We start from the raw sequence: 57,671 nt of genomic DNA on the forward strand, positions 1-57,671 counted from the left end.
GGGACGCATGATCTACAGGAAAGAACTTGCGGACGGTCCAGAGGAGAAGGAGGAATAATTCCATGGTATCAAAAGAGAGGCTTACCGAACGTTTCCTGGAGATGATCCGGGTCTACAGTCCATCCAAGGGGGAAAAAGAGATGGCGGACTGGATCGAGAAGTATCTGGCAGAGAGGGGTATTTCCTTTCAGTCAGACCGGGCAGGAGAAGCCTATGGAGGAAACGGGCGGAATATTGTTGCATACATTCCGGGAACGAAGAAGGGGATTCCGCTTGGATTTGCGGCGCACATGGATCAGATCGAGCCTTGCAGAGACGTAAAGGCTATCCAGGAAGGGGACATTATCCGCACAGACGGAACGACTACCCTTGGCGGAGATGACAAGTCCGGGATCACAGCAATCTTAGAAGCTGTGGAAGACATTCTGGAAACGGGCGCCGAGCATAGGGATATTTATCTGGTATTTACCGCATCGGAAGAAATCAGTATGATGGGGACGAAACATATGGATCTTAGTATCCTTCCCTGTAAAGACCTTGTGATCGCGGACGCTACAGGAGATACTGGAGTGATCGCCTATAAGGCGCCCGGCATGGAGGCGATCCGCATCGTCTTCCACGGGAAAAAAGCTCATGCTGGGATCGAGCCGGAGAAAGGCATCAATGCTATTAAAGTAGCCGCGGAGGCGATCGGAAACATGCATATCGGCAGGATCGATCAGGAGACAACGTCTAACATCGGTAAGATCGAAGGCGGTTCGGCTACGAATATTGTGACAGATGAGGTGGCCCTTACCGCGGAGATCCGGTCTCATAGTATGGACAAACTGGCGGCGGAAGTGGCTCATATGGAGAAATGCTGTGAGGATGCGGCGAAGATGTATGGCGCCTCTTGTGAATTTATCCATGAGCCGGCTTACCCGACACTGTCCCTGGATCTGGAGTGTGACCTGGTAAAAGAGACGGTCAAGGCCATGGAAGCGGAAGAGATCAAGCCGGATCTGATGGTGATCGGCGGGGGAAGCGATGCCAATGTACTGGCCGGCCATGGATACCGCAGTGTGATCCTGGGGCTTGGTATGAGAGATGTCCACACAGTAGAAGAATCCCTGGATATCAATGAAGTGTGGAAAGCGGCAAAAGTAATGCGCAGAATGATGGACGGAGAATAGGAGCGGATGCCGAAGATGGAATTGCGGGAATTGAAACAAAAATGTCTGGATGCGATCGAGGCGAATCAAGAGAAGATCATTAACCTGGGGCGGGAGATCTACAAAACTCCAGAACTTGGATACAAAGAATTCCAGACCCAGAAGAAAGTGGAGGAAGCATTTGAACAGGCCGGGTTCGAGGTGGAGAAAAACCTGGCGTACACTGGCTGCCGCGCGACATTGGGGAAAAAGGACGGCCCTAAGGCAGGAGTGATCGGAGAATTAGACTGTATTATGTGCGCGGATCATCCAGACAGCCAGAATGGAGGAAACGTCCACGCCTGCGGCCATAACGTACAGATCGCAAACCTCTATGGCTGCGCGCTTGGGCTAAAGGAGTCCGGAGCCCTGGAGGAACTGGGGGGCAGCGTGGATTTCCTGGCAGTGCCGGCGGAGGAATGTGTGGATTATGATTACCGGAACAACCTGATCCGTCAGGGAGAGATTCGATTTTTCGGAGGAAAACAGGAGCTTGTAAGACGCGGAAAACTAGATGATACCGATCTTTTCCTGCAGTGCCATATGATGGAGATGCCGGAAGGAAAGCGGTGTACTGTTGATACGGACTGCAACGGCTTTATGACAAAGACGGTTCGTTTTATAGGAAGAGCGGCCCATGCGGGATTCGCTCCTCATGAAGGGATCAACGCCCTTGGTATGGCGCAGCTTGCTCTGAATAATATCAATGCCGTCCGGGAAACCTTTCGGGATGAAGATAAGGTAAGAGTCAGCGCCGTACTCACAGAAGGAGGGGAGCTGGTAAACGTGGTGCCCTCCGTGGCCGGTATGCAGATCATGGTCCGGGCATTTACTGTGGAAGCGATCTTAGACGCATCGGCGAAGGTAGACCGGGCGTTAAAAGCGGGAGCTTTGGCGCTGGGAGGAAGTGTGGAGATCCAGAACCGGATGGGATATCTGCCCATGCAGACAGACAGGAACCTGTCGGCGCTGTATCGGAAGAATATGATCCAGTATGGCGGCGCGAAGGAGGATTCCTTTGTGGAAGAATATAAGACAGCCGGGTCCACAGACCTGGGGGATCTCTCCCAGATGAAGCCGTGTATGCATATCTGGACGGAAGGGATCACCGGAGGGCTTCATTCGAAGGATTACCGAATGGGAGATCCGGTGAAAGCTTATCTGCAGCCAGCTAAGATGCTGGCGCTCACCCTGATCGATCTGCTGTATGGAGATGCGAAGGAGGCGAAAAGGGTAATAGAAGAATACCGGCCAGTATATACCAAAGCAGAATACTTGCGGCTTTTAGAGGATAATTCCAGGGTTGAAATCTTTGATGGAACCGGCGTATAATATCTATAGAGCAGCGGCGCGCAAAAAAGCGCGCCGTTTCTTTCTATCTATAATAATAGAGAAAGATTCCGTTGGATCGTTCGCGGATGAAAAGGATAGTTGGTGAGAAACATGAGAATTGGAATCATTGGGCCGGATTCTTCCTGCCAGATCATCGAAAAATATATCAGACAGCTGGATGCCGGGGTAGAGGTTAAGTGTTATCCCAAGGAGCAGGTAAATGCCTGCGCTTCTGTGACGGAAACTTGTATGGAAGAGTGCGATGCGATCTTGTTCTCCGGCTGCGCGGTGGAAAGCTTTGTGACAGAGGAAATAGAGATTAAAAAGCCCTATACTTCCGTGGAAAAATCAATCATCAGCGTAGCCGGCGCTTTCCTGGAAATGCAGAAAAAAGGGATGGAGTTAGATGCGTTCAGCATCGATGTGGTGGAAAACCGTATGATCGAAGATCTTCTGGATGCGTTCCATATACTTGCCAGAAACATTTATTCCAGTTCCTTCCAGCCGGGAGTGGATGAAGAAGAATATATCAAATGGCATAAGGATCTTCAGGATGAAGGAAGGACGAATGTGGCGCTCACCGCGTTTGCCTGGGTTTACTCCAAACTCAAAGAAGAAGGATACAACGTGATCTATCTTGGCCCTACCAGACTGATGGTCCGGTACGCTCTGGAGAAGCTGCAGAATGAATATGCTCTGAGCCGGGCGGAGTATTCCCGGATCTCGGTAGCGATCCTGCAGCTTACGAATCTGGAGCAGCAGGAAGAAAATTATTACAGAAATATGCTGGAAAAAACAGAAGTGGAAAAGAAGATCATACAGTATGTGAAATCCGTCCAGGGCGCTGTTTTTGAGTTTGGAAGAAAAGAGTATGTGATCTTCGCCAGCGCCGGACTTTTAGGAGAAAAGAAGCATCAGAATAAGCTCCTTAAGCTGCAGCAGGATGTGAAGGCGAACGGCATCCAGATGAATGCCGGGATCGGGATGGGGAACACGGCGTACCGAGCTGAGATGAACGCCCGCGACGCCCTTGCCTACTCTTTGAAGAGAAACTGTCAGGAGATCTACTGCATCAATGACGAGCATATGATCGAAGGGCCTTTTGGGCTGGACCAGCAGCTGCAGTACGAGCTGATCTCCTCCGATCCCAAGATCCAGGAGATCGCGGCAAGGACCGGACTGAGCGCCAGGTCTGTGTTAAAGATCATCGCCATCGCCGACGCAAGGCAGAGTTATGTATTCGATGCCCATGAACTTGCGGACTGCCTGGAAGTTACGGTTCGCAGCGCAAGAAGGATCATGAATAAGATCATGGATGCGGGGCTTGGGAAGGTCTACGCAAAGGAGATCACACCATCGGGGGGACGGCCCAAAACACTGATCGAGATCCTGTTTTAAGGCGGATCGATAAAATTAAGGGAGGACGGCTATTTTCTATTTAAACCTAGTCTTTTCATTGCTTCTTAAAAAATTCGATCTTAGCTTTTAGCTGTTCGTTTTCGGTTTCGATGACTTTTTTGTCTGTAGTAATTTCTTTTACTTTCTCAGTCAAAGTTTCGACAGTCTGAAGAGTTTGCTGGTAGTCATAGTAGAAACTTGGAAAATATTTTTGCAGAGTTAAGGCCTCTATTTGTTTGTAGGTATCGGAGGAAGGGACAATGCGTCCTTTATGCTGGTATAAGATGCGGTTGACACTGACTGTTCGTATGTCGTTTAGCTTTAAGACTGAATCGTGTGAAATAAAGGAGAATTCATTTCTTTTCAAAAGGAACAGATTGCTTTTTGATTTTGGATAATCTAGAGGATGATAGATGTCTGGATGCTTGAGTGAATCATAGGAAAATATTGGGAGAACATAGAGAAGTTTCTGTTTGACTCCGATCACAAGTCCACGGTGTTCATAAGACATTTCTGGAGTATAGTTTTTACCAAATTCAAATTGGTATATTTCCCCCTTTTTCACGGGTCTTTGGCGGAAGAGTTTCCCCCTATTGTTTATCCATCGAAAATCTGATTTTGAAAAGCGGTCAAGTTCATCAGTGCTAAAACCATTCCTAATGATGGCCTCATTTGTTTTGGATTGGGCTTTAAGATATTCGTTCAATGAAATTTTCTCCGTGGGATTTTTTAAGAAAAAGGTACGGCGCTAACCGTACCTTGCTCTGGATAGCCAGAGTGACCTTGTCGGTCAAATTATCCTTTCATAGATAGCCTTGTCGGCCAAAAAACACTTTTTCAAGTGCGAAAGAACTCGATCAGAGGATATATCTCTCCTTATCTATATTATATATAATTCTGTAGAAAAATCCAGAGATTTTTTGATTTCCTTTTTTGCCTCAGATAAAAATTTAGAGGCTTTACTAGAATATAGAGGAACAGCAGCGCAAAAGTAAAAATAAATTAGCACTCACCTCTTGACAGTGCTGACAGCCTGTGATATTGTTATAGTGTTGATAGAACAAATATGTAAGCAACTCTCTCTGAGAAGGAGGACAACACTATGAATATAAATAAATTTACGCAGAAATCACTGCAGGCCGTCCAGGACTGTGAGAAGGCGGCCATGGAGTACGGCAACCAGGAAATTGAACAGGAGCATTTGTTTTATGCGCTACTGACCCAGGACGACAGTCTGATCCTGAAGCTGATGGAGAAGATGGGGATCGACAAAAACCTGATCTTGAACAGGGCGGAAGAGGCCCTGCGGAAACGGACGAAAGTCCAGGGCGGAAGGCAGTATGTAGGCCAGGACCTGAATAACGCTTTGGTCCATGCGGAAGATGAGGCAAAGCAGATGGGAGACGAGTATGTGTCGGTAGAGCATCTGTTTCTGGCTCTGATCAAGTATGCCAATAAGGAGATGAAAGCCATCTTCCGGGAGATGGGCATCGACCGGAATGGATTCCTCCAGGCGCTTTCCACCGTCCGGGGAAACCAGCGGGTGACCAGTGATAACCCGGAAGAGACCTATGACACGCTCAACAAATATGGCTCTGACCTGGTGGAGCGGGCCAGAGAACAAAAATTAGACCCAGTCATTGGCCGGGACGGCGAGATCCGAAATATCATCCGGATCTTGTCGCGGAAGACTAAGAATAACCCGGTGCTCATCGGCGAACCCGGCGTTGGAAAGACGGCAGTGGTGGAAGGACTGGCTCAGCGGATCGTCCGAGGCGATGTGCCGGAAGGACTGAAAGACAAGACGATATTCTCCCTGGATATGGGAGCGCTGGTAGCTGGGGCCAAATACAGAGGGGAGTTTGAGGAACGGCTGAAAGCGGTCCTGGAAGAAGTGAAAAATAGTGACGGCAGGATCATCCTGTTTATCGATGAACTTCATACGATCGTTGGAGCAGGAAAGACCGATGGCGCTATGGATGCGGGAAACATGCTGAAACCTATGCTGGCCAGGGGCGAACTGCACTGTATCGGCGCTACCACTCTGGACGAGTACCGCCAGTATATTGAGAAGGATGCGGCTCTGGAGCGGAGATTCCAGCCTGTTATGGTAGACGAACCAACGGTGGAGGATGCCATTTCGATCCTGCGTGGCTTGAAGGAACGGTATGAGGTATTCCACGGAGTTAAGATCACCGATGGCGCGCTGGTGGCGGCGGCAACGCTGTCTGACCGGTATATTTCCGACCGGTTTCTGCCGGATAAGGCCATCGACTTGGTGGATGAGGCCTGCGCTCTGATCAAGACGGAACTGGATTCCATGCCGACAGAACTGGATGAATTGCAGCGGAAGATCATGCAGCTTGAGATTGAAGAGGCGGCTTTGAAAAAAGAGGAAGACCGGCTGAGCAAAGACCGTTTGGCCCATCTGCAGCAGGAGCTGGCAGAACTGCGGGAAGAATTTGCCAGCAGGAAAGCCCAGTGGGACAATGAGAAAGTAGGCGTTGAGCGGGTACAGAAGCTTAGGGAAGAGATGGAACAAGTAAATAAAGAGATCGAGAAGGCGCAGCAGTCCTACGATCTGGAGAAAGCCGCCCAGTTACAGTATGGAAGACTTCCAGAGCTGCAGAGACAGTTGGAGGCGGAAGAGGCAAAGGTCAAAGACGAAGACCGCTCGCTGGTCCATGAGAGTGTGACGGATGAAGAAATCGCCAGGATCGTGTCCCGGTGGACGGGAATCCCGGTAGCGAAACTGAACGAGAGTGAGCGGAACAAGACGCTGCATCTGGCGGACGAACTGCACAAACGGGTCATCGGTCAGGATGAGGGAGTAGAATTGGTGACAGAGGCTATCATCCGCTCCAAGGCCGGGATCAAAGATCCGACCAAACCCATCGGTTCCTTCTTGTTCTTAGGGCCTACCGGCGTGGGTAAGACGGAGCTGGCCAAAGCGCTGGCGGAAAGTCTGTTTGATGACGAGAATAATATGGTACGGATCGATATGAGTGAGTACATGGAGAAATATTCCGTGTCACGGCTGATCGGGGCGCCTCCGGGATATGTGGGATACGATGAGGGCGGCCAGCTGACCGAGGCGGTAAGGAGAAAGCCCTATTCCGTTGTGCTGTTTGACGAGATCGAGAAGGCCCATCCAGACGTATTCAACGTGCTGCTGCAGGTGCTGGACGACGGCCGGATCACAGATTCCCAGGGACGGACGGTGGATTTTAAGAATACCATCTTGATCATGACTTCCAATATCGGTTCCGCGTATCTGCTGGATGGAATCCAGGAAGATGGAACCATCCTGCCGGAACGTCAGGAGGCTGTCATGGAAGAATTGAGAGCCCACTTCCGGCCGGAATTCCTGAACCGGCTGGACGAGACGATCATGTTTAAGCCATTGACGAAAGACAATATTTATGACATTATTGACTTGTTGATCGCGGATGTGAATCGGCGTCTCGCAGACAAGGAAATCTCTATCACATTGACGCCGGAGGCGAAAAATCAAGTGGTAGAGGGAGGATACGACCCCACCTATGGGGCGCGGCCGCTGAAGCGTTACCTGCAGAAGAATGTGGAGACACTGGCGGCAAAACTTATGCTGAAAGGCGATATCGGCGCAGGCGAGACGATCCTCATTGATGCGCAGAATGGGAAATTAACCGCAAGGAGTCAGTAGTCGTGGCTATCATCTTTCATATTGATGTGAATTCTGCCTATTTAAGCTGGACGGCAGTGGAACAACTAAAACATGGAGCTAAGACGGATTTGAGAGAAATCCCTTCGATCATCGGAGGAAACCAGAAGACCCGCCACGGTGTGGTGCTGGCAAAGTCTGTCCCGGCTAAGAAATATGGCATTCGCACTGGGGAACCGGTGGCGAATGCCTTTCGTAAATGCCCAAATCTTGTGATGGAGCCGCCGGACCACGCTCTTTACCGGAAGTACAGCAAAGCGCTGATGGAGTTTTTGAGTACCTATACCACCAGGATCGAGCAGGTCAGCGTGGATGAATGTTATATGGATTTTACCGAGATCGCTTCCCGGTTTGCCTCTCCGGTGGCCGGCGCCCTTAAGATCAAGAACGAAATCCAGCGGAGGTTTGGATTTACGGTCAATATTGGGATCTCTTCCAATAAACTGCTGGCGAAAATGGCCTCGGATTTTGAGAAGCCCAACAAAGTACATACCTTGTTCCCGGAAGAGATCCAGGAGAAAATGTGGCCCCTTCCCATCCGGGACTTATATATGGCCGGGGCTTCCAGTACAAGTACGCTGGAGAAGCTGGAGATCCGAACCATCGGAGATCTGGCCTGTATAGATCCAAAGCTGATAGAACTCCATCTTAAGAGCCATGGGCGCAAGCTGTGGGAATTTGCTAATGGGATCGATGACTCGGCGGTAGAATCGGAACCCGCGGAAGCAAAGGGAATTGGAAACTCCGTCACCCTTCCCAAAGATGCGGCGACAGAAGAAGAAGCCGGAAAGATCCTTTTGGATCTGGCAAAAAGTGTGGGAGGACGGCTTCGGAAAGCAGGATATAAGGCGGGAATGATCAGTGTGGAGATCAAATACCATGATTTTCGGACCTGTTCCCACCAAAAACAGCTTGCGAGATCTTCCAATCGGGATAAGGAGCTCCACCAGACGGCTATGGAACTGTTCCGGGAACTGTGGAATGGGGAGCCGGTACGCCTTCTGGGGATCCGCACTTCCAAGCTCTCAGAAGAAGGAGAGCCGGAGCAGATGAACCTCTTTGATTTCCAGGCGGACCAGGAGGAAGAAAAAAAGCGGGAAATGGAGGAACAAAAGCGGCAGAAACTGGATCAGGCATTGAGTAAGATCCGGCGGAAATACGGGGAAAATGTCATACGAAAGGGGCGCCTTCCAGAGGAAGAAAAAAAGCCGGATCATTAGTTGAAATCTGGAGATCATTGTGTATAATAGCAGGTAATGACGGTATAAAAACGTAGAATTTTTACCGTCAGGAATTCTGTGTTATGATGAGACAAAGAAATACGAAGAAGCAGGAGGTACGTAGTATGAGCGTGGAAAAAGTATTCGAGTATTTCAAAGAGATCTCTGCGATCCCCAGAGCTTCCGGAGATGAGCAGGCAGTCAGCGATCACCTGAAAGCCTTTGCCAAAGACCGGGGATTATGGGTGCGCCAGGAGAAGGACGGAAGCCTGGTGATCAAAAAACCGGCCTGTCAGAGGACGGATGCAGATCCGGTGATCCTGCAGGGACACCTGGATATGGTATACGTAAAGGACAAGAATAGTAAGCATGAATATCAGAATGGGATCCAGGTATTGGAGGATGAAAAGGAACTGTATGCGGACGGAACTTCCCTGGGCGCGGACAACGGGATCGGGATGGCGTTTTGCATGGCTTTGATGGACAGCGGGGACATTCCTCATCCTGATCTGGAGTTCATTTTTACGGCGGAAGAAGAGGTGGGCCTTGCGGGCGCGTCACGGCTGGACATTTCAGATCTGAGAGGAAAATATTTTCTGAATCTGGATGCGGAAGAACAGGGAGTCTTCTATGTGAGCTGCGCGGGAGCCTTAAGGAGCAGCCTGTATTGGAAGCTGGAGCGGGAGCACATTCCTGCCGGATGGAAAGGGTTGTCTGTCGAGATCGGCGGACTGAAAGGCGGTCACTCCGGGCTGGATATCGACCGTGGAAGAGCCAGCGCCATACAATTGACAGGCAGATTGCTCTATCAATTAGAAGAAATCGGAGAGTGGCGGCTGGGACATTTAGATATTCCAGGGAAAGCCAACGCGATCCCATCCTGGGCCCAGGCGGTTTTGTATGTAAGCCCAGGAGATGCGGAGAAAGTAATGGAGAAGATCCGGGAGATGGAGCGGATCTTCCGGGAGGAACTGAAAGGGACAGATACCATAGAGATCACTGTATCCCAGGTGGAAGTATTTGTGGGAGAGAGCATTTACAGCCAGGAGCTGGAGCATCGGATCATACGTGCCCTTATGCTCCTGCCCTGCGGTGTGATCAGCCGTTCCCATACTATGGAAGGGCTGGTGGAGACGTCCATCAACGCGGGATCCCTGCAGGAAGAAGAGGGAGAGGTATTACGGCTTCTTCTGGCGGCAAGAAGTTCTGTGGACTCCAGGAAATATTTCCTGAAAGACCAGCTCTACGTCCTGGCGGAACAGTACTGTGATGATCTGGCGTTTGAAAATGACTATCCCGGATGGCAGTATGAGGAAGTATCGCCGCTGCGGGACAAGGCATGCGCGCTTTATGAAAAGATGTTTGGGAAACCGGCGAAACTGGAGGCAATCCATGCGGGACTGGAATGTGGATACTGGCATTATAAGAAGCCGGAGCTTGACATCCTTTCCCTTGGACCGGATCTTTCCAACGTGCATACCACCAAGGAGCGGGCCTCCAAGGAATCGATCGCCCAGACCTGGGAGTATCTGAAAGCCCTGCTAAAAGAATTGGATTGATAAATTTTTGATCCTGGACTCATAGATCAGCAAAAGGCTGCGAATCATAGTTCTATATGATCCGCGGCCTTTTTCTCTGGTAGCCCGCGGAAATGGAGGGAAGACGGATGAAAAAAGAAAGAAAAAGAGAATTTTTGAAAGACCTTCTGGCGGATGCGGCGGCAGGGACACTGATCGCCGCAGGCCTTTATAACTTCGCCCTGCAGGCGGATTTCCCGGTGGCCGGTTTCACTGGCATTGCGGTGATCCTGTACCATTTGACGGGATTTCCGGTAGGAGCTGGGATCATCCTCCTCAACATACCGGCGGCGGTTTTCTGTTATCGGTTTTTGGGGAAAGAATTTTTTCTGAAGTCGGTAAAATCTACCTTGGTCGTATCGGCGCTGACGGATTACGCGGCGCCTCTTTTTCCGGTCTATACAGGAGACAGACTTCTGGCGGCGCTTTGCGCCGGGGTGCTGTGCGGCGCCGGATATGCCCTCATCTTTCTGCGGGGGTCTTCCACAGGAGGACAGGATTTTATCAGTCTGTCGATCCGGAAGGTGAAGCCTCATCTGGCCCTTGGGACCATCACTTTTATCCAGGACGGGGTGATCATCCTCCTGGGAGGCGTGCTGGTCTTTCGGGATATGGACGGGCTGATCTATGGAGTGATCGCGACCTGGCTTTTGGCAAGCGTCATTAACCGGGTCTTATATGGAAGCGGACAGGGCCGGCTGGCGCTGATCGTGACAGAACAAGGCCGGCGTATGGCAGGCCGGATCGGCAGGGAGTTTGAACGGGGGACTACGATCCTGGAAGGAACCGGCGCCTACTCCGGCAGAAAAAAGAAAGTGGTCGTATGCGCCTGCGGAAGCAAAGAGGTCCATGCCATCAAGAAAGCGGCCCATCAGATGGATCCGGAGGCGTTTACGATCATTTTGGAATCCAATGAAGTGGTGGGAGAAGGGTTCCAGGGAAAAGCGTAAGAGAGTCTGGTACAAATTAGCCTTTGCTCTGTGTCTAAATAATGCTATAATAATTTAGAATCAGATAAAATAGGAGGCTGTAAATATGAAGCTGACGAAGCTGTTGGAACGTTTGGAATATAGAGTGGTACAGGGAAGCGATCAGATCGACGTGGGAGAACTGATTAACGATTCCCGGAAGGTATCTGAGGGCAGTGTATTCGTATGTATCAGCGGGGCCGTTGCGGACGGCCATGTTTATGTACAGGAAGTAGCGGAAAAGGGAGCTGCCGCAGTGGTGGCAGAGAAGGAGGTAGAGGCGCCGGAAGGAATGACGGTGATCCGGGTGGAAGATACCCGGTATGCTCTGGCCCTTATGTCTGCCGCGTATTTCGGATATCCTGCGGAAAAGCTGAAGGTGATCGGGATTACAGGAACAAAAGGGAAGACAACAACGACTTATATGATCAAATCGATCCTGGAAGAAGTAGGGCATAAAGTCGGACTGATCGGGACGATCGAGGCGCTGATCGGAGACAAGGCGATCCCGGCCAGCAATACGACGCCGGAGTCCTATACGATCCAGAAATATTTTGCCCAGATGGTGGAAGCAGGCTGTGACAGCGTGGTGATGGAAGTGTCCTCCCAGGGACTCATGCTCCACCGGACGGCAGGGATCCCATTTGAGATCGGGATCTTTACCAATCTGGGAGAAGACCATATCGGCCCCAATGAACATAAGGATTTCGAGGACTATAAGCGCTGCAAGGGCCTTCTGTTCCAGCAGTGCAGGATTGGCATCGGCAATGTGGATGATCAGTGGTTTGCGGATGTGTTCCGAAACGCCACCTGCCAGACAGAGACGTTTGGATTTTCAAAGGAAGCGGATCTTCGGGCCGTAGATGTGGAACATGTTTCAAGGCCGGGATATCTGGGCGTAAAGTACCATGTGGCCGGGCTGATGGATTTCGACGTGGAGATCGATATCCCGGGAGAGTTCAGCGTTTATAATTCCCTGACAGCGATCGCTGTGTGCAGGCATTTTGACGTGCCGGCGGAGAAGATCCAAAAAGCGCTGAAAGTTGCCAAGGTGAAGGGACGCATTGAGATGGTCAAGGTATCAGATGATTTTACTTTGATGATCGATTACGCCCATAACGCGATGAGCTTGGAGAGCCTGCTCCATACTCTGCGGGATTATGAGCCGGGCCGGATCGTAACGGTGTTTGGCTGCGGCGGCAACCGGTCCAGGACCCGCCGCTACGAGATGGGAGAGGTAGCAGGAAGACTGTCAGATTTTACGATCATTACTTCAGATAACCCTAGATTCGAGGAGCCGCAGGCCATCATTGATGATATCATTACGGGGATCAAGAAGACGGATGGGAAATACGTTTCTATCTGTGACCGGAAAGAGGCCATCAAGTACGCGATCCAGAACGGCCAGCCAGGGGACGTGATCATCCTGGCAGGGAAAGGCCACGAGACTTATCAGGAGATCGAAGGGGTCAAATATGATATGGATGAGCGGGTGCTGATCCGGGAAGTGCTGGAAGAACTGAAGGAGGAACATGTACGCTGATATTATCATAGATATTACCCACGAAAGGCTGGATAAGATCTTTCAGTACCGGATTCCCAGGGAGCTGGAAGATGACCTGGAAGTGGGGATGGAAGTGGCAGTCCCTTTCGGAAGAAATGACAGGGAGATCTCCGGGTATATTATTGGATTCTCAAAAGAGACGGATTATGACCCTGAGAAGATCAAAGAGATCATCGGAAAAGCGGAAGGGAAAACAGCTATTGAATCAAAATTAGTGGCGCTGGCCGCCTGGATGAAGGAAAACTACGGCGGCACTATGATACAGGCATTGAAAACCGTGCTGCCTGTAAAGAAAAAGGAAAACAGCAAAAACTGGCGGACGGTAGAACTTGCGCTTACCAAAGAAGAAGGGAAAGAAAAGCTGGATCTTTACCTTAAGAAAAACCAGCGGGCAAGAGCCAGGCTGCTGGCCGGGCTGTTAGAACAGCCCAGACAGCCTTATGAGCTGATCACAAAGAAACTTCACGTGACAGCCCAGGTGATCCGCGCTTTGGAAGAGCAGGGAGTGCTTCGGGTGAAAAGCGAGCAGGTATTCCGCAATCCGGTAAGAGGCGGAAAGCAGGAAGTACAATCTCTGGAATATACCAAGGAGCAAAGAGAGGCGGCGCAGACCTTCCGGACAGATTATGAAAAAGGACTCCGGAAGACGTATCTGCTCTATGGAGTCACGGGAAGCGGGAAGACAGAAGTCTATATGGAGATGATCGGGACAGTTCTTAAGGAAGGAAAGCAGGCCATTGTCCTGATCCCGGAAATCGCCCTTACATACCAGACGGTCCTGCGCTTTTACGGAAGATTCGGGGAGCGGGTGTCAATCCTGAATTCCCGCTTATCCCCCGGGGAACGCTATGACCAGATGGAACGGGTGAAACGGGGAGAGGTAGATGTGATGATCGGACCCCGGTCCGCTCTTTTCACCCCCTTTTCCAATCTGGGACTGATCGTGATCGATGAGGAACATGAAGGCACTTATAAAAGCGAGCAGGTGCCAAGGTATCATGCCAGGGAGACGGCCCAGAGGCGGGCCAAGATGGAGGGAGCCAGCCTGGTGCTGGGTTCTGCCACGCCTTCTCTGGAGGCGTTCTACCGGTGTAAGCGGGGAGACTACCAGCTGCTGAGACTGGAAAGCAGGGCGGCAGGCCAGAGCCTTCCCAAAGTATACGTGACAGATATGCGGGAAGAATTGAAGAAAGGAAACCGCTCTATCTTAAGCGACCGGTTAAAGGAGCTGATGAAGGAGAGGCTTCAGAAAGGGCAGCAGACGATGCTGTTTATGAACCGGAGGGGATATGCGGGTTTCGTTTCCTGCAGAGCCTGCGGCTATGTGGTGAAGTGTCCCCACTGTGATGTGTCTTTGTCCCTTCACAGGGGAGGACGGCTGGTGTGCCATTACTGCGGCCATGAAGAACCGGCCAGGGAACGCTGTCCGTCCTGCGGATCTCCTTATATTGGCGGATTTAAAGCGGGAACCCAGCAGATTGAAGAACTGGTGCGGAGGGAATTCCCTGGAGCGGGAGTCCTGCGGATGGATCTGGATACTACCAGGGAAAAAGGGGGCCATGAAAAGATCTTGTCGGCTTTTGCCAACCGGGAAGCAGATATTTTGATCGGCACCCAGATGATCGTTAAGGGGCATGATTTTCCAGGGGTGACGCTGGTTGGAATATTGGCGGCGGACCTGTCTTTGTACGCGGACGATTACCAGGCGGGAGAGAGGACCTTCCAGCTTCTGACTCAGGCGGCGGGGAGAGCCGGAAGGGGTGAGGAGCCGGGAGAAGTGGTGATCCAGACCTACAGCCCCCAGCATTACAGTATTGAGATGGCGGCCCGCCAGGATTATGAAGGTTTCTATGAGCAGGAAATGAACTACCGCAGCCTGATGGGATATCCTCCATGCAGCCAGCTTCTGGCGGTGCTGATGACGGGGAAAGAGGAAGAACATCTGGAACTGGCGGCAGATTATCTCAAAGAATTTACGCTGCGTCTTGATAAGGCGAAGCAGCTTCAGGTCATTGGGCCGGCAAGTCCCTATGTGGGAAAGGTAGGAGATCTATACCGGCGCGTCTTATATATCAAAAGCGAGGACTATCGGGCGCTGACCCATGCTAAGAATCTGCTGGAGCAGTATATAGAGATCAACCGGGGATTTCAGACGATACGGATACAGTTTGATTTCAACCCGATGCATACATTTTGACAAACTAGGATCAAAGGAGAGGGAAAATATGGCAATACGTAAAATCCGTGAACTTGGAGATGAGGTGCTGACAAAACAGTGCAAAGAAGTAACAAAGGTAAATCTTCGGACGAAGATTCTGATCGGCGATATGCTGGATACCATGTACGAAGCTATGGGGGTCGGACTTGCGGCGCCTCAGGTGGGAATCCTGAAGAGGATCGTGGTGATTGACGTGGGAGAAGGGCCGATCGTGCTGATCAATCCGGAGATCCTGGAAACCTCCGGAGAACAGACTGGCGAAGAAGGATGCTTAAGCCTTCCGGGAAAAGCAGGTACGGTGACCCGTCCTAACTATGTGAAGGTAAAAGCTCTGAATGAAGATATGGAAGAGATTGAGTTAGAAGGCGAAGGGCTTCTTGCGCGGGCGTTCTGTCACGAGATCGACCATCTGGACGGCCATATGTATGTGGAGCTGGTGGAAGGAGACCTCCATGACGTACAGGCAGAGGAGGCAGAGGAATAAATGAAAGTGATATTTATGGGAACTCCGGAATTCTCGGTTGGGACGCTGGAAGCGCTGATCCAGGCGGGACATCAGGTGGTCCTTGCGGTAACCCAGCCGGATAAACCCAAAGGCAGAGGCGGGAAGATGCAGTTCCCTCCCGTTAAGGAGAAGGCTCTGCAATACGGGATCCCTGTGTTCCAGCCGCGCAGAGTCCGGGAGAAAGAGAATATAGAAGAACTTCGGAAATACCAGGCAGATGTGATCGTGGTGGTAGCCTTTGGCCAGATCCTGCCAAAAGAAATCCTGGAAATGACGCCTTATGGCTGCATCAACGTACATGCCTCTCTGCTGCCCAGCTATCGGGGGGCGGCTCCGATCCAGTGGGCAGTGTTAAACGGAGAGAAGGTATCCGGAGTGACCACCATGCAGATGGACGAGGGGCTGGATACGGGTGATATGCTGCTGAAAACAGAGGTGCCGCTGGAGGCGGATGAGACAGGCGGAAGCCTTCATGATAAACTGGCCCAGGCAGGAGCGAAACTTTGTGTGGAGACGCTGGATGGACTGAAGGCGGGAACAGTTATCCCAGAGAAGCAGGGAGATAGTCCTACCGCCTACGCCTCCATGCTGAAGAAGGAAATGGGAGAGATCTGCTGGACCCGTTCGGCTAAGGAGATCGAGCGGCTGATCCGGGGATTGAATCCATGGCCCAGCGCCTATACAGGCTGGAACGGCAAAGTAATGAAGATCTGGGAGGCTAAAGTCCAGGAAGGCGAAAGCAAAGCGGAACCAGGCACGGTAGTAATGGTAGAAAAAGATGGATTCCTGGTGGAAACCGGGGAAGGACAATTAAAGGTAACAGCGCTTCAGATCCCAGGGAAAAAACGGATGGATGCGGCCGCCTTCCTGCGGGGGTATCCGATCGAGACCGGAACGAAGCTGGGATAGGGAGAATGGCTGAACTGGGAATTATATTTTTATTAAAAATTCATGAATTTCAGTTTTTCTGAGTGGTTTTCATATATACTATACAAAAGAAAACTGCCTGATAAGGAGGAATCAATATGTATTTTCCAATGTATTTTGACCCTACGTATGTACTGGTGATCATTGGTGTTATTATATGTCTTGCCGCTTCGGCCAAGATGAGATCTACGTTTAATCGATATTCCCGTGTGCGCAGCCGTTCCGGCATGACGGGAAGGGAAGCGGCGGAATATGTGCTCAGAAGCGCGGGAATCTATGATGTGCGGGTGGAACATGTGTCAGGGAATCTGACGGATCACTATGATCCGCGGACCAAGACGCTGCGTCTGTCGGATGCGACTTATAATTCTCAGTCCGTAGCGGCGATCGGAGTGGCGGCCCATGAGTGCGGCCATGCGGTCCAGCACGCTATAGGGTATGCGCCGCTTAGGTTCCGGGGAGCCCTGGTGCCGATCGCGAACCTGGGGAGTACCATCGCCTGGCCGCTGATCATTATTGGCCTTTTATTTACCGGGGAGTCCTCTTTGTTGTTTTTGAATCTTGGAATCATTGCGTTTTCTCTGGCAGTCCTGTTCCAGATCGTGACTCTTCCAGTAGAATTTGATGCTTCCAATCGGGCAGTCCGTGTCCTGGGAAGCACCGGCCTTCTCTATGAAGACGAGCTTCGGGATACCAGAAAGGTCCTGTCCGCGGCTGCGCTTACTTATGTGGCGGGAGCGGCGGCTTCGATCCTGCAGCTTCTGCGTATCATCCTGCTGGCAAACAGCAGAAGGGATTAGAAAAACAGACGGAGGACAGGGGAGACAATGAGAAGAGGGGAAGACAGCAGAGAACTGATCCTCGACACTCTGCTATTGATCACCAGAGACGGGGAATACAGTCATATCGCGTTAAAGCAAGTTCTGGACAAATATCAGTATCTGGATAAAAAAGAGCGTGCGTTTATCACCAGGGTGGTAAACGGCACGCTTGAGCGCATGATCGAGATTGATCATATCATCAATCATTTTTCCAACGTGAAAGTCAACAAAATGAAACCGGTGATCCGGGCGATCTTAAGGAGCAGCGTCTATCAGATCAAATATATGGACAAGGTCCCAAACAGCGCTGTATGCAACGAGGCCGTGAAACTGGCGGGGCGAAAAGGATTTGCCGGACTTAAAGGGTTTGTGAACGGAGTCCTGCGCAGTATAAGCCGCAAGATTGACTCTGTAGCCTATCCGTCCAGGGAAACAGATCCGGAAGGCTATCTTTCTGTCCGCTATTCACTGCCCAGCTGGCTTTCTGAACAGTGGCTCGGAGAGTATGGAATGGAGACGGCAGAGCGCATGGGAAAGGCGTTTCTGGAAGAAAGGCCTCTTTGCGTCCGCTGCAATATAAACCAGATCACCCGGGAAGAGCTGATCCAACGTCTGAAACAGGAAGGCGTCCGGGCAGAAGCGGATCCTTTTGTTCCCTGCGCGCTCTATCTGACCGGGTACGACCATGTGGCCGGACTGGAAAGCTTCCGGCAGGGGCTGTTCTATGTGCAGGATATCAGTTCTATGCAGGCGGTTCTGTGGGCGGAACCAAAAGAAGGCGATCACATCATCGATGTGTGCGCGGCGCCGGGCGGAAAAGCCATCCACCTGGCGGAAATGCTGCGTGGGACAGGGAGTGTGGAGGCAAGGGATCTGACAGACTACAAAATCGGACTTTTAGAGGAAAATATAGAACGGACCGGTCTTGCAAATATCCGGGCAGTCAAGTGGGATGCTACTGTATTTGACCGGGAGGCGGAAGGAAAAGCGGACATTGTAATGGCAGATCTGCCCTGCTCCGGTCTTGGAGTGCTGGGAAAGAAGCCGGATCTGAAATACAAAATGACGCCTAAGAAGCAGGAAGAGCTTGCGAAACTTCAAAGAAAGATCCTTTCCACGGTGGAGGCTTACGTGAAGCCCGGCGGCACCCTGGTCTACAGTACCTGCACCATACATAGAGAAGAAAATGAAGAAAACACCGCTTGGTTTCTCTTGAACCATCCGGATTTCCAGTTGAAGAAGGCCAAGCAGATGCTGCCTGGAATCGATGGGGGAGACGGATTCTATATTGCGGTATTGCAGAGGAAGAGCCATGGATAAGAAAGATATTGTCTCCTATGACTTGGAGGAATTGACAAAGGAAATACAAAGCCTGGGAGAGAAGCCTTTCCGGGCCAGGCAGATCTATGCCTGGCTTCATGAGAAATTAGCCGGTGATTTCCAGGAGATGACCAACCTTTCCAAAGATCTGAGGGAAAGGCTGAGTGATCTTTATGAGATCCGCAGGATGGATCTTGTGGCCCGCCAGATTTCCCAGAAGGATCCTACAGAGAAATTCTTGTTTGAACTGAAAGACGGAAACCGGATCGAGAGCGTGCTGATGAAATATAATTATGGGAATTCTGTCTGTATCTCATCCCAGGCAGGCTGTAGGATGGGATGCCGGTTCTGCGCATCCACCATCGGGGGCCTGGAGAGGAATCTGACTCCCTCTGAGATGCTGCGCCAGATTTACCAGATCCAGAAGATCACCGGGGAAAGAGTCTCCAATATTGTGGTGATGGGAACAGGAGAGCCGCTGGATAATTATGAGAATTTTGTCAAATTTATCCATATGGCCGCAGACCCGAACGGCCTGCATATCAGCCAGCGCAATATTACCGCGTCCACCTGCGGCATCGTTCCGGGGATCCACCGTCTGGCAGAGGAAGGGCTTCAGATCACTCTGGCTTTGTCCCTACACGGGTCCACCCAGGAAAAGCGTCAGAAGCTTATGCCTGTGGCGAAGAAATACCAGCTTTCTGAAGTGCTGGAAGCCTGTGACGAGTATTTCGCGAAAACGGGACGGAGGATTACTTTTGAATACAGTTTGGTAAAAGGGGTCAATGACACAGAGTCTGATATCCGGGAATTGACCAGGATTTTAAAGCCAAGAAACTGCCATTTGAATCTGATTCCGGTGAATCCCATCAAAGAGAGAGATTTTCAGCGCCCGGATGGGAAAAATGCCCAGGAATTTAAAAATAAACTTGAAAAAAACGGAATAAATGTTACTATAAGAAGGGAAAGAGGCTCCGATATCGACGGGGCCTGCGGCCAGTTGAGGAGACGGTACCAAGCCGGTCAGAAGGAGAGCTAGATGAAATTATACGCAAAAACCGATGTGGGAAGAAAGCGGGAAATCAATCAGGATTATGTATATGTGACGGATAAACCCATTGGGCCATTCCCGAATCTTCTTGTGGTCGCCGATGGAATGGGCGGACATAAAGCGGGGGATTTCGCTTCCAAATACACGGTTAAAATCTTAAGAGAAGAATTAGAGAATACCTCACTGGACAAACCGGAAGAAATTCTGCGAGGTGTTGTTACGAAGGCAAACCATGAACTGATCAAAGCGGCCCATTCAGACGTAAAACTGGAAGGGATGGGGACAACCCTGGTAGCGGGAACGGTCATTGGAAATACGCTCTATTTTGCCAACGTAGGAGACAGCCGGCTCTATCTGATCAATGAAAAGATCCGCCAGATATCCAAGGATCATTCCCTGGTAGAGGAAATGGTGAGACTGGGCGGCATCAAGGCAGAAGAGGCGAAGAATCATCCAGATAAGAATATTATCACAAGAGCCATTGGCGTGAAAGAAGACGTGGAAGCCGATATTTACGAATACCGGCTGAAGAAAGGCGACATTATCTTAATGTGTACCGATGGACTCAGCAATATGGTAGAAGATGAAGATATGTTTGACATTGTTAAGGGCGCCAGAGATATTGTGGAGGCGGTGCTTATGTTGATCGAGAAAGCAAACAGCAATGGCGGGAGAGATAACATCGGGGTTGTTATGGCGGAACCGCTGGCAGATGAGGTGAGTATATGGTAAAAGACGGGATTTTTCTTGGAAAAAGATATGAGGTGTTAAGTAAGATCGGCGCGGGGGGGATGGCGGACGTCTATAAGGGGAAGGACACGAAGCTGAACCGTTATGTAGCCATCAAGGTGCTGAAGAAAGAATACCGGGAAGACGAAGATTTCGTAAGGAAATTCAGATCTGAGGCACAGTCCGCGGCCGGACTTATGAATCCCAATATTGTAAACGTATATGATGTGGGAGAGGACAGGGGATTGTACTACATGGTCATGGAACTGGTAGAAGGCATTACCCTGAAAGAATATATTGAGAGAAAAGGCCGGTTATCCCACAAAGAGGTGATCAGCATCGCGATCCAGATGTGTACCGGTATCGGAGCGGCTCATGCCGCCGGAATCATCCATAGGGATATCAAGCCCCAGAATGTGATCATCTCGAAAGATGGAAAGGTAAAGGTAACTGATTTTGGAATTGCCAAATCTGTGAATTCCAACACCATCAGCTCGAACGCTATGGGGTCGGTCCACTATACCTCCCCGGAACAGGCCAGAGGCGGATTCAGTGATGCCAAAAGCGATATTTATTCCATCGGTATCACACTTTTTGAAATGGCGACAGGAGAAGTGCCTTTTGATGGGGATTCTACGGTATCCGTGGCTATTAAGCACCTTCAGGAGGAGATCACGCCTCCATCGGAGCTGGTTCCAGACATTCCATACAGTCTGGAACAGATTATCTTGAAATGTACCCAGAAGAATGCGGAGAGAAGATATAAAAATACAGACGATCTGATCCGGGATCTCAAACGTTCCCTGGTAGACCCGGAGGGAGATTTTGTTATCATCCCGCCTCTTAGAAATGCGGATACGGTTATCATCACGGATGAAGAATTGGATGATATCCGAAGCAATTACGATGAGGACGAGTATGATGAAGACGAATACGATGCAGATGAATATGGGGAAGACGACGAATACGGAGACGACGAATACGGGGAAGACGAGTATAGTTTAGACGAATACGGAGAAGAAGACGATTACGGCAAAGGACGCAAAGGCAGCGAGGAAGTAAATCCAAGGATGAATAAAGTCATGAAGATCTTGATGATCGTTGTGGCTGTGATCATTGTCTTCATTATTATCTTTGCCATCGGCCGGGCGGCAGGAATCTTTAAGACCTGGGGGCCTGGAATCACAGCGGAAGAGTCAGAAAGCAAAGTGAAAGTCCCTGATGTTGTGGGTATGACAGAGGAAGAGGCAAAAGAAGCTTTGAATAAAAAGGGCCTTGGAATTACAGTTACTTATGAGGAATCGGAAAAATATGAAAAAGGACTTGTCTGTGAACAGAATCCAGAAGAGGGAGAACGGGTAGAGAAGAACACAACGGTAGAAGTTGTGGTAAGCTCGAAGTTAGTAGGAGAAGAGATCACCGTTCCGGATGTCTCCGGAATGGACGAGGAAAGCGCCCAGAAGACACTGGAAGGGGAAGGCCTGACGGTAGGAACTTCAGAATTTATCTACAGCAGCGATTATGCTGAGGGCGAAGTTATCAAGACGACTCCGGCGGCAGGTTCCAAAGTGGGCAAGGATACTGAGATCATCATGCAGGTCAGCAGAGGTGAAGAGAAGATCTCAGTTCCCAATGTAAAAGGCGAGAAAGACTCCACGGCCCAGAGCACCCTCAAGAATGCGGGGCTTACCATTGGCAAAGTAACCTATCAGTATGACGACAGTGTCAGCAAAGGACTGGTAATCTCCCAGAGCATCGGAGGCGGCGAGAAGGTATCAAAAGGAACCTCCATCGATCTGGTGGTCAGCAACGGACCAAAACCGGAAGAAAAGGTATCTGTGCGGAATTTTGCGGGACAGTATGAGGAGTCCCTGTTGGAGTGGGCAGATGAGAATGGAATAAACGCAAGAAAACAGGGAGAAGAGTACAGCAATAATTACGCCGCTGGCATGATCATCTCTCAGAGTCCCGGATCTGGAAGTTTATCGAAAGGAAGTACAGTAACCTATGTTCTGAGTCTTGGCCCGGAAGAATCTTCCGATAGCGGAGACGGCGGAGAAGGCGAGCAGTAAGATGATACAATATAAGGACAGCGGAAAGGTATGCAGGGAAAGATCATAAAGGGAATTGCCGGATTCTACTACGTGGATGTAGTAGAATCCGGTGTTTATGAATGTAAAGCAAAAGGAATCTTCCGGAAGGAGAAGATCAAACCTCTGGTGGGGGATGATGTGGAGATAGAGATTCTGGATGAGGAAGAAAAATCTGGGAATATTACTGAGATCCTTCCTCGGAAGAATGAATTGATCCGTCCGGCGTCCGCCAACGTAGATCAGGCGCTGGTGGTATTTGCCGTGGCTAAGCCAAGTCCTCATTTCCATCTGCTGGACCGTTTTCTGGTCATGATGGAGATCCAGGAGATTCCCGCCGTACTGTGTTTTAATAAAGAAGATATCGGGAAAGAAGAGGAAATCGATAAGCTGCGGGAAGTTTATGAAAGCTGCGGGTATCCCTGCCTTTTTATCAGTGTGAAAGAAAAGAGCAACATTGATCAGGTGATGGAGCTGTTAAGGGGAAAGACGACGGTGATCGCCGGGCCCTCCGGGGTGGGAAAGTCTTCTCTTATCAACCTTCTACAGCCGGAGGCAAAAATGGAGACAGGAGCGGTCAGCCGCAAGATTGCAAGAGGGAGACACACCACGCGGCACGCAGAGCTGTTTCCTATCAATGAGGACTCTTATATCATGGATACACCGGGATTTAGCTCTTTATATCTTCCTGAGCTGGAGAAAGAAGATCTGAAATATTATTTTCCGGAATTTCGCGATTTTGAAGGCCAGTGCCGCTTCCAGGGATGCGACCATATCCATGAGCCGGACTGCGCGGTAAAAGAGGCGGTAGAACAAGGGAAGATCCATCCAGTCCGCTACGCGGATTATCAGGACATATATCAGGAATTAAAGGACAGGAGGAGGTACTAAGGCTATGGAGTATATTTTGTCGCCGTCGATCTTGTCGGCAGATTTCAAGGCGCTTGGAGAACAGATGAAGGCCACAGAAGAAAATGGAGCCCGTTATCTGCATTTCGACGTGATGGACGGCATGTTTGTACCCAGTATTTCTTTTGGGATGCCAGTGCTGAAGTCTATACACAATGCCACAGACCAGGTAATGGACGCTCATTTAATGGTGCAGGAGCCAATCCGATATGTGGAAGCGTTTCAGGAAGCGGGCGCCCACATTGTGACAGTCCATCTGGAAGCATGCCGGGATGTTAGGGAGACTTTGGAGAGAATCCATGACTGCGGCATGAAAGCGGGACTCTCTATTTGTCCGGAGACAGATGTAGACCAGGCGGAGCCATTCCTTTCCAGCATTGAGATGCTGCTGGTCATGAGTGTGCATCCGGGATTTGGAGGCCAGAAATTCATACCAGAATCTCTGGATAAGATCCGCAGGGCACGGAACATGATCGAAGAGAGAAACCTTAAGGTAGACATCCAGGTGGATGGAGGGATCTATCTGACGAATGTGAGGGACGTCCTGGATGCGGGAGCTAATATCATTGTAGCAGGCTCAGCGGTATTTAAAGGCGATCCTGGAGACAACACCAAGGCATTTATGGAGATATTGAACAGTTATGAGTAAGAGAATTGTAATCGTAAGCGGGGGAAAACTAAACGAAGAGTTTGTGCTGTCAATCCTTGGAGAGGAAGAAAGCGGCTATATTATCGGAGTGGACAAAGGGATGGAATTCCTTTACCGGCATCAGATCATGCCCAGCTATATTGTAGGGGATTTCGACAGTGTGAGCGAAGAGATCGGGGATTACTACCGCAATCAGACGGATGTGCCCATCCGGGAGTATAATCCGGTAAAAGACGCGTCGGATACCGAGATCGCGATCCGGCTGGCTGTTACGCTTGGCTGCAAGGAACTTTTGATCCTGGGCGCCACCGGAGGCAGGATCGATCATCTGTGGGCAAATGTCCAGTCCCTTATGATCCCATTGAAAGCAGGGATTGAAACGAAGATTCTGGATGAGCAGAACCAGATCCAGCTGTTCCATGGTGAGATCACGCTGAAGAGATCGGAGGCTTATGGGCCGTATTTCTCTGTGTTTCCATTGGGCGAGAAGATTTATGGGTTTAATATCAAGGGGGCAAAATATCCTTTGACAGATCATATACTGACCCCTTATGATAGTCTGTGTGTCAGCAATCAGTTTGAAGAAGATGAGGTAACCATCTCGGCGCCGGACGGAGTTGTGATCCTGATGGAGACAAGGGATCTGAAATAGACAGGCTGACCGCAAGCCCGGTGTTTGTCTGGGAAAATATAACAAAGGAGAGTAACGATAGATGAAACTTGGAATTGTAGGTTTGCCGAATGTAGGAAAGAGCACGTTATTTAATTCGCTGACCAAGGCGGGAGCAGAGTCAGCCAATTATCCCTTCTGTACCATCGACCCTAATGTGGGAGTGGTGACGGTGCCGGATGAAAGGCTGAACGTATTAGGAGAGATGTATCATACCAAGAAGATCATCCCGGCCGCTATTGAATTCGTAGATATTGCGGGATTGGTGAAAGGGGCTTCCAAAGGAGAAGGCCTTGGAAACCAGTTTCTGGCCAATATCCGGGAAGTAGATGCTATCGTCCATGTAGTCCGCTGTTTTGAAGACAGCAATATTGTTCATGTGGATGGAAGCATCAATCCTTTGAGAGATATTGAGACCATTAATCTGGAATTGATCTTCTCTGATCTGGAGATCCTGGAGAGGAGGATCGCTAAGACGGCAAAAGTGGCCAGAAATGATAAGACCGCGGCCAAAGAGCTGGCTCTCTTAGAGAAGATCAAGGCTCATCTGGAAGAGGGAAAACTGGCCAAGATCTTTGACGGCGCCCAGGATGAGGAAGAAGAGGAATGGCTTAAGAGCTATAATCTCTTAACTTATAAGCCGGTGATCTACGCGGCTAATGTGGCGGAAGATGATCTGGCTGACGATGGAGCCGGAAATGCCGGGGTACAGGCAGTGCGGGAACACGCAAAGGAAGAAAACAGCGAAGTATTTGTAGTCTGTGCCCAGATCGAGCAGGAGATCGCGGAGCTGGACGATGATGAAAAGAAAATGTTCCTGGAAGATCTGGGATTAGAGGAGTCTGGTCTTGAAAAGCTGATCAAAGCAAGCTACCATATCTTGGGCCTGATCAGTTATCTGACAGCCGGGGAACCGGAAGTTAGGGCATGGACCATTACAAAAGGGACGAAAGCGCCTCAGGCGGCAGGTAAGATCCACACCGATTTTGAGCGTGGATTTATCCGTGCGGAAGTGGTATCCTACGATGATCTGATCGCCTGCGGAAGCCACAACGCGGCCAAAGAAAAAGGATTGATCCGCCTGGAAGGAAAAGACTACGTGGTCCAGGACGGAGACATCATGCTGTTCCGGTTTAATGTATAACAACAGTTCAGCCATGGGCAAGTTTGGGAGGGAATCCATGCTTGCATGAGATCCCGGCCAGGCTTGCGCATGGAGTGAGCGCCAGCATATGAGCAAAACAGCGGCGGAAGCCGCAGTAGAGCCCCGTAAGGGGCGTGTTTTGCGAGTATGTATGCAGGCGCGTCTGAACTGTGGAGAAGAAAGGAGCGTCATGCACAAGTCAATTGATTTCCCAAACCTTGGAATTCACCTGTCCTCAGTTGGAGACCACATTACTTTATTTGGGTTTGATATCACTTTTTACGGTATCCTCATTGCCTGCGGAATTCTGGCAGGCTTTTTTTAACGGTCCGGGAAGCGAAACGTACGGAACAGAATCCAGAAGACTACTATGATCTTTCCATCTTTGCGGTTATTTTCTCGATCATTGGAGCCAGGCTTTATTATGTTATCTTTTCCTGGGACATCTATAAAGATGATTGGAAGAGTATTTTCCAGATCCGGGAAGGAGGTCTTGCCATCTATGGCGGGATCATCGCGGCGGTTCTTACGGTGCTTGTGTTTGCTAAAGTGAAAGGACTGTCCGCGCCGTTGATCTTTGATACGGCGGGCCTTGGACTTGCGGCGGGACAAGCGATCGGCCGCTGGGGGAATTTCTTCAATCGGGAAGCCTTCGGAGAGTATACGGATGGTCTGCTGGCCATGAGGCTGCCGATAGATGCGGTCCGGGGAAGTGATATTTCAAAGCTTATGCGGGAACATATTGAGAACGTTGACGGAGTCGCCTATATCCAGGCCCATCCAACGTTTCTCTACGAATCCCTTTGGTGTGTGATGGTATTGGCTGTAATGCTGATTTACCGGAGATATAAGAAGTTTGACGGAGAAGTCTTCTTGATCTATCTGATGGGATACGGGATCGGAAGATTCTGGATCGAAGGTCTTCGGACAGACCAGCTCCTGATTCCGGGGACCAGCCTCGCGGTCTCTCAGATTCTGGCGGGAGTGACGGCTTTGGCGGCGCTGGGATTGATTGTGTGGAAGAGGAAGAGAGTGAAAGAAGAGTACGCGTCCGGCCGATACTAATTTTATAAAAAATTAAAAAAGAGACGATCTTGTGAGACCCAGACGGTTTAAAATGGAAGGGATTGCAAGAGAGTCTTTTTTTTGTCTGTTTATATGGAAAAAGAATAAAAAAGATCAAGACAAAAATTTTGAAAAATGTCTGTAAATTATCTTGTCAAATAATTAACGATATGATATCATTCCTAGTATAGTGAAAAATTTAACAGAAGAAAGGAATAGGTGAACTATGAGCAGCAAGATTACGATTATTGGCGCAGGAAGTGTTGGAGCTACGATAGCTTATAAGCTGTCAGGGGAAGATATCGCATCTGAGATCGTCCTGATCGACATTAATAAGGACAAGGTCGAGGGTGAGGTCATGGACATCAAGCAGGGGACCTGCTTCCGTAATCCGGTATCTATCATTGCGGGAGAATATGAAGACGCGGTCGGATCTGATATTGTGATCATCACATCTGGTATTGCGAGGAAACCTGGACAGACCAGGATCGAGCTTACCCAGACTAATGTGAATATCATCAAACAGATCACGCCTCAGATCGTGAAAGCGGCGCCTAACGCGATCTATATTATTGTCAGCAACCCCGTAGATATTCTGACCTATGTGTTTACCAAGATTTCGGGTCTCCCAGAGAACCAGATCATTGGTTCTGGAACTGTTTTGGATACGGCCAGGCTGCGTTATGGCCTGTCTGAACATTTTCATGTGGCTCAGAAGAATATCCATGCGTATGTGTATGGGGAACATGGGGATTCTTCTTTTGTTCCGTGGTCCAGCGCGGACATTGCCAGTATGAATCTGGATGCGTACTATGAGGCGATGGCCGACAAGGTAGGCATAGAAAAATTGGATAAAGACGCTATGGAAGAATATGTGCATAAGTCTGGCGGACAGGTGATCGCTAAAAAGGGAGCAACGTTCTATGCTGTTTCAGTAGCGGTCTGTGAGCTTTGTAATCTTGTGCTCGCCGCTTCGGATTCTGTAACTACCGTTTCCAGTATGATGCACGGAGAATACGGGATTGAAGATGTGGCCTTAAGTACATTGACTCTGGTAGGGCCTAAAGGAGTACAGGGCAGGATACCGGTGCGGCTGACGGACGAAGAGGTGGAAAAGCTTCGGAACAGCGCAAATGTATTAAAAGATGTGATCGCTCAGATTGAGATCTAAGAAGAGGGATAAGGAGGAACCAATATGAGATACAGTTATTATCCCGGCTGTACCTTGAAAAATAAAGCGGAGGCTCTGGATTCTTATGCCAGAGCTTCCGCCCAGGCTCTGGGATTTGAGCTGGAGGAGATCAAGGAATGGCAGTGCTGCGGCGGCGTGTATCCCCTGGGGACAGATGAGATCGCAACGAAGCTTGCTTCCGTCCGGGCGCTAAACGACGCGAAAGAAAAAGGCCAGGATCTGGTCACTTTATGTTCCGCCTGTCATCATGTGATCAAGAGAGTCAACGATGATATGCGCAACGTAGAAGAGATCCGCACCAAGGCCAACAACTATATGGCGGGAGAACTGGCAGAACCCTATCAGGGTGAGACGAAAGTCCTGCATTTCCTGGAGGTGCTCCGGGACGAGATTGGATTTGACGTTCTGAAAGAAAAGGTGGTGCATCCACTGGAAGGAAAGAAGATCGGCGCTTATTACGGATGTCTGCTTTTGAGACCGGGAAAGATCCTGGCATTTGACGATCCGGAGAATCCTAAGATCATGGAAGATTTTATACGGGCGATCGGAGCAGAGCCGGTAATCTATCCATACAGGAATGAGTGCTGCGGCGGTTACATATCGCTGAAAGAAAAAGATATGGCAAAAGAGATGTGCAGAAAGATTGGGGACAGCGCGGAAGGATTCGGCGCGGATATGCTGATCACCGCCTGTCCTCTCTGTATGTATAATCTGAATAAAAATCTGGAAGAGGATCTGCCGGTTTATTATTTTACAGAACTTCTGGCAGAGGCCCTGGGAGTGAAAGACGAGGTGAAAAAGCAGTGAAAGACCAGAAAAAACAAGCAGAGCTGATCCAGGAGATCAGCGGCGTGAATCCGCTGAAATGTATGAAATGCGGCAAATGCTCCGCTACCTGTCCGTCCTATAACGAGATGGATATCAAGCCTCATCAGTTTGTTTCTTATGTGATCAATGAAGATATCGAGTCACTGGTGCAGTCTAGGTCTTTGTGGAAATGTCTTTCCTGCTTTGCCTGCGTGCAGCGGTGTCCCAGGGATGTAAAACCGGGCAAGCTGATCGATGCGGCAAGACAGATCGTAGAACGGGAAAAAGGCGGGGACTACCTGACCCCGGATGAAATCCCGGAACTGTTAGATCCGGAAACCCCGCAGCAGCTCTTAGTCAGCGCGTTCAGAAGATACAGGAGGTGATAGAAGGTGCTTAGGATCGGAGTATTCGTCTGTCATTGCGGTACCAATATCGCGGCAACGGTAGACGTAAAGAAAGTAGTAGAAATGGCCCTCCATGAGCCGGGCGTGGTTCATGCGGAGGATTATCAATATATGTGTTCAGAGGCCGGTCAGGAGAAGATCCGGGAGGCGATCCAGGAGAAGAACTTAAGCGGCATCGTAGTTTGTTCCTGTTCTCCCAGGATGCACGAGACCACCTTCCGGAACGCGGCGGAAAGAGCAGGGTTAAATCCCTATATGGTAGAGATCGCCAATATCCGGGAGCACTGTTCCTGGATCCACAAGGATATGGAAGAGGCTACGGAAAAAGCGGTGATCCTTATGCGGGCGGCGGTAGCGAAAGTAAACTTAAACACTCCGCTGAAACCAGGGGAGAGCCGGGTGACCAAACGGGCTCTGGTGATCGGAGGCGGGATCGCGGGGATCCAGACTGCTTTGGACATTGCGGATGCGGGATATCCGGTAGATATTGTGGAGAAAACCCCCAGCATCGGAGGAAGGATGTCCCAGCTTGACAAGACCTTCCCCACCCTGGACTGTTCCGCCTGTATCCTGACGCCGAAGATGGTAGAGGCAAACGCACATCCCAATATCAATATCTATACATACAGCGAAGTAGAGAAAGTATCCGGATTTGTGGGAGATTTCACGGTGGATATCCGCAAGAAGGCGAGAAGTGTGGATATGTCCAAGTGTACCGGATGCGGGGTATGCCAGGAGAAATGTCCAAGCAAAAAGACGCCCAGCGAGTTTAACCGGGGCCTGAACAACCGCAGCGCCATTTATACGCCGTTTGCCCAGGCCATTCCCAATGTCCCGGTGATCGACCGGGAGGCCTGCATCAAATTTAAGACGGGGAAATGCGGCGTCTGCTCCAAGGTGTGCCAGGCCGGCGCTATCGACTATGAACAGGAAGACGAGATCATTACAGAGAAGTACGGCGCTATTGTAGTGGCCACCGGATTCGATATGATCAAGCTGGATGATTATGACGAGTACGCTTACAGCCAGAGCAAAGACGTGATCACATCCCTGGAGCTGGAGCGGATCATGAACGCGGCGGGCCCAACAGGAGGCCATCTGGAGCGGCTTTCCGATGGAAAGGCACCCAAGGAGATCGTATTTGTCCAGTGCGTAGGAAGCCGGTGCGCGGACCACAGAGGAAAGAGCTACTGCTCTAAGATCTGCTGTATGTATACGGCAAAGCACGCTATGCTGATCCGGGACAAATACCCGGATGTCCATGTGACCGTATTCTACATTGATGTGCGGACCCCAGGCAAGAACTTTGACGAGTTCTATCGCCGGGCAGTGGAAGAATACGGGGTAGATTATATCAAAGGCCAGGTGGGAAAAGTCATTCCGCAGCCGGATGGGAAACTCTTGGTACAGGGAGCGGACCTGCTGGATAATAAACAGATCCTAAAAGAAGCAGATATGGTAGTGCTGGCGGCGGCCATTGAGCCAAATCCAGACGTACGGAAGATCGCTACCATGCTGACGGCAAGTATTGATACCAATAATTTCCTGACGGAAGCCCACGCAAAACTCCGTCCGGTGGAATCTCCCACAGCGGGTGTTTTCCTTTCCGGCGTATGCCAGGGGCCAAAGGACATTCCTGAGACGGTATCCCAGGCAGGAGCGGCGGCGGTGAAAGCCATCGGGCTTCTGGCCAAAGATAAGCTTTTGACCAACCCATGTACGGCACATTCCGATGAATTGCTGTGCAACGGCTGTTCCCAGTGCGCGAATGTATGCCCCTATGGAGCCATCACCTACGAAGAAAAAGAGGTGAACGATCATGGAATCCGGGAGGTAAGGAGACTGGCGGTGGTCAACGACGCGCTCTGCCAGGGCTGCGGCGCTTGTACCGTTACCTGTCCGTCTGGCGCTATGGACCTGCAGGGATTCTCAAATAGACAGATTCTAGCGGAGGTGGATGCGATATGTCGATAGAAGCAAAAGAAGAATTTAGACCGAAGATCGTGGCGTTCTGCTGCAACTGGTGCAGTTACGCAGGCGCGGACTTAGCAGGAAGCAGCCGTCTGTCTTATTCCGCCGATGTGAAGATCATCCGGGTTCCCTGTTCCTGCCGTGTGAATCCCATGTTTATCTTAAGGGCTTTTGAGCGGGGAGCGGATGGAGTGATCATCTGCGGGTGTCATCCGGGAGACTGTCACTATACCTCCGGAAACTATTACGCAAGGAGAAGGATGACGCTGTTGTTCTCCATGCTGGATTATATCGGCGTGGAAAGCGGACGGACTCGCGTGGAGTGGGTATCTGCGGCGGAAGGAGTGAAATTCTCCCAGACCATGCATGAATTTGTAGAGAAGATTCAGTCTCTTGGGAAAAACGTAAGATTGGAGGATTTGAGATGCAGGAGTTAATAAACCGCGCGAAAGAACTTCTGGCAGACGGGCAAGTGGCCAGAGTGCTGGGATGGAAAGCCGGCGACCTGCCTTATAATCCAGAACCAGCTTATTTTGAGAAGGAAGAAGACTTTGCGGATTTTGTATACAATGGATTCTGCGGAGCGAATCTAAGTAAATATATGATCGAGGCGTCCAAGCTGGAGGGAAAGACTCTGGTGTGTTTAAAGCCTTGCGATACTTACAGTTTCCAGCAGCTTATGAAGGAGCACCGGGTAGACCGGGAGAAAGCCTATATCATCGGTGTGGGCTGTAAAGGGAAACTGGACATTGAGAAGATCCGCGGGATGGGAATCAAAGGAATCCAGGACATCCAGGGAGCAGAGCTTGAAGATGAGGCAAAAGACCTGACGATCCAGACCCTTTACGGGGAGAAGACCTGTACCTATCAGGAGGCTATGCTGGAGCGGTGTCACGTCTGTAAAGGCAAGGACCATATGATCTATGATGAGATCATAGGAGAGTCCAAAGAGACTACAGACGGAGACCGTTTCGCGGAGGTGGAGAAGATCGAGGCCATGAGCCCGGAAGAGAAATTCGCCTTCTTCCAGAAGGAGCTTAGCAAATGTATCCGGTGCAACGCCTGCCGGAATGTCTGCCCGGCCTGCAGCTGCCGCAAATGTGTCTTTGACAGCAATAAATTTGACAGCGCCCAGAAAGCCAACGTGGATTCTTTTGAGGAAAAGATGTTCCACATCATCCGGGCTTTCCATGTGGCGGGAAGATGTACAGACTGCGGAGAATGCAGCAGAGTATGTCCCCAGGGGATTCCCCTTCATTTGTTTAACCGGAAGTTTATCAAAGATATCGATGAACTCTACGGAGAATACCAGGCGGGCGCCGATCTTGAGGAAAAAGGCCCCCTGACCAGTTACCAATTTGACGATGCAGAGCCTGGAATCGTGGCGGAAAGGAGATAGCGTATGTACAAGATCAAGAAAGAAAATTTACCCTCCTTATTTCAGAAGATCGCCGCGGCCCAGGAATTGTACCTGCCGTTAAAAAGCGCGGGACAGGTGAATTTCGGCCCTTGGAGCGAGGAAGGGCAGGTGGACCTGGAGACGCTGAAAAGCGTAAAGTCCCCAAAAGACGTGTTCTTTCCCCAGAGTGAGAACCTATACACCTGTATCCGGAATGGAAAGAAGATCACGGTAGAGCCGGAGGCGTTAAAAGAACAGGATTTTGTGGTGTTTGGCATGAAAGCCTGCGATATCAAGGGAGTAGAAGTGCTGGACCGGGTATTTTTATCGGATCCCATCGATACCTTTTACGCGGCCAGGAGAGACCATGGGACGATCGTAGCTATGGCCTGCCGGGAACCGGAAGAGACCTGCTTCTGCAAGGTGTTTGGCATTGACGCGGCGGATCCCACGGCAGATGTGGTGACCTGGATGACCGGGGATACCCTGTACTGGAAGCCGGAGACGGAAAAGGGAGAGGCTCTGACGGATCTGGCGGCGGATCTTCTGGAGAAGCTGGAAGGAGCGGAAGAAACGAAAGCCAAAGCCCAGGTGGAAGAAGAACAGCAGAAGATCCGGAATATCATTGATAAACTTCCTTATTCCCATCTTTCGCTGGAAGGCTGGAATGGGGACGTGCTGATGGAGAAATTTGAGTCTCCTTTGTGGGAAGAGCTGTATAAACCCTGCCTGGCCTGCGGGACCTGCACCTTTGTCTGCCCCACCTGCCAGTGTTATGACATCAAAGATTATGATACCGGACATGGCGTGCAGAGATACCGCTGCTGGGATTCCTGCATGTATTCGGATTTTACCATGATGGCTCACGGAAATAACCGGACCACTCAGAAAGAGCGGTTCCGCCAGCGGTTTATGCACAAGCTGGTGTATTTTCCGGCCAATAATGACGGGATGTACTCCTGCGTAGGCTGCGGCCGATGCGTGGAGAAATGTCCGGCAGCCTTGAACATCGTAAAGGTTGTGAAAGCATTTCAGGAAGAGGAGGCGTAAGAGGCATGTGTGAATGTACCTGTCATAAAAATTATGAGTTAGACACCTTGATCCCCAAGGTGGGGGTCATTACAGATATCCGGGAGGAAACGCCGGATGTAAAGACCTTCCGGGTCAACGCGCCGGAGGGAGGCAAATTATTTGAACATATGCCGGGCCAATGCGCCATGTTATGCGCGCCTGGGATCAGCGAGGGCATGTTCTCCATCACATCTTCTCCGACTAACCAGGAGTATCAGGAGTTCAGCATCAAGAAATGCGGGATGCTGACAGACTACCTCCACAGTCTGGAAGTGGGAGACGAGATCACAGTCCGGGGACCTTACGGCAATCATTTCCCGGTAGAAGATAAGCTGTTGGGCAAGAATCTTCTGTTTATCGCCGGAGGGATCGGACTTGCGCCTCTGCGTTCCGTGATCAATTATGTGCTGGATAACCGGGAGAAGTACGGCAGCGTGGATATTGTCTACGGATCCCGTTCCGCCGAGGATCTGGTCCAGCTGAAAGAGATCCAGGAAGTATGGATGAAAAAAGAAGGCGTAAATGTCTACCTGACTATTGACCGGGAGGAAGAAGGATGGGACGGCCATGTGGGATTCGTGCCCAACTATGTGAAAGAGCTTGGATTTGACGTGAATAAGACGGCTTTGGTGTGCGGTCCTCCGATCATGATCAAGTTTACGCTGGCGGGCCTGGAAGAACTTGGTTTTTCCAAAGAACAGGTGTATACCACCCTGGAACTGCGGATGAAGTGCGGCGTTGGGAAATGCGGAAGATGCAATATCGGATCAAAATATGTGTGCAAAGACGGCCCTGTGTTCCGCTGCGATGAAGTAGATGAAATGCCGGATGAATACTAAAGTACTAACGCAGTGTCCGGGCGGCTTCAGATGGCGCTGCGAGGGAAATGGGCCAGCTTTATAGACATGTGAAACTTAACCGAGACGGAGCGTAAGCGGAATCGAGGTTGGGTGGACAGAAGTGACAGAAGTTTGGTGCGCTGCACCAGGAAAGGAACAAACACTCATGGAAAAGATGGTAAATGTATATTTTTTCGGAAAGAAATACACCGTACCCGCTGACCTGACCATCATGACAGCGATGGAGTACGCCGGGTACACCTTGAAGAGAGGCTGCGGATGCCGCCACGGATTCTGCGGCGCCTGTGCCACGATCTATAGGATCAAGGGGAAGAATGAGCTGAAGACCGGCCTGTCCTGCCAGACCCAGGTGGAGGAAGGCATGTACGTGGCCAGTATTCCTTATTTCCCTACAGACAAGCGGACCTATGAGATTGATGAGATCCGCCCGGAGCAGCGGGTGATGATGGAACTGTATCCGGAGATCTACAGCTGTATTGGCTGCAATGCCTGTACGAAAGCCTGTCCGCAGGATCTGAATGTGATGCAGTATATCGCTTACGCCCAGCGTGGGGAATTTGAGAAATGCGCGGAGGAATCCTTTGACTGTATCGGCTGCGGATGCTGTTCTGTCCGGTGTCCGGCTGGAATCTCCCATCCGATGGTAGGCGTTCTGGCAAGAAGACTGACAGGAAAATACATCGCGCCGGAAGCGGAGCATCTCAAGAAGCGGGTGGAGGAGATCCACGAGGGAGCCTATGACAGCCTGATCGAACAGATCATGGAAAAGCCGATCGAAGAGATGCAGGAGCTTTATAACACAAGAGAGATTGAGAAATAGGAGGGACGACCATGTTTACACCAGAAATGATGGAATCTGTGAAAAAAGTCGAGGCTACCAGAGCGGAACGGATGAAGACAGAGCCAAGGCGGATGACGGCAGAGGAAAAGGATGTCCTTCTGAAAGAATTCCACCCAGATTACCGGCAGGAGGCATTTAAAGAGATCAAGATCGGTCCCAACAAAGGACAGAAAGCGCCGGAAGAGCTGGTGCATTACTTGCATTCCAACAGCCGGCTTTTGAAAGACCAGGTAGATCTTACCAAGATTGATTATGATGTAGACGTATTGGTGATCGGCGGAGGCGGAGCAGGAGCCTCAGCAGCCATCGAGGCCCATGAGGCCGGAGCGGACGTGATGATCGTGACCAAGCTGCGGATCGGGGATGCCAACACCATGATGGCGGAAGGCGGAATCCAGGCGGCGGATAAGGAAAACGACTCGCCGGTACAGCACTACTTGGATGCCTTTGGCGGCGGACATTTCGCGGCTAGGCCGGAATTGCTGCGCAAACTGGTGATGGAGGCGCCGGATGCGATCCAGTGGCTGAATGATCTGGGCGTTATGTTTGATAAAGACGAAGACGGAAGGATGATCACCATCCACGGGGGAGGAACTTCCAGGAAGCGGATGCATGCCTGCAAAGATTATTCCGGGGCGGAGATCATGCGGACTCTTCGGGATGAAGTATTAAACCGGAAGATTCCGGTAGCGGAGTTTACAGCGGCAGTGGAGCTTTTGAAAGATGAGAAAGGCCAGGTAGCCGGAGCGGTGCTCCAGAATGTGGAGACCGATGATTATCTGGTGGCAAGAGCCAAGACCGTGGTGATCGCCACAGGGGGCGCGGGCCGGATGCACTATCAGAATTTCCCAACCTCGAACCACTATGGAGCCACGGCCGACGGACTGATCCTGGGATACCGGGCAGGAGTGCCCCTTCTCTACCAGGATACCATCCAGTATCATCCTACGGGAGTAGCATTCCCCTCCCAGATCTTTGGCGCGCTGGTAACAGAGAAGGTCCGTTCTCTGGGAGCTATGCTGGTAAATGTGGATGGGGAAGCTTTCATGCATCCGTTGGAGACCCGCGATGTGTCATCCGCCTCTATTATCCGGGAATGTACGGCCAGAGGCAAAGGCGTGACAACCCCGATAGGAAGCGGCGTGTGGCTGGATACGCCTATGATCGAGATGATCGGCGGCGAGGGGACCATTGAGAAACGGATCCCGGCTATGCTCCGTATGTATATGCGGTATGATATTGATATGCGGAAAGTTCCGATCCTGGTCTATCCGACGCTGCATTACCAGAACGGCGGTCTGGAGATCAATGGAGATGGATTCACCAAGACCATCGATAATCTTCTGGTAGCAGGAGAAGCGGTGGGAGGAATCCACGGAAGAAACCGTCTTATGGGGAACTCTCTTCTGGATATCATCGTGTTCGGCCGCAACGCGGGGAAAAAAGCGGCGGCGAAAGCAAAAGACGTGCAGCTTGGGACTATGAACCTGGACCATATTGAAACTTACGCGGAAGAACTGAAGGCAGCCGGGCTGGACACAGGAGATGTTTCTCCGCTTCTGCTTCCTCATTACGCAAGACATGAGAGATGATCTGTGAATAGTAACAAAAACGTGACTGACAACAAAGCGTATCCGGCGGGATTGCGAAGGTCCCTTGGGATACGCGGGGCGGAAGAAGACAGAAGGGAAGGGATGAGGGAGTGGGAATCATAACCTGGTTTCAGGAAAGTATATTGGGAAATACGTTAATGATCGTATTTCTGGTGGCATTTATCGGGTATCTGGCGGGAAGCATCAAGATCCGCGGCGTAGAGCTGGGAACGGCGGGCGTCCTGCTGATAGCCCTGGTATTTGGCCATTTTGGATTTGAAGTACCAGATCTGGTGCGGGAGCTGGGATTGATCTGTTTTGTGACGAGCGTAGGATTTATCGCCGGACCTAAGTTTTTCCGTAATTTTAAACTGAACGCAAAATCCTATATTTTGCTGGGAGTTATCATTATTGCGGCGGGAGCGCTGACTACAGTGGCTATTATAGAATTTGCCGGCGTGCCCTCCGACATCAGCGTGGGTATGATGTCGGGAGCGCTGACCAGTACGCCTGGGCTTGCGGCGGCCATTGACGCCACCGGGTCGTCAAACGCTTCGGTAGGATATGGCATTGCCTATCCCTTTGGCGTGGTGGGCGTGGTGCTGTTTGTCCAGCTTGTTCCCAAGTTTTTGAAGACAGATATGGCGGCGGAGCGGGCCAGGTTTGAGGCGGCTCAGAATGTGGGAGATGAAGAGTTCCATAAGACAAAGAAGGAAGAATTGTTTTACGCGGACAGTATGGGATTTTTCCCCTTTGCGCTGGCCATTGTGCTGGGGATCATTCTGGCGAATATTGTGATCCCCCTTCCCGGCGGAGCGGAATTCTCTCTGGGCACATCCGGCGGGCCGCTGATCGCGGGCCTGATCCTGGGGCATTTTGGGAAAGTCGGAAAATTAAGTATGAAAGTAGAAAAACATGTGTTAGAATGTCTTCGGGAATTTGGACTGGCTTTGTTTTTGATCGGAGCCGGCGTACAGGCCGGAGCCGGATTTGTTGAGATCCTGCGGGAAGAAGGACTGGTACTGTTTATCTATGGAGCGCTTATTACACTGATACCAATGCTTATCGGGTATTTCTTTGCGGCAAAAGTATTGAGACTAAGTCTGTTCAACACATTAGGATCTATCTGCGGCGGGATGACCAGTACGCCGGCGCTGGGAACCCTGATCCGGGTGACCGAGACCGACGATGTGGCAAGCGCTTATGCGGCTACATATCCCGTGGCCCTGGTATTCGTAGTATTAGCCTGCCAGTTTATTGGGATATTCCTGTAACAGTTCAGCCATACATGGAGCGTGAGCGAGGATCATGCTTGCATGATCATGCGAGCGGTCCTATGTATGGAGTGAGCGCCGGACGAATGAGCAAAGGGCGGCGAAAGCCGCCGGAAGCGCCGGAAGGCGCAACTTTGTGAATGCGGAGGGAGGCGCATCTGAGCTGTTGAGTATGCGCCTTTGCGAATGCCATGAGGTGCTGAATAATTAAGATGTGAAAGGAAAAAGAAAGGAGTGAATATATATGCGTGAAATCAATGTGAGCGCGCTGACGGATGTGATCGAGCGGCTCTGTATCGAAGCCAACAATCATCTTCCGGAAGATGTGAAATGCGCGATCCAGAACTGCCGTTCTCAAGAAGACGGTGAAATCGCCAAAGGAGTTCTGGATAACATTATCGAGAACTATGAGATCGCGGATGCGGAAAATGTTCCGATTTGCCAGGATACAGGAATGGCCTGTGTATTTCTGGAAATCGGACAGGACGTACACCTGACAGGCGGAGATTTAAGAGAAGCGGTAGACGAAGGAGTCCGCCGGGGATATGACAAAGGTTATCTGCGCAAATCTGTAGTGGGAGATCCGGTCCGCCGGGGAAATACAGGAGATAACACGCCGGCTATGCTTTACACAGAGATCGTTCCCGGCGAACAGATCAAAGTGACGGTGGGACCAAAAGGATTCGGAAGTGAGAATATGAGCCAGATCCGTATGTTTAAACCGTCTGCCGGTCTGCAGGGGATCAAAGATTTTATCCTGGAAGTAGTGGAGACGGCAGGTCCCAACCCATGTCCGCCCATGGTGGTAGGAGTAGGGATCGGAGGCACTTTTGACAAATGCGCCTTGCTTGCCAAGAAAGCTCTGATGCGGCCCTTAGATTCCTCCAATCCGGATCTGTTTTACGCAGATCTGGAGAAAGAAATGCTGGAGAAGATCAATGAACTGGGGATCGGACCGCAGGGATTTGGCGGAAAGACCACGGCGATCGGTCTGAACATAGAGACACTGCCCACTCATATTGCGGGAATGCCCTGCGCGGTCAACATCAACTGTCATGTGACGCGCCACAAATCGGAGGTGATATAAATGGCAAGAAAGATTACCTTACCCCTTACAGAAGAATTAGCCAAAACCCTTCACGCGGGAGACCAGGTACTCCTTACAGGGACCATCTATACCTCAAGAGATGCCGGGCATAAACGGATGTGCGAGGCGCTGGCAAAGGGAGAAGAACTGCCCTTTGATCCAACAGACGCCACCATCTACTATGTAGGACCAACACCGGCGAAACCAGGACAGGTGATCGGAAGCGCCGGGCCCACCACCAGCGGCCGGATGGACGCCTACGCGCCTACCATGATGTCCGTGGGAGCTAGAGGCATGATCGGCAAAGGCGCCCGCCTTCCAGAAGTGGTCGAAGCCATGAAAAAGTACAGCGGCGTATACTTTGGAGCTATTGGCGGCGCGGGAGCGCTGCTGGCCAAATGCATCAAGAAAGCAGAACTGGTGGCTTATGAAGACCTGGGAGCGGAAGCCCTGCGCAGGCTGTATGTAGAAGACATGCCGCTGGTAGTCATCATCGACAGCGAAGGAAACAATCTGTACGAAGAAGGCAGAAAAGCCTATCTGGCGGAGAAATAGTCAATTTGGGACGTAGTAAAATGCAAAAAGGCTACGTCCCAAATTGCGTTTTGCCCTGTACCCAAATGACGGCTTGCCAGAAAAATGCTTCTGCTCTATAATATTCTGTGAGTATGAATCTACGGGAAAATGGAGGAATTTAGGATGTATATCAGTGAGATCACAACAACGGTGCCGGAGGATGTGAAGGAACGTGCTCCCCTGGAACAGGAGGTTTACAAGGTGTTCCAGAAATTGGGGATCCCGTTTGAGCGGGTAGACAATGACCCGGCGGCGTCTATGGAGGAATGTGCGGAAATTGGTGAAGTGCTGCAGGCGCCGGTGCGCAAGGATGTGTTCCTGTGCAATCGGAAGAAAACAACTTTCTTCCTGCTTCTGATGCCGGACGATAAGGCTTTTGATACGTCTTCTTTCAGTAAAAAGATGGGAGTTTCCCGTATGTCTTTCGCCTCTCCGGAACATATGATGGAGTATATCGGATGTACGCCTGGATCGGCCAGTGTGGTAGGGCTTTTGAATGATCAGGACGACTATGTGCAGCTTATTATCGATAAAGAGGTGGCGGAAGCAGAGTGGTTTGTATGTAACACAGGGATCAATACCACCCATTTGAAATTCAAAACCCAGGATCTTTTGAAGAAATTTCTGCCCTACACCCATCACAGACCACGGATCGTGGATCTGTAAAAGGAGTAAAACGTATGTATCAGATTCTCATTGTGGAGGATGATCCTGGTTTAAATCAAGGCGTGGCGCTGGCATTAAAGGAAGGAGGCACTGCGTTCTTCCAGGCATATACAATAGAGGAGGCCCGGACTGTCTGGCGCAGGGAGCAGATCGATATGGTGCTCCTGGATGTGAACCTGCCAGACGGAAGCGGGTATGGGTTCTTAAGAGAGATCCGGCAGAACTCGCAGATCCCTGTGCTGCTTCTGACAGCGAATGATCTGGAGACAGACGAAGTGACGGGATTTGCCCTGGGAGCGGATGATTATATCACAAAGCCTTTCAGCCTGATGGCGCTGCGGGCCAGAGTGGAACGAATGCGCACGCGCATCCAAGTGGAAACGGCCGCAGTGGGGGAAGAAGTGTACACGGACAGCCGGTACAAGTTTCTTTTTACGAAGATGCAGTTCTGGGTGGATGATCAAGAGATAGAGTTTAGCAAGACAGAACAGAAACTCCTTCGCTGCCTGGTGCGGCATCCGGGACAGATCCAGTCCAGAGAAGGACTGACGGAAATGATCTGGCCGGAAGGGACCGGGTATGTAGATGAGAATGCTTTGAGCGTGGCGGTGAACCGGCTACGCCGGAAGCTGGAGGGACGGCAGAAACGCTGCCCCATCCAGACGGTCTATGGCATTGGATATGTATGGGAAAAGAATCCGGGCAGGAAGGATACGGGAGAAAGCGTATGATACAGATCGGAGCAGGAAAAACCATGAAGCGGCTGGACGAGATGCTCACCAGCGCCATGGACGGGAACTTTGAGGAATCCCGGTTTGACGAGACTGAGCTTTCCCGCCTGGAAAGCCGTTGGAAACAGTATGTGACTTCGACGCAGAAGGATGTGGAACAGATCAGGAAAGAACGGGAAAATATGCGTTCCCTGGTTTCTGATATCGCCCACCAGACCCGCACGCCTCTTGCGAATATTCTCCTGTATGCTGGGCTTTTGGCGGAAAAGGCAGAAGGAGAAGAGGAAAGATTTTTGGCAGAGCAGATCCTGTCCCACACGGGAAAGCTGGAATTTTTGATCCAGTCCCTGGTCAAAATGTCCCGTTTAGAGTCGAATATGCTGGAAGTCGTGCCAAGACAACAGAGACTGGAACCTTTGTTGGAGGATGTGATCGCTGCCTTTCAGGCAAAAGCAGCCAAGAAAGAGATCCATTTAGCGTGTGAGGAGCAGCCGGACGTTATCTGTGCCTATGACCGGAAATGGACGGGAGAAGCCTTGGGAAATATTTTAGATAACGCAGTCAAGTATTCCCCTTCTGGCAGCAGGATCCAGATACGGGTCCGTGTCTTTGAATTCTACGTCTGTATTGAAGTGGAAGATGAAGGCATAGGAATCCGGGAGGAGGAGCGGGCTCAGATTTTTGGCAGGTTTTATCGGGGCAAACAGGTGCAGCAGGACGATGGTGTGGGAGTAGGACTCTATCTGGCGCGGGAGATTCTGGCGCGGGAAAACGGTTATATCAAAGTCCGTTCCACGGAAGGGGAAGGCAGTGTGTTTGGCCTGTATCTGCCTCGGAGAGATTCCGGCCAAAACAGATCTTAATACGGCTGCAAGAATCTTTCGATACTGTTAGATTTGGGAAAGACTCTGGAAAGATTCGTCTGATAAGATGGTCTTATAGAAAATTTTTCTATAAGGCCATTTTTTCAGAAGGAGGAAAAAGATATGAGTATCTTAAGGACTAGACAATTGAAAAAATACTACGGAAGCGGTGATACTCTTGTTAAGGCCCTGGATGGAGTGGACCTGTCTGTAGAACAGGGAGAATTTCTTGCAGTAGTGGGAACCTCCGGAAGCGGGAAATCTACATTGCTCCATATGCTGGGCGGTCTGGACTATCCCACAGCCGGGAAAGTGGAAGTGGATGGAAAGGATATTTCCAGTTTAAAAGAAGAACAGCTTACTATTTTCCGGCGGCGGAAGATCGGATTTGTATTCCAGAGCTATAACCTGGTGCCGGTTTTGAATGTTTATGAAAATATCGTACTTCCGGTGGAACTGGATGGCAACAAGGTGGATCGGGAATACGTAGAGGAGATCATCGAGATCCTGGGGCTGAAGGAAAAGACGTTCAGCCTGCCTTCCCAGCTTTCCGGCGGACAGCAGCAGTGGGTAGCCATCGCCAGGGCACTGGCATCAAAGCCTGCGATCCTGCTGGCAGATGAACCAACGGGGAATCTGGATTCTGTCACCAGCCAAGATGTGCTGAGCCTTCTTAAAGTGACCAGCAGCCGGTTTGGCCAGACGGTGGTCATGATCACCCACAACGATGAGATCGCGCAGATGGCAGACCGGATCATACGGATCGAGGACGGAAAGATCCGCGGCATGGCAGTTGGACAGGAAGGCCAGGCAGACAAAGGCGGTGAGAGCCATGCGTAAGGTGAAAAACAAGAAGGCTATCCGCAATCTGGCTGATAAAAGTTTCCGCGCCAGCCGGATCAGAAATGTGATCGCCGTGATCGCCATCGCCCTGACTTCTATGCTGTTTACCACGCTTTTTACCATAGGAATCGGGACTATGGAGAATTTTCAGCAGCAGACCATGCGTCAGTCAGGAGGAGACAGCCACGGTGTGATCAAGGACCTGATGCCGCAGGAATATGAGGATCTAAAAGACCATCCGCTGATCGAAGAATCTGCGCCCTGCCGGATCCTGGCAGACGGGATCAACAACCAGGAATTCTTGAAGCGTCATGTGGAACTCTGGTATATGCCGGAATATCACTATGAGCACTGGTTCCTGGAGATCAAAGAGGGAAGGGCCCCAAAGGAAGCAGATGAAGCGCTGGTGGATGAGACGACCCTGGAACTTCTTGGACTGCCCCAGAAGACGGGGCAGGAGTTCACGCTGGAAATACAGCTTGGCCAGGGTGAACCAAAGATCGTAGAGAGGACCTTTACTGTATCCGGGATCCTGAAGGCAAATTCCGTGTTGAATACAGGATTTACGGTGGTGTCCGAAGCTTATCTTACGGCTCATGCTGACGAAGTTTCTGCATTTGAAAAAGGAACGGGAGAGACGAGGGTAGGAGCGATCCAGATGGACGTCAATTTTTCTAACTCCTTTGGAATCCAGAAGAAGCTGAACCAAGTGATTACGGAAAGCGGATACTCTGTGAAGGAGAGCAGTCCCGATTACCTTGCGAGCAATGTCAATTGGGCCTATATTTCCGATGGAGCAGAAAGCGATCCTCTGACTATGGGGGCGGTAGCGGGAGGGCTGCTCCTGATCCTGCTGACCGGATATCTGATCATCTATAATGTGTTCCAAATCTCGGTGATCCGGGATATCCAATATTATGGTCTTTTGAAGACCATTGGAACTACTGGGCGCCAGATCAGGCGGATCGTGGGACGCCAGGCCTGGAAGCTGGCGGTGCTTGGAATTCCCCTGGGTCTGCTCTTTGGATTTTTCATAGGGAAATGGATCGTGCCGTTGGTAGTGGAACGGACCTCCTATGCGGGAGGCAAGGTGGAAGTATCTCTTAACCCGCTGATCTTCCTGGGGGCTATTTTGTTCACTTTGGCGACGGTATGGATCTCTACCCGGAAACCAGCCAGGATGGCCGGAAAGGTATCGCCTATCGAGGCGGTGCGCTATACGGAAGGAAGCGGCGGACCCAAAAAGGAAAAACGGAGTACTGACGGCGGAAAGATCTGGCGGATGGCTCTTTCGAATCTGGGACGGAGCAAGGGAAGAACCGCCATCGTTATCCTATCCCTGTCTCTGGCGGTTATTCTGCTGAACAGTGTGTTCTCTGTAACCAGCTCTATCAGTATGGATCAGTATTTGAAGAAATTTGTGATCTCGGACTTTGTGATCGCCAATGCCCAGTACTTTAATTACGAGTATTACGCCAGTTCAGAGGAGGATATTCCGGAGATCAAACTCAGCGAGTCTTTCATTGAGGCTTGTGAATCCCAGGATGGATTTGAACAGGGAGGCCGTCTCTACATGACCAACCGGATCGGACTGGACAAGGAGACGTATCAACCGACGGAGCATGTACTGGTGGATGAGAACGGGGATTTTTACCGGATGTACGGAGCGGATAAAGAATTTTATCTGCAGAATGAGAATGGAAGCTTTAGGAGCTCTTTCTATGGTCTGGAGGATTATCCCCTGGGGAAGATCGAAGTCTATGAGGGAGAGACGGATCTGGACCAGATCAAAGAGAAGCTGGCTACCGGGAAATACCTTTTGGCAGGCGTGGAAACGGACGACAATGATCAGGTGTATGAAGAGGAAGTCCGTTATCATGCGGGGGACCATGTGACTTTAGTGACAGAAGAAGGGGAAAAACGAGAGTTTGAGATTCTTTCCCTCATTAAGGAAAATTACTATGGATTGACCAACCGGATCGGAGCCAATTTTGCCTTCTACACCACGGCGGAGGTGTTCCAGGAAATGGAATCCGCAGATTTCCTGATGAGTTATGAATTCGATGTGGAAGACGATAAGGAGATAGAGTTTGCCCAGTTTATCGAAAACTATACGGCGACCCAGGAACCTTTGATGCACTATGAGTCTAAACAGAAATGGCTGCAGGAGTTCAACGGGCTGATCGGCCTGATCACACTGGTCGGCGGCGTCCTTACCACGGTAGTAGGCATCATTGGAGTATTAAACTTTGTGAATTCTATCTTGACTGGGATTGTGACCAGAAAGAGGGAACTTGCCATGCTGGAGGCGATTGGCATGACCAAAAGGCAGTTGGTGCGGATGCTTATGCTGGAAGGATTGTATTACACGGGACTTACGATTTTGGTTTCGCTTGCGGCAGGGTGCCTGTTCTCGTTGACATTGGTGAAAAGCCTGGCAGAGGGAATATGGTTTATGGAATATCATTTCGTGCTGTGGCCTATGCTGCTGGTATTCCCGATTTTGATCATTTTAGGGGCGCTGATCCCCTACCTTGCTTATCTGCCGCAGCGCAGGGTAAGCCTGGTAGAAGAGATTCGAAGAAGTGAGTAGCAGGACTTTTGTCCATTACTGTTCCTGCTTTTCCATCTCCTCCAGCGCATATTCACAAGCCTGGACAACAAAACTGGAAAAAGTAACTTCTTGATTTTCAATTGCTTTTTCAATTTCTTTAACTAAGGGAAGCGGAAAACGGATGGTTTTGTTTTCCGTTTCCTTTTTGCTGGACTTTAACTGAAATGCCATCATGATACCTTACGCCTGCTCTTTAGCCGAAAAAGATCAGGCGCTTTTCCTTTCTTAAAATTAATAACCCAAATCTCTATTACGATATAAGTGAAAAATAGAAAAATAGTTTTCTGATAAATGTGTATTGCAGAATTATATAATAAATATAATACAGAATGGGAAAGAAATGCAATGCTAAATGAAGGAGGCTTAGTTTAGTTTCCCTTATTGACATTAAATCTTACATATGTAATAATTTGTAGAAGAAATTTTGCAATAAGATTTAAAGGAAGAAAAGCCATGTTTTGGAGAAAGATAAAAGGAATTTGGACAAAAAGCGGAAAGAAAGAGAGAAGATTTGGCCTGGGTATTTCTGTACTGTTGTTGATCTTAGTTATGATCTTGATCTATGTGATGTGCAGGGAGACGCCAGATAAGGCCGCAGATTTGGAGAAGGACAGCAGCGCTGGGAAGACGGACAAGCAAGTGGAAAAGGAACAGGAAGAGCAGTGGGATAAAGGCTATGATCTTCCGATCCAGCAATCCGTTCGGGAAGAAGCACAGGAGGATTGTCTGGAAGCCATGGACATGATTTCTGGTCTTTACAGACAAGTGGAAAAAGAAGAAAATTCGGATGTGGTGCTGTCTGCGGAAGTTCTGGGGAATATGCAGCAAGAACTGGGGAAGAAGGGCTGTCCTGTCATTACATCGGATGAATACTGCAATATGCTGCATTATGAAAAAATGGATCAGTTTTTGAAAAGCTGTGCAGAAGGAGAAAAAGGCTCCATTGTCATGTATGATCTGTCTGGCAGCGGAGGGGTGGGAAGAAAGGAATTTACCTTTGACGGCAGCGATATGTATGTTCTGTCTGCTGCAGGTTCCTGGAATCTGTCCGGCGACGCTGCCGTATCCTATGTGTCCTGTACCCGGATCGATCAATGGGAGTATACGGAGAAAGGCTGGTTTGGCTACGAACTGTGTGTTCCTGAACCGCCGGAAGTGACAGAGATCATGGATGGAAATGAGATGGTGCGGGTGCTGCCCCTTTCGGAAGCGTGCAGGGAAATGTCAAGGAAATATGTGTATCCTCTGTGCTATAAAGGAAACAATCTGCTTCGTTCCAACTGGAATGAGGAAAATCTGGAAGTGATAGACTATTCTGGCGTTTATGAATATTTCTATGGAATGAAATATGGCCGTCAGGTAGATCCGGCAGTCTGCACCAATGGAATTCCGGCAGAAGAGTTTGAGTCTGTGATCATGGAATATCTTCCGGTCACACAAGAACAGCTAAGAGAGTGGGCGGTATTTGACGGGGAGACGCAGACCTACGGATGGACCGGCCTTGGATATAATAACTCGGACCTTTCTGACTTTGGCGCTTCCGTGCCAGAGGTGGTGGACATCCGGGAAAATGAAGACGGAACGATGGTGCTGACGGTAGATGCTGTCTGCGAATCGAATCGCTGTGTGGATGCTTTGATCACCCATGAACTGACAATAAAAGTGGAAGAGGATGGAAGTTTTCAGTATCTTGGGAATCAGGTTCTGGGGGACGGCCTTGAGAGAATCCCGGAATATCCGTATCGGCTGGGAAGTCAGACGTAAATAAGCAGCAAAATAGGAGAGGCAGCCGCCTCTCCTATTTCCAGATTCCCAGGTCATTTAAAAGGGACAGTGTGATCTCAGCAGAATGACTGCCGGTGGCATTGGAGTCTGCCTGGATATTTGTGGCGAAAAAATAGGTATTATCTTTCTGCTCTACAAAACCGACAAACCAGCCGCTGATATCTTTCCCGTCGATCCGTCCGGTGCCTGTCTTGCCGTACAGGGTTCCGGCCAAAGAGGAAGAAAGGCAGAGACTATCTTTTACTGCCTGTATATTTTCAGGCGAAAAGCGAAACGTATTTCTATAGAGAGCAGTCAAAAGCTCTACCTGCTCGATGGGCGAGATCTTCAGAGAAGACTCCATCCAGTAGGAGGAGAGGCTGCCGGCGATTGCCTCATTTCCATATCCGATCTTCTGAAGATATGCCTGCAGGGTATCTCTGCCAAGCTGGGCGTCCAGCGTCTGGAAATACCAGTTTACAGAACCAGATATAGCGGTCTGCAAGGTTTGATCCTGGTTCCAGGCTTGGAACGCGTAATCTTGGTGATCCCAGGCAAGCCGGGAGTCTTCTGGAGTGATGACCTGCTCTTCTAAGGCGAAGAGAGCGTCATAAATCTTGTAGGTGGAATTAGGCGCTGCCCGCGCGAGGGCCTGATCCATGTTGCAGATCTGCCAGTGATCCTGGTTCAGGTCATAGAGGACGAAGGTTCCTTCATAATGATCCTGGTTCTTTTCATTATTTCCAAAATAGCTGGGAAGCTCTAAATAGGAAATATTTTTTCCAGAAGAGTTCCACCGATAGGTTTCCGTTTCCATGGCATAAGAAGATAATGCCGGGGTGACGGCCAGGCAGAGGGCAGCAGTCAGAGAAAATGCAAGGATGCTTTTCAGGGTCTTCGTAAGGGAGGGCTTCTGATAGGTGGCGATGTTCAGGATGCGGCGCCGTATCTGGGTTGTATTTCCTCCAAGTCCTGTAGAGAAAGGAAAGGAGTTAAGGGAAACTTTTTCCGCGAAATTGATCAGAGTGTACCCGTAGTCCTGGTAGGAAGACGGATCCAGCATTTCCAGAACAGAGGTGTCGCAGGCAATCTCCCGGTCGGCGCGCAGCGCTTTCAGGGCGAGATGGACCAGGGGATTAAACCAGTAAAGCAGCCGGACGGCAATCATCATATAATTGGATATATTGTCTTTATGCCGGTAATGCTGCAGTTCGTGGAGCAGGATATACCGGATTTCCGCAAGATCATGATCGGAGATCAAATGGATCGGAAGATAGATGCAGGGATGAAACAGCCCTGTGATCACCGGCGACTCTAAAAAGGCGGTACTATATACAGGGATATCCCTGGAGATCCGCATTTCTTTCAGACAGCTTTGGTACAGCTTCTGGATCTCCTGGTTTTGAAGCGGCAGGGCAGATCTCTGGATCCGGCGAAAACGAAGCCAGGACCAGATCATACCAAAGAGCACCGCGGCGATACCGAGGATCCAGAGGCAAAAGAGGACCTTGCCAATCTGGTCCGGCGCGCTGCCGCTGACAGAAACGGCAAAATCATTCATCCAGTCAGCAGCCGTCCCAGTGGAAAAGAGGACCTCTGTGCCGCCGGCTGTCTGTCCGGCATGATATACCTGGCCATTTTGAAAATCTGTAAACCAGGAAAGAAGTGAAAATGCCGGGTCAAACCGGACCGGGAGAAATGGGATCAGGAAAAGCCCAAAAAGCAGAAACCACAGATGGTACTGGGTTCTGCTGGTCAGACTCTTTCTCAACAGCTTTTTTATTCCAAACAGGATTCCGATCATGCCGCTGATCCACAGATTGCAGATCAGAAAATGGATGATAAATTGAGTCATTGCCGCGCCTCCTTACTCTGAATCTTTGGAAAGAAGGGAACGCAGATTCTGGATCTCCGTTTCCGAAAGGGAATGATGATCCAGATAAGCGGAAAGCATGGCGCTGATATCACCGTTGTAAAAACGTTTCAGAAAAGAAGCATTTTCTTGATCTAAATATTCATTTTCCTGGACCGCCGGGGTATAGACGAATATGCGGCCTTGTTTTTCGTAGGTCAGGGCGCCTTTGGTCACAAGGCGTTTGATCAGGGTCTGGATGGTCTTAGGGCTCCAGGAAGTGGTTTTTAGCAGGCGCTCCGTGATCTCATTGGTATTGATGGGCGCATACTTCCATACGATTTTCATGACTTCATATTCCGCTTCTGAAATCTGGGGTAAAGCAGGCATAGTTGTTCCTCCTAATAAATCTTACATATGTAATAAAAATATTATAAGGGGGAAATAAGGGAGTGTCAAGAACATTTGTTCTTTTTTGCGCTTCGACCTATATACTTTTAGAAGTTTATTTGCTATAATGTGCGAAAGGATGGAAATAGCGCAGCGGAAAGCCAGTCAAGGAGTTTTTAGGAAGACGGCTAGTACAAGATGCTTTTTACTTTAAAAGAATCAGTATGGGCAAAATTTGCCCATACTGCCGATGATGGAAAAACCTACCAAGTGGATTACTATAATCTGGACGTGATTATATCTGTGGGATATAGAGTAAAATCTTTGCGTGGTACTCAGTTTAGAATATGGGCAACAAATATTTTGAAAGAATATATGCAAAAAGGTTTTGCTTTAGATGATGACCGCTTAAAACGCTTAGGTGGCGGAAACTATTTTGATGAATTATTAGAACGTATTCGTGATATTCGGTCATCAGAAAAGGTTTTCTGGAGAAAAGTGTTGGAAATTTATGCAACGAGTATTGATTATGATCCAAGAGCAGAAAGTTCAATTCTTTTCTTTAAACAGGTACAGAACAAAATGCATTGGGCGGCGCATAAGCATACAGCAGCAGAAGTGATATATCAAAGAGCGGATGCTGAGAAAGAACATATGGGATTAACTTCCTGGCAGGGGAAATCTATATTTTGAAGGTGGAGATATTGAACATATCAAGAACCACAAAGGAGAAGATTATATCATGGATCATTTTGAATTAGTATCAGAATACAAACCTACCGGCGACCAGCCCCAGGCAATCGAGAGGCTGGTCAAAGGTTTTAAGGAAGGCAACCAGTGCGAGACCCTTCTTGGCGTCACTGGTTCCGGGAAAACCTTTACTATGGCAAACGTTATCCAGCAGCTGAATAAACCGACATTGATCATTGCTCACAACAAAACTTTGGCGGCACAGCTCTATGGCGAGTTCAAGGAATTTTTTCCGCATAACGCAGTGGAATATTTTGTCTCCTAGTGTGCCGGGGCCGGAAAATGAGGTATATTTAGTGTTTTTTCGTGCTGTTTCGTCCAGATTTTGTGGACAGAACAGGACGAAACGGACTGGATGATACCAGGCGGACAAAATGATTTTGTGACTTTTTGCAGGAAAAATTCGTAATGAATAAATATGATTAGATTTTCGTACAAATAAGGGAGGGAAAGATTATGTATAAGCCAATTGTATTTGTTAGTTCAACAATTTATGATTTTAAAGATTTGCGTTCAGCATTAAAATATTGGCTTACAGAAAAAGGGTATGAAGTTAGAATGTCGGAGCGAAATGACTTTGTTAAAGACTCAAGTAAAAATTCTTATTTGGCCTGTTTGGACTCTATCAAAGAATGTGATTATTATATCCTATTAATAGGAGCAAGAGCAGGGGGATTATTTTCAACAGATCCTAAAATTACGATAACACAAAGGGAATATGAGTATGCCAATGAGTTGGCTGAGCAAGGGAAAATTAAAAAATTATTGATTTTTGTAAGACAGAGCATTTGGGATATTAGAGAAGACAGGAGAGCTTTGCAAAGATATATCGAAAATGAACTGATAAAAGATGAGGGATTAATTAGCAAAGCGGAAGAAATAAAATTAATTACAAATAGATCTAGTTCTATTATAAAGGATACGGATTTGATTTTTAATTTTCTAAAAGAGGTTGGGAAAATTGACGATTTGAAAAAAGCTATAAAAACGGGAACAGAGTATCCTAAAAGGAATTGGATCAATCAATTTAACAATTTTGAAGATATTATTGATGTTTTAAAAATTGAATTGAATGCAAACAGGGATATTGATATTAAGAGATGGAACGAAATATTAAAACAAGAAATTTCAGAAAATCTTGCCAGATTAAGTACGATGGTAGATAAAAAAATAGTTCCTTTTTTCTTATTCGCATCAATGGCTAGAAAAAAATTGCCAGAAAAATTTGGAGAGCAATACACACTGAATTATAAAGAAATAATTTCATTTAGAGAATTTGCTGTAGCAGGTATTTTACAAGGAACTCTATTATCGACAGAAATGATTATTTCTGCTATTAATTCTGGTGTATATTTAAAATATGATAGTGCAAAGGGAGTTTATACGACAAGTAATGTACAAAGAGCTTTGGTAGACATGTTAAATTGTATTAAAGGAATAAAAAGACAAAAAGAGTCTTTTGGAACGAATGAAATTGTCAATATAGTAAATAAGTTTAATCAGATTCCAGCAGGAGCAGGATTAACATTACATTCAGATGATACATTGCTATTTATGGTATATGCGGCCCATGATTATCAATACAATATTTATCATCTATCAAAATATCTGTTAGGAATTTTTGAAGGAATAATAGCGGACGACAAATACCCAGTTTTATATAAAGAAGGAGTGTTTAAATCTCTTACAGGCCAAGATGAGGAAATAGTTATATCTCCACAAGCAGCATATGAAACATACATAAGAGAAATCAGAGAAGAAAATAAATAAGATATTACTTATTACATAGCCGGAAGGTTTTCAATTTACGAAAATCATCCGGCTTTTTTCATGCCCATTTTTATACATAGCCATTTCCCCACACAGGAAGATGGCTATTAAATATTTAGGAAAGGAGGGAACCGTGATGGTAAATTGCAAAGTAATTGCGATTGCCAACCAGAAAGGCGGATAACGTATAATTAATTTCGCAAAATCAATTTCATAAAAATAGACATGGTCTATAGCCGTTTGGTAAAATCAAGTCACCACAACTAAATCTATCAAAGGAGGCTATAGAACCATGTCTGATAAGATTATACAGCTAAATGAGGACTTAATAAAGCATGATTTAAAGGATCTTGTCCGTAACAGTGTCGAAGAAACATTAAACGCCCTGCTCGATAAGGAAGCCGACGAATTAGTCAACGCTGAAAAGTATGAGCGCTCCTCTGACCGCCAGGGATATCGTTCCGGCCATTATAAGCGAAATCTCCACACTACCGCAGGGGAAGTCGAACTGAAGGTTCCTAAACTGAAAGGGGTTCCTTTCGAGACAGCCATTATCGAAAGATATCGTCGCAGAGAATCTTCCGTGGAAGAAGCTCTTATTGAGATGTATCTGGCCGGTGTTTCTGTCCGACGCGTGGAAGATATCACCGAAGCCTTATGGGGAACGAAAGTATCCCCTGGAACCATCAGTAACCTGAATAAAAAGGCTTATGAGCATATTGAAACCTGGCGTACCCGTCCGCTTTCCGGGAACTATCCTTATGTTTACGTAGATGGTGTTTACCTGAAACGTAGCTGGGGCGGCGAGATCCAGAACGTTTCTGTTCTCGTTGCCATTGGCGTCAGTCAGGATGGCTGCCGGGAAATCCTTGGTGCTGCGGAAGGGATGAAAGAGGATCGTGAAAGCTGGCGTTCTTTCTTCGTATGGTTGAAAGAACGCGGGCTTACTGGTGTACGTTTGATCATCGGCGATAAGAATCTCAGTATGCTTGAAACCATTCCGGAAGTCTTTCCGGATTCCAGATATCAGCGCTGTACGGTTCATTTTTACAGAAATATATTTTCTGTTACCCCCCGTAACAAGATGAAAACGGTAGCGCTTATGCTCAAGGCGATCCATGCGCAGGAAAGCAAGGAAGCCGCCCGTGAAAAAGCAATCCAGGTAGCGGAGAAACTCCGTGCCATGAAGCTTGCTAAAGCTGCCAAGAAGGTAGAGGACGGGATTGAAGAAACCTTGACCTATATGGATTTTCCTACGCAGCATTGGACCCGGATCCGAACCAATAACGCTATTGAGCGCCTCAACCGTGAGATTAAACGGCGTACAAAAGCGATCGGTGCTTTTCCTGACGGGCAGAGTGCCTTGATGCTCGTATGTGCCAGACTGCGTCACGTAGCAGCAACCAGTTGGGGAGCCAGACGCTATATGAATATGGATCATCTTTTCAAAACAGAAGAGGATCTGCTGTCTGATATCATAGCCGGCTGACTACCGGCTGCTAAACGGCTAGGTTTTGATTTTGCGAAAAACTATTGACACTATCGAAAGGCGGAACAGGAAAAACTACCACAACCGTCAACTTAGGAATCGGGCTTGCCAGAGAAGGGAAGAAGGTTCTTCTGGTGGACGCTGATCCACAGGGTGATCTGACAACCTCACTGGGATGGCCGGAGCAGGATAACCTTTCTGTGACACTTGCCACACAGTTAGAGGGGATTGTGGCAGACCGGGAAATGGATAGCCACGCCGGAATTTTACACCATGAGGAAGGCGTTGATCTGATCCCGTCCAATATTGAACTGGCAGGGCTGGAAGTAATGCTTGTCAATGCCATGAGCCGGGAACTTACGTTGAAAAATTATCTGAATGAAGTGAAAAGCGGATACGACTATGTGCTGATTGACTGTATGCCAAGTTTAGGTATGCTGACGATCAATGCACTGGCGGCGTCTGACAGTGTGATTGTTCCGGTGCAGGCCCAGTATCTCCCGGCAAAGGGAATGACACAGCTAATGAAAACAATAGGGAAGGTGCAAAGGCAGATTAACCCAGCGCTGAAAGTGGACGGTGTACTTTTGACACTTGCAGATATGCGGACAAATCTGGCCCGTGTGACCGCAGAAAGTATCCGTCAGAATTATGGGAGAATGGTTAAGGTTTACCAGACTGTCATTCCGGTTGGCGTGAAAGCAGCGGAAACAAGTGCCGCAGGACAGAGCATTTACCGCTATGACAAAAACGGTACGGTGGCAAAAGCCTATGCGTCATTTACAAAGGAGGTGATACGGGATGGCGAAAGGCAGAGAGATAAAATTGCCCCTTCCCGCAGCCGCTGATCTGTTCAGCACACAGGAGGAACGTGACGAGGCAAAGCGGGAGTTTATAGCAGACATTCCTCTGGAAGAGATCAGCGACTTTCCCGATCATCCGTACAAAGTAAAGCAGGATGAAAGTATGTTGGAACTGGCAGCAAGTATCCGGGAGAAAGGTGTGGTCAATCCTGCTCTGGTGCGCCCGAAACCGGAAGGCGGTTATGAAATGGTGGCAGGACACCGTAGAAAATTCGCCAGTGAGCTTGCCGGGAAAACGGTCATGCCCTGTATTGTGCGAAATCTGACAGATGATGAAGCTACAATTATCATGGTGGACTCTAACCTGCAAAGGGAGAAAGTCTTACCGTCAGAAAAAGCCTTTGCTTATAAAATGAAGTTGGAGGCCATGAACAGACAAGCAGGACGCCCTAGCAAAAATATGACACCAGTGGTGTCAAATTCTTTAGGTATAAGAACAAATGAAGTTCTGGCAAAAGAAGTGGGCGAAAGCAGAGAGACAATCCGTCGTTACATCCGTCTTACCGAACTTATCACATCTATTCTGGATATGGTGGATGAGGGGAAGATTGCCATGCGTCCGGCGGTAGAACTGTCTTACCTGCCGAAAGAACAACAGCAGGTGCTTTTTGACACAATGGAACAGGAGGACTGTACTCCAAGTCACGCACAGGCCATTAAAATGCGGAAGTTTGCAGAGGCGGGAAAGCTGAATGAGGATGTGATCCTGTCGATCATGACAGAGGAAAAACCGAACCAGGTGGAGCAGTTTAAAATCCCGAAAAAGAGGATTGACAAATATTTCTCTCCGGGAACCACGCCAAAGCAGATGGAGGACACAATCATTAAGGCACTGGAACTGTACCGCAGACGGGAGAGAGGACGGGAGAGATAAGAGGACGTCAGGGGGAAAGTGGGTTCCTATGTGGCTTCCCAGTTTTCCCGATTTTCTGGTTCCCCCTTCCCACACCCTACCCCTTCCGGATTACCAGCAGTTTACCAGCCGAAAAGAAGAATAAGGAGCCGGTGGCTATCCACATTCCACCGGATCAGTACCCAACCCTGCCAGTCAGCAGGGCTTTTTTTATGCGAACTGAAAGGTTTAGAAATGGAGGAGAATGAAGTGAAGAAAATCAAGCAGTTATTCAAGAAAGGGATCGCACTGGCGTTGGCAGCGGTCACGACACTGTCCGTCTTTCCGGCGGCAACAGTATCGGCTGCGTCCGAGCGGGCAACGATCACATTTGCTTACTGCTATGACGGAAATGGGAATACCATCCGTTATCAGCAGACCTTTTCCCATAACGGAATTACCTGTGGACATGCAGGAGAGGCCCGAACCCGGATCTATGCGGATGGGGAGAACGCTTACTGTATTGAACCGGGAATTACCTTGCATACAGGAAACACATTGGAGCGGGATGCTTCTGTGTTGTGGAATAACTTGGGGAAAGAAAAGCAGGACGCTGTGAACCTTGCCCTTCTGTATGGCGCACAGGGCAGCATGGGAAGTTTGTCCGGTACGGAAGATGAGAAAATCCTTGCGACACAGATGGTCATATGGGAAATTGTGACCGGGTGCAGGAATGCCACCGCTCCATACACTCAGACGGACGCTAAATTTTATAATGGTCTTTGTGTAAACGGAGCAAACAGCGGTGTGGCAGCGGCTTATAACCAGATTATCTCCGGCATGATCAGCCACGGAACCATTCCCGGTTTTGCGTCCGGCAGTACAGACAGCGCCCCGCAGGAACTGAAATGGGACGGAAATCAGTATGTGCTGAAACTGACAGATACCAATGGAGTCCTGTCGAAATTCAATTTCACATCGTCTAACAGTGATGTGAAAGTCAGCACATCTGGAAATACACTGACCATCACATCCAATAAAGCGATTGCCGGGAACGTGCAGTTATCTGCAACCAAGAAAATTCCCACAGTGAGTAGCAGCGCCAAGTTGATTGCTTATGGAGATCCGTCTTTGCAGGACGTGGTTACAGGTGTGGAGAATACAGCAGCAGTGCAGGCGTATCTGAATGTGAAAATCCCTTATGGACACGTCCAAATCGTGAAAACTTCTGAGGACGGTGTGGTAGCCGGATTAAAATTCCAGATCACGGGGAATTGCATTGACCAGACTGTGACAACCGGAGAAGATGGAACCATCCGGGTGGAGAACCTTCAGCCGGGAACCTATACAGTAACCGAGCTGACCGAGAACAGATATGAACCGCAGAAAGCGCAGACTGTGGAAGTCAAAGGCGGGGAGACCGTTACCGTGGATTTTTCCAATATCCTCAAGCGTGGCAGTCTGAAAGTGACCAAGACTTCTGAGGATGGTCTGGTAGAAGGCATGAAGTTCCACCTTTATGGGACCTCTCTTTCTGGTATCCCGGTGGATGAGTATGCGGTTACGGACAGCACAGGTGTTGCCACGTTTTCTGATATTCTGATTTCCGGCGATACACCATATACACTGGAGGAAGTCGAGACAGCAGAGCGATACGTGGTTCCGGCGGCTCAGAACGTGACTGTCAACTGGAACGAAGTGACCAATGCCACTGTCCATAATGTACTGAAAAAGTTCCGGGTAACGGTTATAAAGACAGACCGGGAGACAGGAATTCCGCAGGGAGACGCTACACTGGCAGGTGCGGTATACGGGATCTATAACGGGGACACATTGATTGACACCTACACCACAGACAGCAAGGGCAGCTTTACCACAAAATATTATGTATGTGGCGATGACTGGACAATCCGGGAGATTGCTCCGTCCGAAGGGTATCTTCTGGATGAGACTTCCTACCATGTGGGTGCGGAGGCAACCCTTTATACGGTAGAGCTGAACGATACTTCCAATGATGTGACTGAGCAGGTCATCAGAGGAAAAATCTCTATTATCAAACACACAGATGATGGCAGTACACAGATTGAGACACCGGAGGAAGGCGCAGAGTTCCAGGT

General features: G+C 49.4%; 49 protein-coding genes and 3 pseudogenes (2 of these 52 only partly in view). 48 read left to right on the forward strand and 4 right to left on the reverse strand.

Annotation, left to right across the window (positions count from 1 at the left end; genetic code table 11):
* From FND36_05480 to FND36_05495, 4 genes are all read left to right on the forward strand, one after another.
* Positions 1-58, forward strand: partial view of a hypothetical protein gene (locus tag FND36_05480; GenBank protein ID QDW73539.1) — the 3' portion only. It extends 653 nt beyond the left edge of the window; only the last 58 of its 711 coding nucleotides appear in the window; its start codon lies beyond the left edge, outside the window; it ends in the stop codon at positions 56-58.
* A 4-nt stretch (positions 59-62) separates the two neighbouring features.
* The gene (locus tag FND36_05485) at positions 63-1,172 is read left to right on the forward strand and encodes a M20/M25/M40 family metallo-hydrolase (GenBank protein ID QDW73540.1); all 1,110 of its coding nucleotides are present in this window, start codon (positions 63-65) and stop codon (positions 1,170-1,172) included.
* Positions 1,173-1,187: 15 nt separating this feature from the next.
* Positions 1,188-2,522 (forward strand): amidohydrolase, encoded by a 1,335-nt coding sequence (locus FND36_05490; GenBank protein QDW75543.1) that lies wholly within the window; start codon positions 1,188-1,190, stop codon positions 2,520-2,522.
* Between the two features lie 111 nt (positions 2,523-2,633).
* Complete coding sequence (locus tag FND36_05495) at positions 2,634-3,920, forward strand: hypothetical protein (protein ID QDW73541.1); 1,287 nt, start codon at positions 2,634-2,636, stop codon at positions 3,918-3,920.
* A gap of 55 nt (positions 3,921-3,975) precedes the next feature.
* Here FND36_05495 and FND36_05500 read toward each other — a convergent pair whose 3' ends face one another.
* Positions 3,976-4,632 (reverse strand): type II toxin-antitoxin system PemK/MazF family toxin, encoded by a 657-nt coding sequence (locus FND36_05500; protein QDW73542.1) that lies wholly within the window; start codon positions 4,630-4,632, stop codon positions 3,976-3,978.
* A 390-nt stretch (positions 4,633-5,022) separates the two neighbouring features.
* Here FND36_05500 and clpB point away from each other — a divergent pair, with 390 nt between their 5' ends.
* The 36 genes and pseudogenes from clpB to FND36_05680 all read left to right on the forward strand — a co-directional run bounded on the left by clpB (position 5,023) and on the right by FND36_05680 (position 45,823).
* Positions 5,023-7,605 carry an ATP-dependent chaperone ClpB gene (gene clpB, locus FND36_05505; GenBank protein QDW73543.1) on the forward strand — a complete coding sequence of 861 codons (2,583 nt, stop codon included), beginning with the start codon at positions 5,023-5,025 and terminating at the stop codon, positions 7,603-7,605.
* Positions 7,606-7,607: 2 nt separating this feature from the next.
* On the forward strand, positions 7,608-8,843 hold the full coding sequence (locus FND36_05510) for a DNA polymerase IV (GenBank protein ID QDW73544.1): 1,236 nt from the start codon (positions 7,608-7,610) through the stop codon (positions 8,841-8,843).
* A gap of 86 nt (positions 8,844-8,929) precedes the next feature.
* Positions 8,930-10,402: an aminoacyl-histidine dipeptidase gene (locus tag FND36_05515; protein ID QDW75544.1), complete on the forward strand. Its 1,473-nt coding sequence runs from the start codon at positions 8,930-8,932 to the stop codon at positions 10,400-10,402.
* A 107-nt stretch (positions 10,403-10,509) separates the two neighbouring features.
* Complete coding sequence (locus tag FND36_05520) at positions 10,510-11,370, forward strand: YitT family protein (GenBank protein QDW73545.1); 861 nt, start codon at positions 10,510-10,512, stop codon at positions 11,368-11,370.
* A gap of 85 nt (positions 11,371-11,455) precedes the next feature.
* Positions 11,456-12,931: a UDP-N-acetylmuramoyl-L-alanyl-D-glutamate--2,6-diaminopimelate ligase gene (locus tag FND36_05525; GenBank protein QDW73546.1), complete on the forward strand. Its 1,476-nt coding sequence runs from the start codon at positions 11,456-11,458 to the stop codon at positions 12,929-12,931.
* Complete coding sequence (priA, locus tag FND36_05530; protein ID QDW73547.1) at positions 12,921-15,149, forward strand: primosomal protein N'; 2,229 nt, start codon at positions 12,921-12,923, stop codon at positions 15,147-15,149. Before FND36_05525 ends, priA begins: the two co-directional genes overlap by 11 nt.
* 28 nt (positions 15,150-15,177) lie before the next feature.
* Positions 15,178-15,654 (forward strand): peptide deformylase, encoded by a 477-nt coding sequence (gene def / locus FND36_05535; protein ID QDW73548.1) that lies wholly within the window; start codon positions 15,178-15,180, stop codon positions 15,652-15,654.
* Positions 15,655-16,584, forward strand: coding sequence for a methionyl-tRNA formyltransferase (locus tag FND36_05540; protein ID QDW73549.1), 930 nt, complete (start codon positions 15,655-15,657; stop codon positions 16,582-16,584).
* A 116-nt stretch (positions 16,585-16,700) separates the two neighbouring features.
* Entirely contained in the window at positions 16,701-17,402 is a 702-nt protein-coding gene (locus tag FND36_05545) for a zinc metallopeptidase (GenBank protein QDW73550.1), read from the forward strand.
* A 27-nt stretch (positions 17,403-17,429) separates the two neighbouring features.
* Positions 17,430-18,743, forward strand: a complete 1,314-nt coding sequence (rsmB, locus tag FND36_05550; GenBank protein ID QDW73551.1) for a 16S rRNA (cytosine(967)-C(5))-methyltransferase RsmB — start codon at positions 17,430-17,432, stop codon at positions 18,741-18,743.
* Positions 18,736-19,782: a 23S rRNA (adenine(2503)-C(2))-methyltransferase RlmN gene (gene rlmN, locus FND36_05555; protein ID QDW73552.1), complete on the forward strand. Its 1,047-nt coding sequence runs from the start codon at positions 18,736-18,738 to the stop codon at positions 19,780-19,782. Before rsmB ends, rlmN begins: the two co-directional genes overlap by 8 nt.
* Positions 19,783-20,526 (forward strand): Stp1/IreP family PP2C-type Ser/Thr phosphatase, encoded by a 744-nt coding sequence (locus FND36_05560; protein ID QDW73553.1) that lies wholly within the window; start codon positions 19,783-19,785, stop codon positions 20,524-20,526.
* The gene (gene pknB, locus FND36_05565; protein ID QDW73554.1) at positions 20,520-22,595 is read left to right on the forward strand and encodes a Stk1 family PASTA domain-containing Ser/Thr kinase; all 2,076 of its coding nucleotides are present in this window, start codon (positions 20,520-20,522) and stop codon (positions 22,593-22,595) included. The genes FND36_05560 and pknB overlap by 7 nt, the downstream gene beginning before the upstream one ends.
* A 30-nt stretch (positions 22,596-22,625) precedes the next feature.
* Positions 22,626-23,504, forward strand: a complete 879-nt coding sequence (gene rsgA / locus FND36_05570; protein ID QDW73555.1) for a ribosome small subunit-dependent GTPase A — start codon at positions 22,626-22,628, stop codon at positions 23,502-23,504.
* Positions 23,505-23,508: 4 nt separating this feature from the next.
* Entirely contained in the window at positions 23,509-24,171 is a 663-nt protein-coding gene (gene rpe, locus FND36_05575) for a ribulose-phosphate 3-epimerase (protein QDW73556.1), read from the forward strand.
* Complete coding sequence (locus tag FND36_05580; protein QDW73557.1) at positions 24,164-24,823, forward strand: thiamine diphosphokinase; 660 nt, start codon at positions 24,164-24,166, stop codon at positions 24,821-24,823. Before rpe ends, FND36_05580 begins: the two co-directional genes overlap by 8 nt.
* Before the next feature lie 61 nt (positions 24,824-24,884).
* Positions 24,885-25,985: a redox-regulated ATPase YchF gene (gene ychF, locus FND36_05585; GenBank protein ID QDW73558.1), complete on the forward strand. Its 1,101-nt coding sequence runs from the start codon at positions 24,885-24,887 to the stop codon at positions 25,983-25,985.
* Positions 25,986-26,175: 190 nt separating this feature from the next.
* Positions 26,176-27,050 (forward strand): annotated as a pseudogene (gene lgt, locus FND36_05590) (prolipoprotein diacylglyceryl transferase).
* A gap of 226 nt (positions 27,051-27,276) precedes the next feature.
* A complete protein-coding gene (locus FND36_05595; GenBank protein QDW73559.1) occupies positions 27,277-28,221 on the forward strand; it encodes an L-lactate dehydrogenase in 945 nt (314 codons plus the stop codon).
* Positions 28,222-28,245: 24 nt separating this feature from the next.
* Positions 28,246-29,049: a disulfide reductase gene (locus FND36_05600; protein QDW73560.1), complete on the forward strand. Its 804-nt coding sequence runs from the start codon at positions 28,246-28,248 to the stop codon at positions 29,047-29,049.
* Entirely contained in the window at positions 29,046-29,435 is a 390-nt protein-coding gene (locus FND36_05605) for a 4Fe-4S dicluster domain-containing protein (protein QDW73561.1), read from the forward strand. The genes FND36_05600 and FND36_05605 overlap by 4 nt, the downstream gene beginning before the upstream one ends.
* A 6-nt stretch (positions 29,436-29,441) precedes the next feature.
* Complete coding sequence (locus FND36_05610) at positions 29,442-31,430, forward strand: CoB--CoM heterodisulfide reductase iron-sulfur subunit A family protein (protein QDW73562.1); 1,989 nt, start codon at positions 29,442-29,444, stop codon at positions 31,428-31,430.
* Positions 31,421-31,864: a hydrogenase iron-sulfur subunit gene (locus FND36_05615; protein ID QDW73563.1), complete on the forward strand. Its 444-nt coding sequence runs from the start codon at positions 31,421-31,423 to the stop codon at positions 31,862-31,864. Before FND36_05610 ends, FND36_05615 begins: the two co-directional genes overlap by 10 nt.
* Positions 31,852-32,826: a 4Fe-4S ferredoxin gene (locus FND36_05620; protein QDW73564.1), complete on the forward strand. Its 975-nt coding sequence runs from the start codon at positions 31,852-31,854 to the stop codon at positions 32,824-32,826. Before FND36_05615 ends, FND36_05620 begins: the two co-directional genes overlap by 13 nt.
* 3 nt (positions 32,827-32,829) lie before the next feature.
* Entirely contained in the window at positions 32,830-33,876 is a 1,047-nt protein-coding gene (locus tag FND36_05625; GenBank protein QDW73565.1) for a 4Fe-4S ferredoxin, read from the forward strand.
* 5 nt (positions 33,877-33,881) lie between these two features.
* Positions 33,882-34,736, forward strand: coding sequence for a hydrogenase (locus FND36_05630; GenBank protein ID QDW73566.1), 855 nt, complete (start codon positions 33,882-33,884; stop codon positions 34,734-34,736).
* A 166-nt stretch (positions 34,737-34,902) separates the two neighbouring features.
* Positions 34,903-35,577 carry a 4Fe-4S dicluster domain-containing protein gene (locus FND36_05635; GenBank protein ID QDW73567.1) on the forward strand — a complete coding sequence of 225 codons (675 nt, stop codon included), beginning with the start codon at positions 34,903-34,905 and terminating at the stop codon, positions 35,575-35,577.
* 11 nt (positions 35,578-35,588) lie between these two features.
* Positions 35,589-37,190, forward strand: coding sequence for an FAD-dependent oxidoreductase (locus FND36_05640; GenBank protein ID QDW73568.1), 1,602 nt, complete (start codon positions 35,589-35,591; stop codon positions 37,188-37,190).
* 158 nt (positions 37,191-37,348) lie between these two features.
* Positions 37,349-38,464: a permease gene (locus FND36_05645; GenBank protein QDW75545.1), complete on the forward strand. Its 1,116-nt coding sequence runs from the start codon at positions 37,349-37,351 to the stop codon at positions 38,462-38,464.
* Positions 38,465-38,708: 244 nt separating this feature from the next.
* Entirely contained in the window at positions 38,709-39,551 is an 843-nt protein-coding gene (locus FND36_05650; GenBank protein QDW73569.1) for a fumarate hydratase, read from the forward strand.
* Positions 39,552-40,106: a Fe-S-containing hydro-lyase gene (locus FND36_05655; GenBank protein QDW73570.1), complete on the forward strand. Its 555-nt coding sequence runs from the start codon at positions 39,552-39,554 to the stop codon at positions 40,104-40,106.
* A gap of 144 nt (positions 40,107-40,250) precedes the next feature.
* A complete protein-coding gene (locus FND36_05660) occupies positions 40,251-40,793 on the forward strand; it encodes a prolyl-tRNA synthetase associated domain-containing protein (GenBank protein ID QDW73571.1) in 543 nt (180 codons plus the stop codon).
* Between the two features lie 14 nt (positions 40,794-40,807).
* On the forward strand, positions 40,808-41,524 hold the full coding sequence (locus tag FND36_05665; GenBank protein ID QDW73572.1) for a response regulator transcription factor: 717 nt from the start codon (positions 40,808-40,810) through the stop codon (positions 41,522-41,524).
* Positions 41,521-42,387 carry a HAMP domain-containing histidine kinase gene (locus FND36_05670; GenBank protein ID QDW73573.1) on the forward strand — a complete coding sequence of 289 codons (867 nt, stop codon included), beginning with the start codon at positions 41,521-41,523 and terminating at the stop codon, positions 42,385-42,387. The genes FND36_05665 and FND36_05670 overlap by 4 nt, the downstream gene beginning before the upstream one ends.
* Positions 42,388-42,510: 123 nt before the next feature.
* Positions 42,511-43,227, forward strand: a complete 717-nt coding sequence (locus FND36_05675; GenBank protein QDW73574.1) for an ABC transporter ATP-binding protein — start codon at positions 42,511-42,513, stop codon at positions 43,225-43,227.
* Complete coding sequence (locus tag FND36_05680) at positions 43,220-45,823, forward strand: FtsX-like permease family protein (protein ID QDW73575.1); 2,604 nt, start codon at positions 43,220-43,222, stop codon at positions 45,821-45,823. Before FND36_05675 ends, FND36_05680 begins: the two co-directional genes overlap by 8 nt.
* A gap of 15 nt (positions 45,824-45,838) precedes the next feature.
* Here the strand turns inward: FND36_05680 and FND36_05685 are convergent, their stop codons facing one another.
* A complete protein-coding gene (locus tag FND36_05685; GenBank protein ID QDW75546.1) occupies positions 45,839-46,015 on the reverse strand; it encodes a hypothetical protein in 177 nt (58 codons plus the stop codon).
* A gap of 378 nt (positions 46,016-46,393) precedes the next feature.
* Between FND36_05685 and FND36_05690 the strand changes: the two genes are divergently transcribed.
* A complete protein-coding gene (locus FND36_05690; protein QDW75547.1) occupies positions 46,394-47,608 on the forward strand; it encodes a hypothetical protein in 1,215 nt (404 codons plus the stop codon).
* 34 nt (positions 47,609-47,642) lie between these two features.
* On the opposite strand, the gene blaR1 is transcribed toward FND36_05690, so the two are convergent.
* On the reverse strand, positions 47,643-49,463 hold the full coding sequence (gene blaR1, locus FND36_05695; protein ID QDW73576.1) for a BlaR1 family beta-lactam sensor/signal transducer: 1,821 nt from the start codon (positions 49,461-49,463) through the stop codon (positions 47,643-47,645).
* A 12-nt stretch (positions 49,464-49,475) separates the two neighbouring features.
* Positions 49,476-49,850 carry a BlaI/MecI/CopY family transcriptional regulator gene (locus tag FND36_05700; protein QDW73577.1) on the reverse strand — a complete coding sequence of 125 codons (375 nt, stop codon included), beginning with the start codon at positions 49,848-49,850 and terminating at the stop codon, positions 49,476-49,478.
* 210 nt (positions 49,851-50,060) lie between these two features.
* Between FND36_05700 and FND36_05705 the strand changes: the two are divergent.
* The 7 genes and pseudogenes from FND36_05705 to FND36_05735 form a co-directional block, all read left to right on the forward strand.
* Positions 50,061-50,528 (forward strand): annotated as a pseudogene (locus FND36_05705) (virulence RhuM family protein).
* Between the two features lie 64 nt (positions 50,529-50,592).
* Positions 50,593-50,862, forward strand: a pseudogene (locus FND36_05710) (excinuclease ABC subunit B).
* A 194-nt stretch (positions 50,863-51,056) separates the two neighbouring features.
* Complete coding sequence (locus FND36_05715) at positions 51,057-52,370, forward strand: DUF4062 domain-containing protein (protein QDW73578.1); 1,314 nt, start codon at positions 51,057-51,059, stop codon at positions 52,368-52,370.
* A gap of 292 nt (positions 52,371-52,662) precedes the next feature.
* Positions 52,663-53,859, forward strand: a complete 1,197-nt coding sequence (locus FND36_05720) for an IS256 family transposase (protein ID QDW73579.1) — start codon at positions 52,663-52,665, stop codon at positions 53,857-53,859.
* 44 nt (positions 53,860-53,903) lie between these two features.
* Positions 53,904-54,707: a ParA family protein gene (locus tag FND36_05725; GenBank protein QDW73580.1), complete on the forward strand. Its 804-nt coding sequence runs from the start codon at positions 53,904-53,906 to the stop codon at positions 54,705-54,707.
* On the forward strand, positions 54,661-55,596 hold the full coding sequence (locus tag FND36_05730; GenBank protein ID QDW73581.1) for a ParB/RepB/Spo0J family partition protein: 936 nt from the start codon (positions 54,661-54,663) through the stop codon (positions 55,594-55,596). The genes FND36_05725 and FND36_05730 overlap by 47 nt, the downstream gene beginning before the upstream one ends.
* A 213-nt stretch (positions 55,597-55,809) precedes the next feature.
* Positions 55,810-57,671, forward strand: the 5' portion of a protein-coding gene (locus FND36_05735; protein ID QDW73582.1) for a TonB-dependent receptor. 2,368 nt of this gene lie beyond the right edge of the window; 1,862 of the gene's 4,230 nt are visible here — the first part of the coding sequence; the start codon lies at positions 55,810-55,812; its stop codon lies beyond the right edge, outside the window.

It is taken from the genome of Lachnospiraceae bacterium KGMB03038 (assembly GCA_007361935.1).
Classification (GTDB): Bacteria; Bacillota; Clostridia; order Lachnospirales; family Lachnospiraceae; genus Massilistercora.

What these genes read in the sequence shown, in the direction of transcription:
- FND36_05715 (QDW73578.1), top strand. Translation starts at nt 51,057, where the DNA reads ATGTATAAGCCAATTGTATTTGTTAGTTCAACAATTTATGATTTTAAA.
- FND36_05490 (QDW75543.1), top strand. Translation starts at nt 1,188, where the DNA reads ATGGAATTGCGGGAATTGAAACAAAAATGTCTGGATGCGATCGAGGCG.
- FND36_05720 (QDW73579.1), top strand. Translation starts at nt 52,663, where the DNA reads ATGTCTGATAAGATTATACAGCTAAATGAGGACTTAATAAAGCATGAT.
- FND36_05670 (QDW73573.1), top strand. Translation starts at nt 41,521, where the DNA reads ATGATACAGATCGGAGCAGGAAAAACCATGAAGCGGCTGGACGAGATG.
- FND36_05595 (QDW73559.1), top strand. Translation starts at nt 27,277, where the DNA reads ATGAGCAGCAAGATTACGATTATTGGCGCAGGAAGTGTTGGAGCTACG.
- rlmN (QDW73552.1), top strand. Translation starts at nt 18,736, where the DNA reads ATGGATAAGAAAGATATTGTCTCCTATGACTTGGAGGAATTGACAAAG.
- FND36_05640 (QDW73568.1), top strand. Translation starts at nt 35,589, where the DNA reads ATGTTTACACCAGAAATGATGGAATCTGTGAAAAAAGTCGAGGCTACC.
- FND36_05525 (QDW73546.1), top strand. Translation starts at nt 11,456, where the DNA reads ATGAAGCTGACGAAGCTGTTGGAACGTTTGGAATATAGAGTGGTACAG.
- rsgA (QDW73555.1), top strand. Translation starts at nt 22,626, where the DNA reads ATGCAGGGAAAGATCATAAAGGGAATTGCCGGATTCTACTACGTGGAT.
- FND36_05675 (QDW73574.1), top strand. Translation starts at nt 42,511, where the DNA reads ATGAGTATCTTAAGGACTAGACAATTGAAAAAATACTACGGAAGCGGT.
- FND36_05515 (QDW75544.1), top strand. Translation starts at nt 8,930, where the DNA reads ATGAGACAAAGAAATACGAAGAAGCAGGAGGTACGTAGTATGAGCGTG.
- FND36_05700 (QDW73577.1), bottom strand. Translation starts at nt 49,850, where the DNA reads ATGCCTGCTTTACCCCAGATTTCAGAAGCGGAATATGAAGTCATGAAA.
- FND36_05650 (QDW73569.1), top strand. Translation starts at nt 38,709, where the DNA reads ATGCGTGAAATCAATGTGAGCGCGCTGACGGATGTGATCGAGCGGCTC.
- FND36_05545 (QDW73550.1), top strand. Translation starts at nt 16,701, where the DNA reads ATGTATTTTCCAATGTATTTTGACCCTACGTATGTACTGGTGATCATT.
- FND36_05685 (QDW75546.1), bottom strand. Translation starts at nt 46,015, where the DNA reads ATGGCATTTCAGTTAAAGTCCAGCAAAAAGGAAACGGAAAACAAAACC.
- priA (QDW73547.1), top strand. Translation starts at nt 12,921, where the DNA reads ATGTACGCTGATATTATCATAGATATTACCCACGAAAGGCTGGATAAG.
- rpe (QDW73556.1), top strand. Translation starts at nt 23,509, where the DNA reads ATGGAGTATATTTTGTCGCCGTCGATCTTGTCGGCAGATTTCAAGGCG.
- def (QDW73548.1), top strand. Translation starts at nt 15,178, where the DNA reads ATGGCAATACGTAAAATCCGTGAACTTGGAGATGAGGTGCTGACAAAA.
- FND36_05635 (QDW73567.1), top strand. Translation starts at nt 34,903, where the DNA reads ATGGAAAAGATGGTAAATGTATATTTTTTCGGAAAGAAATACACCGTA.
- FND36_05645 (QDW75545.1), top strand. Translation starts at nt 37,349, where the DNA reads ATGATCGTATTTCTGGTGGCATTTATCGGGTATCTGGCGGGAAGCATC.
- FND36_05520 (QDW73545.1), top strand. Translation starts at nt 10,510, where the DNA reads ATGAAAAAAGAAAGAAAAAGAGAATTTTTGAAAGACCTTCTGGCGGAT.
- FND36_05625 (QDW73565.1), top strand. Translation starts at nt 32,830, where the DNA reads ATGTACAAGATCAAGAAAGAAAATTTACCCTCCTTATTTCAGAAGATC.
- pknB (QDW73554.1), top strand. Translation starts at nt 20,520, where the DNA reads ATGGTAAAAGACGGGATTTTTCTTGGAAAAAGATATGAGGTGTTAAGT.
- FND36_05615 (QDW73563.1), top strand. Translation starts at nt 31,421, where the DNA reads ATGTCGATAGAAGCAAAAGAAGAATTTAGACCGAAGATCGTGGCGTTC.
- FND36_05655 (QDW73570.1), top strand. Translation starts at nt 39,552, where the DNA reads ATGGCAAGAAAGATTACCTTACCCCTTACAGAAGAATTAGCCAAAACC.
- FND36_05620 (QDW73564.1), top strand. Translation starts at nt 31,852, where the DNA reads ATGCAGGAGTTAATAAACCGCGCGAAAGAACTTCTGGCAGACGGGCAA.
- FND36_05665 (QDW73572.1), top strand. Translation starts at nt 40,808, where the DNA reads ATGTATCAGATTCTCATTGTGGAGGATGATCCTGGTTTAAATCAAGGC.
- FND36_05540 (QDW73549.1), top strand. Translation starts at nt 15,655, where the DNA reads ATGAAAGTGATATTTATGGGAACTCCGGAATTCTCGGTTGGGACGCTG.
- blaR1 (QDW73576.1), bottom strand. Translation starts at nt 49,463, where the DNA reads ATGACTCAATTTATCATCCATTTTCTGATCTGCAATCTGTGGATCAGC.
- FND36_05660 (QDW73571.1), top strand. Translation starts at nt 40,251, where the DNA reads ATGTATATCAGTGAGATCACAACAACGGTGCCGGAGGATGTGAAGGAA.
- FND36_05580 (QDW73557.1), top strand. Translation starts at nt 24,164, where the DNA reads ATGAGTAAGAGAATTGTAATCGTAAGCGGGGGAAAACTAAACGAAGAG.
- clpB (QDW73543.1), top strand. Translation starts at nt 5,023, where the DNA reads ATGAATATAAATAAATTTACGCAGAAATCACTGCAGGCCGTCCAGGAC.
- FND36_05690 (QDW75547.1), top strand. Translation starts at nt 46,394, where the DNA reads ATGATCTTGATCTATGTGATGTGCAGGGAGACGCCAGATAAGGCCGCA.
- FND36_05485 (QDW73540.1), top strand. Translation starts at nt 63, where the DNA reads ATGGTATCAAAAGAGAGGCTTACCGAACGTTTCCTGGAGATGATCCGG.
- FND36_05495 (QDW73541.1), top strand. Translation starts at nt 2,634, where the DNA reads ATGAGAATTGGAATCATTGGGCCGGATTCTTCCTGCCAGATCATCGAA.
- FND36_05730 (QDW73581.1), top strand. Translation starts at nt 54,661, where the DNA reads ATGGCGAAAGGCAGAGAGATAAAATTGCCCCTTCCCGCAGCCGCTGAT.
- FND36_05560 (QDW73553.1), top strand. Translation starts at nt 19,783, where the DNA reads ATGAAATTATACGCAAAAACCGATGTGGGAAGAAAGCGGGAAATCAAT.
- FND36_05600 (QDW73560.1), top strand. Translation starts at nt 28,246, where the DNA reads ATGAGATACAGTTATTATCCCGGCTGTACCTTGAAAAATAAAGCGGAG.
- FND36_05630 (QDW73566.1), top strand. Translation starts at nt 33,882, where the DNA reads ATGTGTGAATGTACCTGTCATAAAAATTATGAGTTAGACACCTTGATC.
- rsmB (QDW73551.1), top strand. Translation starts at nt 17,430, where the DNA reads ATGAGAAGAGGGGAAGACAGCAGAGAACTGATCCTCGACACTCTGCTA.
- FND36_05680 (QDW73575.1), top strand. Translation starts at nt 43,220, where the DNA reads ATGCGTAAGGTGAAAAACAAGAAGGCTATCCGCAATCTGGCTGATAAA.
- ychF (QDW73558.1), top strand. Translation starts at nt 24,885, where the DNA reads ATGAAACTTGGAATTGTAGGTTTGCCGAATGTAGGAAAGAGCACGTTA.